This is a genomic window from Intrasporangium sp. (assembly GCF_035688975.1).
Taxonomy (GTDB): domain Bacteria; phylum Actinomycetota; class Actinomycetes; order Actinomycetales; family Dermatophilaceae; genus CALMNV01.
Window position 1 is genome coordinate 1 of record NZ_DASSMH010000059.1, and the last position, 57,429, is coordinate 57,429.

A 57,429-nucleotide genomic window follows, 5' to 3' on the forward strand; every position below is an offset into this window, starting at 1 on the left:
CATCGCCTACGGCTACCTCCTCACCTCGCCCCTGGGCTGGATCACGGCCCCGGTGCGCCGGCGCCTCTTCGGCCCCGACTCCGTCGCGCCCCCGCGCCGCAAGAGCCCGTCCGTCCTGATGCCCGCCGCCGAGGACGACGAGGACGAGGCGGCGTACTAGCCCGTATGCCGCGCCGCGCGATGCCCCCGTGGGGGGCGGAGTGGAGACCGTCAGGTATTTACGTCACAATGGTGTTGTGTTTATCGCCGAGCATGAGACGCGTGCGGCCAGGGACGGGGACCACTCCTCGCCCCTGGAGTCGCGCACCCGCTCGCGCGTCCTGCACATGGTGTCCGCGGACGGCCCCATCACCGCCGCCGAGCTCGGCCGCCACCTGCACCTGACCCCGGCCGCGGTCCGGCGTCACCTCGACGCGCTCGTGGACCAGGGAATGGTCGTGGCGCACGAGCCGTCGTCCGCCCCGCGCGGGCGGGGACGTCCGGCCCGCGCCTACGTCGTCTCCGAGGCGGGCCACCGCTCGCTCGAGACCGACTACGACGCCCTCGCCGTCGAGGTGCTGCGCTACCTCGCCGAGCGGGTCGGCCCGGACGCGGTCGCCGGCTTCGCCCGGGAGCGCCTGGCGGTCCTCGAAGAGCGGTATGCCGCCCGCCTCGCGACCGTCGGCAGCGACCTGCCTGCACGGGCCCAGGCGCTCGTGCAGGCCCTCAGCGACGACGGGTTCGCCGCCACCGCCCGGCCCGTCGGGGCCAGCGCGCTCACCGGCATCCAGCTGTGCCAGGGTCACTGCCCGGTGCAGTCGGTCGCCGAGGAGTTCCCGTCCTTCTGCGAGGCCGAGGCCGACGCGTTCTCGAGGATGCTCGGGGTCCACGTCCAGCGCCTCGCCACGCTCGCCGGCGGCAACCACGTCTGCACCACGTTCATCCCGACCACCGCCGTGGTCCGCACCCAGACCGATCACACCAAGGAGAGGTTCTCTTCATGAGCACCAACATCGAGGAGCGCAACCCGGGCCTGAAGGACCTTGGCCGCTACGAGTACGGCTGGGCCGACACCGACGTGGCGGGGTCAGCGGCCCGGCGTGGGCTCAACGAGGAGGTCGTGCGCGACATCTCGGCGCGCAAGGGCGAGCCGGAGTGGATGACGAGGCTGCGCCTCAAGGGCCTCTCGCTCTTCGGCAAGAAGCCCATGCCGACGTGGGGCTCTGACCTCACCGGCATCGACTTCCAGAACATCAAGTACTTCGTCAAGTCGACCGAGAAGCAGGCCACCACCTGGGACGAGCTGCCGGAGGAGATCAAGAACACCTACGACCGGCTGGGCATCCCCGAGGCCGAGAAGCAGCGGCTCGTGGCCGGCGTCGCCGCGCAGTACGAGTCGGAGGTCGTCTACCACCAGATCCGCGAGGACCTCGAGGCGAAGGGCGTGATCTTCCTCGACACCGACACGGCCCTCAAGGAGCACGAGGACGTCTTCCGCGAGCACTTCGCGACGGTGATCCCGGTCGGCGACAACAAGTTCGCCGCGCTCAACACGGCCGTGTGGTCCGGGGGGTCGTTCATCTACGTGCCGCCGGGCGTGCACGTCGACATCCCGCTGCAGGCCTACTTCCGGATCAACACCGAGAACATGGGCCAGTTCGAGCGGACCCTCATCATCGCCGACGAGGGCTCCTACGTGCACTACGTCGAGGGCTGCACCGCGCCGATCTACAAGTCGGACTCGCTGCACTCCGCCGTCGTCGAGATCATCGTCAAGAAGAACGCCCGGGTCCGCTACACGACGATCCAGAACTGGTCCAACAACGTCTACAACCTCGTGACCAAGCGCGCCACGTGCGAAGCGGGCGCGACGATGGAGTGGGTCGACGGCAACATCGGCTCCAAGGTGACGATGAAGTACCCGGCCGTGTTCCTCCTCGGCGAGCACGCCAAGGGCGAGACGCTCTCGATCGCCTTCGCCGGGGAGGGCCAGCACCAGGACACCGGCTCCAAGATGGTCCACGCCGCCCCGCACACGAGCAGCTCGATCGTGAGCAAGTCGGTGGCCCGCGGCGGCGGCCGGGCCTCGTACCGCGGCCTCGTCCAGGTCCTCGAGGGCGCGCACCACTCCGCGTCCACGGTGCGCTGCGACGCGCTGCTCGTCGACACCATCAGCCGCTCCGACACGTATCCCTACAACGACATCCGCGAGGACGACGTGTCCATGGGGCACGAGGCCACGGTGTCGAAGGTGAGCGAGGACCAGCTCTTCTACCTCATGTCCCGCGGCCTGGCCGAGGACGAGGCGATGGCGATGATCGTGCGCGGCTTCATCGAGCCCATCGCGCGCGAGCTGCCGATGGAGTACGCCCTCGAGCTCAACCGCCTCATCGAGCTCCAGATGGAAGGGGCCGTCGGCTGATGGGTCTGCTGGCTGACACGACCGAGACGGTCGGCGCCGACCGCGCCGACCGTTCCCGGGCCACCGCGCCCAGTGGGCCCACGGAGTCCGCCCCGCCCACTCGGCCCACCGGGGCGAGAGGGGACGGCGCCGGGCTGGTCCCCGCCGCGTCGCGCGCGGAGCGCACCACGTCCTTCGACGTGGCCGACTTCCCGGTCCCGACCGGCCGCGAGGAGGAGTGGCGCTTCACGCCCGTCCGCGCCCTCGCACCCCTCTTCGCCGAGGGCGCGACCGGGGAGCTGCGGTGGGATGCCGAGCTGCCCGAGGGCGTGACCGTCTCCCGGATCCCCGAGGCCGCGGCCCGCGAGCTCGGCATCCTCGCCCCCCAGGACCGACCGGCCGCCCTCGCCGCCGGGACCGGTGACGCCACGCTCGTCGACGTCCCCGTCGAGGCGGAGCTGACCGAGCCGGTGCGCATCCGCCTCACCGGCCAGGGCTCGGAGGCGGCCCAGGGCCACATCGTCGTGCGGACCGGGCGGCACTCGCGCGCCACCGTCGTCGTCGAGCACCAGGGCAGCGCGCAGTACTCCGAGCTGCTCTCCGTGGTCTCCGGGGAGGGCTCGGACCTCACCCTCGTCACGGTCCAGCGCTGGGACGACGACGCCATCCACGTCGCCGAGCACGACGCGCTCGTCGGTCGCGACGCCACCTTCCGGCACGTCGCCGTGAGCCTGGGTGGCCGCCTCGTCCGGCTCGCGACCAACGTGCGGTATGCCGGTCCCGGCGGCGACGCGACGCTGCTCGGGGTCTACTTCGCCGACGCCGGCCAGCACCTGGAGCACCGCTCCTTCGTCGACCACAACGCGCCGCAGTGCGCGAGCCACATCACCTACAAGGGCGCGCTCCAGGGTGAGAACGCTCGCACCGTCTGGGTCGGCGACGTGCTCATCCGCGCCGAGGCCGAGGGCACCGACACCTACGAGGTCAACCGCAACCTGGTCCTCACCGAGGGCGCCCGCGCCGACTCGGTGCCCAACCTCGAGATCGAGACCGGCGAGATCGCCGGCGCCGGACACGCCTCGGCCACGGGCCGGTTCGACGACCTGCAGCTGTTCTACCTGCAGGCCCGCGGCATACCGGAAGACGAGGCGAAACGGCTCGTGGTCCGCGGCTTCTTCGCCGACATCATCCGCGCGATCCCGCTCGCCGACCTCCGCGACGCGATGCACACCGCGATCGAGCAGGAGCTCGCGGCGACGGCATACGCCTCCACCGACAGCACCCCCACGAAGGAGAACTGACCCGATGACGACGCAGCACACGCTCGAGATCAAGGGGCTGACGGTCTCGGTCGCGACCGAGGACGGCCCCAAGGAGATCCTGCGCGGGGTCGACCTCACGGTGAGGTCGGGGGAGACCCACGCCCTCATGGGCCCGAACGGGTCCGGCAAGTCCACGCTCGCCTACAGCATCGCCGGCCACCCGAAGTACACCATCACGGGCGGCACCGTGACGCTCGACGGCGAGGACGTGCTGTCCATGACCGTCGACGAGCGGGCGCGCGCCGGCCTCTTCCTCGCCATGCAGTATCCCGTCGAGGTGCCGGGCGTCACCGTGAGCAACTTCCTGCGCACCGCCAAGACCGCCATCGACGGGCACGCCCCCAAGCTGCGCACGTGGGTCAAGGACGTCAAGGACGCCATGGGTAACCTGCGCATGGACCCGACCTTCGCCGAGCGCAACGTCAACGAGGGCTTCTCCGGTGGTGAGAAGAAGCGGCACGAGATCCTCCAGCTCGAGCTGCTGAAGCCCAAGATGGCCATCCTCGACGAGACCGACTCCGGCCTCGACGTCGACGCGCTCAAGGTCGTGTCCGAGGGCGTCAACCGCGCCAAGAGCGACAACGCGCTGGGGGTCCTGCTCATCACCCACTACACGCGGATCCTGCGCTACATCCAGCCCGACTTCGTCCACGTGTTCGTCGACGGGCGGATCGTCGAGGAGGGCGGTCCGGAGCTCGCCGACCGCCTGGAGGACGAGGGCTACGACCGCTTCACCACCGCGCGGGTCTGACATGACCGGCGTCCCGACGTTGCTCCCGGAGCGGGAGCTCACCGCGATCCGCGGCGAGTTCCCGATCCTGGAGCGCACCGTGCGCGGCGGCGTGCCCCTGGTCTATCTCGACTCGGGCGCCACGTCGCACAAGCCCCGCGCGGTCCTGGACGCCGAGCGCAGCTTCTACGAGCGGTCCAACGCGGCGGTGCATCGAGGGGCGCACCAGCTGGCCGAGGAGGCCACCGACGCCTTCGAGGGCGCGCGCGAGGCGATCGCGCGCTTCATCGGCGCGCCCGCGGCCGAGCTGGTCTTCACCCGCAACGCCACCGAGGCGATCAACCTCGTCGCCTACGCCTTCTCCAACACGGCTCCCACGGACGCGCCCAAGGACGAGCGCTTCACCCTCGGCCCCGGTGACGAGGTGCTCGTCACCGAGATGGAGCACCACGCCAACCTCGTTCCCTGGCAGGAGCTCTGCCGGCGCACCGGGGCGACCCTGCGGTGGGTGCCCGTCACCGCGGACGGCCGGCTCGACCTCGGGCGCCTCGACGAGCTGCTCACCGAGCGCACCAAGGTCTTCGCCGTCGCCCACGTGTCCAACGTGCTCGGCACCATCAACCCCGTGGCGCAGCTCGCCGAGCGGGCGCACGCCGTGGGGGCCCTGGTCGTCGTCGACGCCTGCCAGTCCGTGCCGCACCTGCCGGTCGACGTCGCGGCGCTCGGCGCCGACTTCCTCGCCTTCAGCGGCCACAAGCTGTACGGCCCGATGGGGGTGGGCGCCCTGTGGGGCCGCGCGGAGCTCCTCGACGTCATGCCGCCGTTCCTCACGGGCGGGTCGATGATCGAGCTCGTGACGATGGAGCGCTCGACGTGGGCGCCGGCGCCGCAGAAGTTCGAGGCCGGGGTGCCCAACGCCGCGCAGGCCGTGGGGCTCGCCGCCGCCGTCGCGTGGGTCGAGCGGATCGGCCTCATGCGGATCGCCGCGCACGAGGCCGCGCTCGTCGAGCGGCTCCTCGCCGCGCTCGCCGCGCGTCCGTGGGTGCGGGTCGTCGGCCCCCCGGCGGGCGTGCCCCGGGGCGGTGCGGTGGCGTTCGTCGTCGAGGGCGTGCACCCCCACGACGTCGGCCAGGTGCTCGACGACGCCGGCGTGGCCGTGCGCGTCGGCCACCACTGCGCGTGGCCGCTGCACCGGGTCCTCGGCGTGACGGCCACGACCCGTGCCTCCTTCGCCGTGCACAACACTCCGGCGGACGTCGACACGCTCGTCGAGGCCCTCGACCGCGTGCCCACCATCTTCGGCATCGACGTGCCGGCGGACCCCGGTCCGCGCACGGCGGCGGAGGTCGGTTGACGTGGACCTCTATCAGGAGCTCATCCTCGAGCACTCCAAGCGCCCCCGGCACGCCGGGCTGCGCGACCCGCACATCGCCGAGGTGCACCACATCAACCCCACCTGCGGCGACGAGGTGACCCTCCGCGTCGACCTGGCCGGCACCGGCGAGGACGCCGTCGTCAGGGACGTGTCGTATGCCGCCCAGGGCTGCTCCATCTCGGTCGCGTCGACGTCGGTGCTCGCCGAGGAGCTCATCGGCCGACCGGTCGCGCAGGCCCTCGACACCGTCGCCGCGATGCGAGACATGCTGACCTCCCGCGGCCAGGTCGAGGGCGACGAGGAGGTCCTCGGGGACGGCGTCGCCTTCGCCGGTGTCTCCCGTTATCCCGCGCGGGTCAAGTGCGCCCTGCTCGGCTGGACCGCCTTCACCGACGCCCTCGCCCGCGCCGGCGTCGACCTCCACCGCCTCACCGCCCCCGCCACGCAAGGAGCGCAGTCATGAGCCAGACCACCACGCCGCCCAACGTCGCAGACGTCGAGGAGGCCCTGCGCGACGTCGTCGACCCCGAGCTCGGCATCAACGTCGTCGACCTCGGCCTCGTCTACGGCATCACCGTCGACCAGCAGGCCCATGCGGTCATCGACATGACGTTGACCTCGGCGGCGTGCCCGCTCACGGACGTCATCGAGGACCAGACCGCGCAGGCCCTCGAGGGCCTGGTCGCGACGCACCGGATCAACTGGGTGTGGATGCCGCCGTGGGGCCCGGACAAGATCACCGAGGACGGGCGCGAGCAGCTGCGCGCGCTCGGCTTCAACCTCTGAGGGCGCCCCTGGGGCGGAGCCCAGGACGGGCATGAGCGGCCGGGTCGTCGAGGTCGACCCGGGACGGTGGGACCGGTGGGTGGCGGGCTTCGTCGCCCGGCACGGCCCCGTCGACGTCGAGCGTTCCGCCACGGGCGACGCAGCGCTTCTGCGGGTCCTCGCCGCGGACGGCGCCACGGCCACCGCCCAGGGCTTCGAGCACGACCCCCTCGGGCTGGTCCTCGTCCGCCGCGGAGGGTATGCCGTGGGCCTGGCCCGCGGGCCACGCCTGCTCGCCTCCAAGGTGGGCACCCGCCGGGTGCAGTCGCGCACCGCGGCCGGTGGGTGGTCGCAGCAACGCTACGCGCGCCGCCGCCGCAACCAGGCCGACGAGCTCGTGGCCGCCGTGGCCGACCACGCCCGCCGGATCCTGCTCGGGCACGCCGAGTCCCCGTCCCGAGGAGCGAGCGGCATACCGCACGGGCTCGTCGTCGGTGGAGACCGCACCCTCGTCCGGGAGGTCCTCGACGCCCCGGCCCTGCGGGCGCTGCGGGTCCTTCCGCGCCGGGAGCTGCCCGACCTGCGGGACCCCGACCGCACCGTCCTCGAGGCGGCGCTGCGGCGCGGCCGGGCGCTGCGCGTCGTGCTCACCGATCCCCACCTCCCAGACAACTGGGGGGCCAGGTAGCGCTATAGCGATACCCCACCTCCCAGACAACTGGGGGGAGAGGTCAGCTGACGGTGTCGACCCCGAAGGTGTTGCACTGGTTGAGGTCGCCGGTCTCCCAGCCCCGGGTGAACCACGTCATCCGCGCCCGCGCCGAGCCGTGGGTCCACGACTCGGGCGTGACCCGGCCCTGGGTCTTCTGCTGGATCCGGTCGTCACCGACGGCCGACGCCGCCGACAGGGCCGACTCGATGTCCTGCTGGGTGATCGGCTTGAGCATGGTGCGGCCCTGCGCGTCGGTCGTCTCCGTGGCGTGCTTGACCCACGTGCCCGCGAGGCAGTCGGCCATGAGCTCCATGCGGACCGAACCCGAGTTGGGGCCCTGCGGATCCTGCTGGGCCTTGTTGAGGATGCCGAGGAGGTCCTGGACGTGGTGGCCGTACTCGTGGGCGATGACGTATTCCTTGGCCAGCTGCCCGCCGTCCGCCCCGAACTTGCTCGTCAGCTCGGCGAAGAAGGAGGCGTCGACGTAGACCTTGGCGTCGAGCGGGCAGTAGAACGGGCCGACCTGGTTGCTCGCCGTGCCGCACGCCGACTGCGTCCGTCCCTGGTAGATGACGGTCCGGGCCATCTCGTAGTTCATCGAGTACTTCGGCAGGGTCTTGCCCCAGTAGTCCTGGACGCTGTTGACGGTCGCGATGATGAGGCACACGTCGTTGCGGTTGGCGTCGGCGCCGCTCTTGCACTGGGAGAAGCTCGAGGAGCGCACCTCTCCGGCCGCGCCCACCTGCTCGGCCTGCAGCTGCTGCCCGGGCAGCCCCTGATTGCCGCCGCTCGTGTCGCCGACCCCGCCTCCACCGAGCAGGTTCTGGCCGCCGAAGACCAGCGCGAGGACGAGCAGAACGAGGCCGCCGATGCCGCCGCCGACCTGGATGCCTCCCGGGAATCCACCACCGCCACCCCCGTAGCCGCCACCGCCGCCGCTCTCGACCTGGGAGGTGTCGAGCTGCGCGTCCTCGTTGAAGCTCATCTGCCTGCTTTCTCCCTCGGGCTCGGTCGCACGCCCACACTAGTCGGCGTCCCGGCCGGGCCTCTTCGATGGAGTTCCGCGATTTTCCCTCTTGACAAACACCAATTGGGCTAGATTGACCGTGTTGTCGGAGGTGCACCAGTGCCGCTGGCAATGACGATCTTTCTCGGCCCTTGTGGGAGAGCCGGGATTCAGGGGGAACGTCGGGGTACATGACGGGTCGCGGTCCTCGCGGCACGTCGGGGGATGCAGCTCAGGCACGGCGCAACGTGACCTGCGACCACGTCCTGCCGCCTTTGGCGGCAGCGGGTCGGCGGAAAACGTTCGCGCCCAACCGAGCTGCGTCGTGGTCGTCGCCATGAGGTGACGGCCGCATGAGGTTCGCGCTCGACACGGGTCCTGGTGGGGGGCCGTCGTGGACGCGGGCCTGGGGTCAACTTTGTCATTTCGACTTCCGGGGGGAATTTGTCATGCCCGAACGTGTCCGTCGCCGTCCTCAGGACGCCGCCTCTCCAGCGCTGACGGCCTTGCTCCTGCTCATCCGCCAGGTCGTGGCCCGGCCCGCGGTCCAGCTCGTGCTGCAGCTGTCGCCGGTGCTGCTGCTCAGCGCGATCTTCCCTGCGGCTGCGGGCCGGATCGGCGCGTCGCAGGTCGGCGGGGTCTCCCTGACCACGCTGCTGCTCGCGTCATCTCTGGCCGCGCCGTGGCTCAGCATGGCCGTGTGCCTGCCGCTCTACCGCGCACTGGCCGACCTCGTGCCCGGCGACCTCGGGGCCGCCCGGTCGCGGTTCTGCGACGTCTGGCCGAGCGCGTTCCTGCACACGGCCCCGGTGCTCCTGGCCTTCGCGCTGCCGGTCGCGCTCCTGCTGCGTTGGCCGCTGCAGGCGATGGCGACATACGTGCTCCTCGGTGTGCTGCACGCGGCCTTCGCCCAGTCGCTGGTCCTCGCCAACGTCGCTCGGGACCGCGTGCTGTGGGCAAGCGCGTGGGTCGCCTACGCGGCCGCTCTGTTCCTCGTCCCGCAGGCATGGTTCCTGCCGCCGGTGGCCGGGTTGCTGACGCAGCTCGTCCCGCTCCGGCACGCCCTGCGGCGAGTGCTCCGTCCCGTGCGGCTGCCGCACGGCGGCGTGGCACGCGACGTGGCGCGGGGCCTGCTGGCGGGCGGGGTGCTGTGGTCGCACCTGGTCTTCCTGTTCCTGCGGACGCGGGGCGAATTCGCTGTCGGCACAGTGTTCCTCGCAATCCTGCCGTCCGTCCTCGCCTACAACTACTACTTCGTCCGGCTCGCGCCGGACTTCGACGACGCCGTGCTTGACTTCCGGACCGCGATGGAGAACGAGCCGCACGACGGCCTGGCGCGGCGCTCGCGCGTCCTCGCCGGTGTCGTGACCGGCTCGCTGCGGCGCACGGCCCTCGTGGGCGCCCTCCTCGTCGGGTTCACGGTGGCGCTCGCGGACTGGACCGGTGCGTCGATGCCCTTCGTCGCCAGCGTCGCCGCGGCCTCCTGGCTCTTCCTGATGACGACGCTGCTCTGCTACAAGCTCGAGTACGTCGGCCAGTACCGCGAGGCGGACCTGCTCGGCGGGGCCCATCTGCTCGTGTCGGCCACGGCGTTCCTCGCGCTGCCGCCGGGCCCGACGCTCTACCTCGGTCTCATCGCCGCCGAGCTGCTCGTCTTCCTCACGGCGCTCAGCCGGTGCCTCGGCCACTGGCGCTCCTCTGAGTACGCCCTCTTCTGGCGCCACGCCACAGCATGGTGACGCCAGCTCCGCGGCTGCGCCGGCTGCGGCCCCGCTGGCCCGCCCCGCACGCCCACACCTACTCGGCCCAGCTCATCTCGGCCGCCCCTCACGTACCGGAGTCCGCGGACTCCTCTCAGTCCAGGGAGCCCTGGGGCTCCCCGAAGGAGAACGTCATGCATGTGCCCCCCGCTCCACGCGACGTCGAGCTCCACGTCGACTACCCCGACGTCGACGTGGCCATCATCGCCGAGTCCACCTACCCCTACCTCAAGGGCGGTGTGTCGGCCGTCATCCACGACATCATCTCGAGCAACCAGGACCTCACCTTCGGGATCATCCACATCACGTGGGACTCCACGTCGCCGAGCGAGGACCTCTACGGACTCCCGGACAACGTCCGGTGGGTGCGGCCCGTCTACCTCAGCATGGCCGAGCACGACGAGGACTTCCGGCGGCTGACGCCCAGCGACCTCGGCATGCGGGCGCGAGGCCGCCGGGAGCTGTCGCACCGGCTGCTCGACGCCCTGCAGTCGGCCGTCGCGGGCGACGTCGCACCGCTCTGGCGGCTCTACGACGAGGGCATGAACCCGCGCACGCGCCGCTACCCCCTCTGGGCCCTCCTCGGCACCAAGGAGTTCATGGTCGCGGCGGGCGAGCGGCTGTCCTCCCTCGGCCTGCCCCTCACCGACACGTTCTGGCTGCTGCGCGAGTTCTTCTCCCTGGCGTGCGCCGTCCTCGGCGAGGACCTGCCCCGGGCGCGCGTCTACCACGCGCACACCACGGGTTACGCGGCCCTTCTCGGTGCGGCCGGGGCCCGACAGCACGACACGTCGTTCCTGCTCACGGAGCACAACCTCTACGTCCGGGACACCATCAACTTCATGCTCGGCCGCAGCCTGGGCCTGACGGTGGCCGCGAACGACTGGCGCGAGTCCGACGTGACGCCCCGCGAGCGCGCGTGGATGGCCTGGTGGATCGAGATGGGCCGCTTCAGCTACCCCTCGGCGCAGGCCATCACCTACCTGTACCCGCGGGCGATCACGGAGGCGGCAGACCTCGGCGCGCCCGTCGAGAAGAGCGTCGTCATCCCCAACGGGATGACCGTGCAGTCCTTCCGGCACGTCTACCAGCGGCGGATGCAGGCGCTCTCGGACATCATGGCGGCCGGTCCGCAGCGAACGTGGCGGCTGGCGTACGTCGGCCGGGTCGTGCCCATCAAGGGCCTGACCGACCTCATCGCCAGCATCGCGCTGCTCGTCGAGCGAGGGGTCACGGACCTGCGGCTCGACATTCTCGGCCCGACGGACCACCACCCCGACTACTACCTCACCTGCCTGGACAAGGTGCGGACCCTCGGCGTCGAGGACTACGTCGCCTTCCACGGGACCGTCGACGTCCTCGAGGTGCTCGGGGACTACGACCTGCTCGTCCTGCCCAGCCACAACGAGGCCCAGCCGATGGTGGTCCTCGAGGCGATGACCGCCGGGATCCCCGTTGTCGGCACGAACGTGGGAGGCATGGAACAGCTCGTCGAGGACCCGCTGACGACCCCAGGTGGGCGCACGCTCGGTCCGTGCGGCCTCCTCGTCCCCGGCGGCGACGTCACGGGGATGGCGGACGCCCTGGAGGCCGCCATGGCTGACCGCGACGGCTACGTGCGCTTCGCGCACAACGCTCGCGCGCGGGTCGAGAACTTCTTCCAGCTGCAGGACGCCATGGGCGCCTACAACCGGCTCTACAAGGAGCTGGGCGGTCTCGTGGGCGTGCCGGTCGAGTCGCGGGACGACGCCGAGGTCATCGGCTCGGTCACCGCGATGCCCCTGCAGAGCGAGTTGCGACCGGTGGAGGGGTCCCAGGTGCCGACGTTGGCCAACCGGATCGCGTAGGCCGGGTCCGCCGACAGCCGCGGCGACGGGTCCGGCAGCCAGAGCGCGAGGTCGTAGGTGCCGGAGGCGGCCGGGGCCGCCACCGTGGCGGAGAAGGTCACCGTCGCACCGGGCGCCACGGCGCGGACGTCGAGCGGCAGCCGCACCACCGACGTGGCCGCTGCGCTGTGCAGGACGAGGTATGCCGCGCGCTCCCGCAGGACCGCGGCATACCCGTCGTTGCGCAGGGTGAGGTCGAGGACGACGGGTGCGCCAGGGGCGCTCGACGTCGGGGCCGCGCTCTCGGTGAGCACGAGCCGGTAGCCGAGGCACCGCCCCGCCTCCGCCCGGCCCTCGGTCCCCCAGGAGGCGAGCACGTCCGGGTGGTAGTCGGCGTTGAGGAAGGTCCAGTGGTATGCCGCCAGCTCCCGCCGCGCTGAGGGCCACTCGGAGCGGGGCGGGTTGACGCTGCAGGTCTCACCGCCGAGGACGACCGAGCGGGTCCGCTCCGCCAGCCAGGCGCGGTCGGCCTCGGACCGGAAGGTGCCGGAGTCGTCGGTGCCAGCGAGGAAGCAGTCGTCGTGGATCCCGACCCGGGCCGCCCCGGCGGACGAGTCGCTGCCGAGGATGCGCTGGGCGATGCCCGGGTAGCGCACCTGCACGGGCACCGTCGCATCCGTCGCGTCCAGCAGCGTGGTGAGCACGGCGGAGCGGGCCTGCCAGTCGGCCTCGGTGAGCATCCACGGCCTGGACGGGTCGCTGGAGAAGCTGTCGGTGTAGTACCACTCGCCCCAGCGCCCGATGAAACCTGCCTGCAGCGCGGAGATGACGTCGGCGTCCGCGCCGAGGACCGGCGCGAGCTGGCCGATGTGGCGCACCACGCGATCGACGGGGGCGTCGCGGCTGGAGTCGGCGGAGTAGGCGAACCGGACCACGAGCTTGACGCCCGCGCCGCGGGCGGCGGCGAGGTCGGCGGCCACCGAGGCCAGGAAGCGACGGTCGATGGTGTCCGTGGCCACGAACCGCTCGAGATAGAAGGTGCGGTGCACGAGGGTCACCCCCTCCTCGGTCCGCCACCGGCCCGTCCGCTCCGCGTCCAGGGCGACCGAGCCGGAGTCGTCGTCGCGCGCGTGCGTCTCGGTGTGGTGGTAGAACCCTCGGTCCGGGTTGGGCACGGCCGCGGTCGACGCCGCGTAGAGCCGCGTCGGCCTGCTCGAGGCGTCGCGCTGGGCCGGGATCGACGGGTCGCTCACCGGCGACACGTTACGGTGCCGTGCGGCCTCCCCTGTGACCCCAGCGTCGGGGACGAAGATCTGTGCAAGCACCACGGGGCTGCCGGCAACCTGTGAGACTCAGTCCGTGGTCAGGAGACGAAGGGATTGGATCGCGGTGGCCGCGGGGCTCCTTGCCGCCTTCAGTTTCGGCGCTCCGGCAGCGGGCGTCGCGTCCGCGGCGGGTGACTGTCAGGATCTCTCCGATGGGATGGCGGGCCGGCGCTGGGTTGGTGAACCGACCCCGGCCCTGGCCGCCACGGCCGACGAGCTGCAGGGTGAGGCAAACGACTTCCCTGGCTCCCTGAGCGGGGTGGCATTCTGCTCGGACTACTCGGGAGTCGAGGTCTTCGTCAAGGAGGCAGGGCCAGCCCTTGACAAGGTCAACGACATCCGGGCCCGCGCGGCTGGTGCGGCTACGGTGCACGTGCGGTCGGTGACTCATTCGTTGGAGGACCTGCTCGCGGAAGCACGCCGCCTCCGAGGTGACCCGGACTTTGCCTCCGCAGTGGACGGGTGGGGGCCGGATATCCTCCACGACGGACTGCTGGTGCGACTGTCCTCACGGGCCGGGGACCCTTCCGAGGTTCTGGCCCAGCGCGGCCCAGATGTTGATGCCGTGCGCGCCATTGTCGGGGACAGCATGCGCGTGCGTTTCCGGCCCGCGGGCACAGGCGAGAATGCAGGAACGAGGCCCCCCGATGGGCCCCCTTCGGTCCGTGGGTGGTCGCCTCAACTGCGTTGATGGCTGCTGCTCTATCGGAGTTCCGATCGGACGACACGATGGGGCACGGCATTGACCGCCGGACATTGCACCCCTTCGACCTTCACTGGCAGATCAGGACGGCTTTGATCATGGACGAGGAGACAGGGGAGTCGAGATGCAACGGCAGGCGGCCGGAAGCATGGTGAAGAGAAGGTGGCTGGTGGCCGCGGGCGCCGTGATTGGCCTGGCGGCGGTGGTCCTGCTCTTCCTCAGATGGTGGACATCCCCCCGACTCGAGGAGTCCGGTGGCGCCGTGGCCGTGGTCGACGGTCGGTCGCTGTCTCTGGTGCAGGCGTCCAGCGGCGTCGGCATCAGCGGCCGGCTGGGGCTGCTCGGCGGCCGGTGCGTCGGGCTGGCTGCCACCGCAGACTCGCCAGGGCGCGTCATCGTGTGGCCGCCCGGCACCACCCTGCAGGGGGAAGGCGCCGACCTTCGCGTGGAGAGCGGCGGGCACTCGGTCCGGATCGGTGAGGCGGTCGAGGGCGGAAGCGAGCAGCGTCAGGACGTGGGGGGCCATGCGTCACTGCTGCCCCCGGAGTGCAGCGCCTTCCGCCTGGTGGACGTCTCGCTGGGCCGCTGACTGAGGCGGCCCAGCACCCTAGGGCGGAGCACGGTGCAGAACGCGAGTCCTTGGCGTGCCCTGCTGGGGAGCGAGCGTGCGGACCGGAGGAGATCCTCCGACGAGGACGAGCCGGTGCCGGTCGTCTCAGGCGAGCTCGACGGCATCCGGGTAGGCGGTGGTCAGGCGCATCCGCACGGGCACCGTGTCGCCCACCTCGGGGGGCGGCACGCCGGCCGGCAGCGCGAGGAGGCTGCACTGCATGTGCGGCGGCTCGGCGAACCGCGGCGTCGTGCCGGACACGGTGAAGGGTGAGCGCACGCGGTGGGCGGCCTCCAGCAGCCCCTCCGCGACGGCGACGGCCCGGGAGCGGACCGTCGCCGCGGCTGCCGGGGACTCCATGGCCACCCCGTGCGACGTCCCGCCGCTGACGACGACGAGGTGGCCGGCCGGCAGCCGCCGTTGGCGGTAGCCGGCCCGGTCACCTCTGGCGACCGGGCGCACGTCGAGCACGTGGGCCCGGACCTCGTATGCCGTGCGGTCGGCGAGCCACAGCGCCGTGCCGACCCGGGGCAGGAAGTCGCGGTCGGGGAAGCGGCGCGCCAGCTCGAGCAGCTCGGGGCCGGTGACGTGCGAGACGTACCACCGCGTGACCTGCGGCGCGGCCTCGACGAAGCGGCTGATCTCGGCGACGTGCCCGGTCCCGAGCGGCAGGTGCAGGGTCGCGCCCTCGGCGCCGGCGGCGCCCACGAGCTCGCCGAGGCCGGCGACCGGAGCGCCGAAGCGGTTCATCGACGTGAGGCCTTCGACGACGACGCGGCTCCCCGGGGCCCGGTCCCGCAGGTCGGCGACGTCGGCCGACGAGGTGAGGGTGTGCAGCACGCGCTCGTGCGCGAGGTCGCTGAGGCCGCCGTGGACCGGCGGCCGGTAGGGCTCGAGGACGAGGACGTCGTGCCCGAAGGCCGCGAGGGCGTCGGGCAGCTCGGCATACGTCCCCACCGCGATGACGGGGACGGCGAGGCGCTGGGCCTCCCGGCACAGCAGCTCCCGGCCGAAGCCGTAGCCGTTGCCCTTGACCACGGGCACGATGCCCGGCAGCTCGGTGCATGCCCGCTCGTGGGCCGCCCGCCACCGCTCGACGTCGACGACGAGGGTGAGGCTCACCGGGTCATCGCCTCCTCAGGTAGAGCGAGAAGGCCGCGTAGAGCAGGCGGTTGAGCGGCAGGTCCCACTCGCCCGCGAGGCGCACCGCCTCGCCGCCCGTGCCCACCTTGAAGCGGATGAGGCCAATGTGCGGGTTGTCCGCGTCGAGGGTGGTCGTGATGCCCCGCAGGTCGTAGACGGCGGCGCCGGCCGCCAGGGAGTCGCGGATCATCCGCCACTGCAGGGCGGTCGAGCCCTGCAGCTCCCGCTTGTCCGAGGTCGAGGCGCCGTAGGCATACCACGCGTGGCCGCCGACGCGGATCCAGAGCGCCCCGGCCACGACGTCGCCGTCGTGCTCGGCGAGGTAGACGCGGATGCGGTCCGGGTCCTCGGCCGAGAGGGCGGCATACATCCGGGTGAAGTACTCGAGTGGGCGCGGGGTGAACCGGTCGCGCTCGGCGGTCTCGAGGTAGACCCGGTGGAAGGCCGCGACGTCCTCCGGCCCCCCGACCCGGACGCTCACGCCGTTGCGCTCCGTCTTCTTGATGTTGCGCCGCCAGAGCTGGTTCATGCCGGCGAGCAGGTCGGACTCCGACCGGCCCGCCAGCGGGATCTGGAAGACGTACTCCGGCTGCCCGGCGGTGAAGCCGTCGTCGGTGGAGAGGTGCTCGAAGCCGAGCCGGCGCAGCAGCTCGACGACGGCCGTGCCGACCGGCTCGACGACGTCGGGCGTGGCCTCGTCGTAGCGGCTCACGCCGCCGTCGCTGATCGACTCCTTGATCGTCAGGGGCCGCCACCGGTGGGTCGCGACGGGCGGCCCCATCCGCAGCGCGAACGCCTTCTTGCCCTTGAGGTGGTCCCGCAGTGCCCGGAGCATCTCCAGCAGCCGCGGAGACGACCAGTCGAGGCACGGCCCCTCCGGGATGTAGGCGAGCGACCGCCCGATCCTCGGCAGCGACCGGTGCAGCACGAGCGCCGCCCCGACCAGCTCCTCGCCGTCGAACCACCCGATCGACTCGGCCCGCCACTCCCTCTTGACGACCCCCCAGGCCGGGGTCTGCAGGAAGCTCACGGAGGGCTGCGCACGCACCCACGCGAGGTGCTCGGCGGGGGAGATGTCACGGACGGTGAGTGCGGCGGTCACGCTGGGCCACGCTACCGGAGAGGCCGTCCCCCGCCGGGTGCGCGCCCGACGCGTGCGGGGCACGGCATACGGGCTGGCAGAATAGGGGGGATGTCGGCCGCTGACGAAGTGCGGCACGCGAAAGGGGTATGCCGTGATCGTCGCCACCGGGATCGAGCTGCGGGCGGGGGCCCGCCTGCTCATGGAGGACGTCAGCTTCCGCGTCTCCGCGGGTGACCGGATCGGGCTCGTCGGGCGCAACGGCGCGGGCAAGACGACGCTGACCAAGGTGCTGGCGGGCGAGGCGCAGCCGGCCGGCGGCACGGTGACGCGGACCGGTGACGTGGGCTACCTGCCGCAGGACCCGCGCACGGGCGACCTCGACATGCTGGCCCGGGACCGCGTGCTCAGCGCCCGCGGCCTCGACGTCATCGTCCGGCAGCGGCGCGAGGCCGAGGCGCGCATGGGCAGCGACGACGAGGCGGTGCGGGACAAGGCGATGCGCCGCTACGCCCGCCTCGAGGCGGAGTTCGACGCGCAGGGTGGGTATGCCGCCGAGTCGGAGGCCGCGGCCATCGCGAGCGCCCTCGCGCTCGACGACCGGGTGCTCGGGCAGCCGCTCGGGACGCTGTCGGGAGGGCAGCGCCGGCGCGTGGAGCTCTCCCGGATCCTCTTCTCGGGCGCGGAGACGCTGCTGCTCGACGAGCCGACCAACCACCTCGACGCCGACTCCATCGTGTGGCTGCGCGAGTACCTGCGCGCCTACAAGGGCGGGCTCGTCGTCATCAGTCACGACGGGGACCTCCTCGACGCCGTCGTCAACAAGGTGCTCCACCTCGACGCCAACCGGGCCGCCCTCGACGTCTACAACGTCGGCTGGAAGACCTACCTCCAGCAGCGCGAGACCGACGAGCGGCGCCGCAAGCGGGAGCTCGCCAACGCCCAGAAGAAGGCGGGGGCCCTTCTCGCGCAGGCGGACAAGATGCGGGCCAAGGCAACCAAGGCGGTCGCCGCGCAGAACATGGCCAGGCGGGCCGAGCGGCTCCTCGCCGGTGTCGAGGGCGAGCGGGTCTCCGACAAGGTGGCCCGGCTGCGGTTCCCCAAGCCAGCGCCGTGCGGCAAGACGCCGCTGCGCGCCTCGGGCCTGTCGCGGTCCTACGGCTCCCTCGAGGTCTTCACCGACGTCGACCTCGCCATCGACCGCGGCTCGCGGGTCGTGGTCCTCGGGCTCAACGGCGCGGGCAAGACGACGCTGCTGCGGATGCTCGCCGGGGTGGACGAGCCGGACACCGGCCAGGTCGAGCCGGGGCACGGGCTGCGGCTCGGCTACTACGCCCAGGAGCACGAGAACCTCGACGTCGACCGGACCGTGCTGGAGAACATGAAGTCGTCCGCCCCCGACCTGGGGGAGACCGACGTCCGCAAGGTCCTCGGCTCCTTCCTCTTCTCGGGTGACGACGTGGCCAAGCCGGCCCGGGTGCTCTCCGGCGGGGAGAAGACGCGGCTGTCGCTGGCGATGCTCGTCGTGTCCTCGGCGAACGTGCTGCTCCTCGACGAGCCCACCAACAACCTGGACCCGGCCTCCCGCGAAGAGATCCTCGGCGCGCTGCGCACCTACGAGGGAGCGGTCGTGCTCGTGACGCACGACGAGGGCGCGGTCGAGGCGCTCGAGCCCGAGCGGATCCTGCTCCTGCCGGACGGCGTCGAGGACCTGTGGGGGCCGGACTACCGGGAGCTCGTCTCGCTCGCGTGACGGTTACCCTGCGCCCATGACGAGTCACCCCCACCTGCGGGTGGAGACCGACGGGGCCGTGCGGACCGTCACGCTCGACCACGCCGAGCGGCACAACGCGCAGACGCCCTCGCTGTGGGCGGCCCTGGCCGAGGAGGCCCGGTCGGTGCCGGACGAGGTCCGCGTAGTCGTCCTGCGAGGGGCGGGCCCCTCCTTCTCGGCCGGGATCGACACGCGGATGTTGACGCCCGCCGGCGTGCCGGGCGAGGAGCGGCTGACGGAGCTGGCCCGGCAGGGCCGGGAGGCGTTGCTGGCGGCGGTGACGCGCTACCAGGAGGGGTTCACGGCGTGGAGCGAGTGCCACGCCGTCGTCGTGGCGGCCGTGCAGGGCCACGCGCTCGGAGCCGGGTTCCAGCTGGCCCTCGCGGCGGACCTGCGCGTCCTCGCCGACGACGCGACGCTCGCCATGCGGGAGATCGGCTTCGGACTCGTCCCGGACCTCGGCGGGACCAAGGCGCTCGTCGACCTCGTCGGCTACGCCCGGGCCCTGGAGATCTGCGCCAGCGGGCGGCCCGTCGGCGCGGCGGAGGCCCACCGGCTCGGCCTGGCCACCGTCGTCGTCGCCGCCGCCGAGCTCGACACCGCCACGTCCTCGCTCGCCGAGTCCCTCGTCGCCGCGCCCGCGCCGGCGCTGCGCGCCCTCAAGCCGCTGCTGCGCCAGGCGGTCGGCTCGGACCTCGCCGCGCAGTGTCGCCGCGAGCGCGAGGCGCAGGCCGACCTGCTCCTGGGGCTGCTCGCCGCGGCCGGCCGCTGACCGGCCACCGGCCGCTGACCGGCCACCGGCCGCGGGAATCCCCGCTGCTTCCGCGGGGTTGACCGGGGGACGAAGGAGGACTGCGCGGGTGAGCATGCAGCCGTGGATGATGATGCGCGCGATGTCGCGCGACGTGTCGGTGACGGAGAAGACGCTCGCACCCGGCACGCGGCGGCGCGTCCTGTCGTATGCCGGGCCGTACCGTCGGGCGATCGCCGCCTTCCTGCTCCTCGTGGTCGTCGACTCCGTGCTCGTCGTGGCCGTCCCGCTCCTGCTGCGCCAGCTCGTCGACGAGGGCGTCATCCCCAAGGACTCCGGGGTCGTGGTGCGCCTCGCCCTCCTCGTGGCCGGCATCTCGGTCCTCGACGGTCTGCTCACGGTGGTCCAGCGGTGGTACTCCGCCCGGATCGGGGAGGGCCTCATCAACGACCTGCGCAACCAGGTCTTCGCCCACGTCCTGCGTCAACCCATCGCGTTCTTCACCCGCGCCCAGACCGGGTCGCTCGTGTCCCGCCTCAACAACGACGTCATCGGCGCCCAGCAGGCCTTCACGTCCGTGCTGTCCAACGTCGTGAGCAACATCGTCTCCGTCGTCCTCGTCGTCGCAGCGATGCTCGCACTGTCGTGGCAGCTCACCCTCGGGGCGCTGCTCCTCGTGCCGTTGTTCCTCCTTCCCGCCCGGGTCATGGGCCGCCGGCTCGCCGGCCTGGCTTCCCGGCAGATGGTCCTCAACGCCGACATGGGCAGCCGCATGACCGAGCGCTTCAACGTCGCCGGCGCGCTGCTCGTCAAGCTCTTCGGCCGCCCCGACCAGGAGGAGGCGGAGTATGCCGATCGCGCGGGCCGGGTGCGTGACATCGGCGTGAGCATCGCGCTCAACCGGTCCTTCTTCATGGCGGCCCTGACGCTCGTGGCAGCTCTCGCCACGGCCATGGTCTACGGCTTCGGCGGGGTCATGGCCGTCCAGGGAAGCCTCTCCGTGGGGACCCTGCTCGCCCTCTCGGCCCTGCTTGCTCGGCTCTACGGGCCGTTGACCTCGCTGTCCAACGTGCGGGTCGACGTCATGACAGCCCTGATCTCCTTCGAGCGGGTCTTCGAGGTGCTGGACCTGCAGCCGCTCGTCGCGGAGCGTCCCGGCGCGTCGCCGCTCCCCGAGGGCCCGCTCGCCGTCGAGATCGACCACGTCTCGTTCCGCTACCCGTCGGCGGACGAGGTGTCCCTCGCCTCCCTCGAGTCGACGGCATCCGGGGACCGCAAGGCCGGTGGTCCGGTCCTGCACGACGTCACCCTCCGGGCGGCGCCAGGTCAGCTCGTGGCCCTCGTCGGACCCTCCGGGGCCGGCAAGACGACCGTCACCTCGCTCGTCGCGCGACTCTACGACCCGTCCTCCGGCAGTGTCCGCATCGGCGGCCTCGACCTGCGCGACGTCACCATGCGCTCGCTGCGCGACCGGGTCGGGGTGGTGACCCAGGACGCCCACCTGTTCCACGACACCATCGGGGCCAACCTGCGCTACGCCCGTCCGGACGCCACGGACGAACAGATCGACGCCGCCCTGCGCGCCGCCCAGATCAGCGGCCTCATCGAGGAGCTGCCGCAGGGCCTCGACACCGTCGTCGGAGACCGCGGCCACCGCCTGAGCGGCGGCGAGAAGCAGCGCATCGCGATCGCCCGGCTCCTGCTCAAGGCTCCCGACGTCGTCGTCCTCGACGAGGCGACCGCCCACCTCGACTCCGAGTCCGAGGTCGCGGTGCAGCGGGCTCTGGACGCTGCCCTGGCCGGCCGCACGTCCATCGTCATCGCGCATCGCCTCTCCACGATCCGGCAGGCCGACCTCATCGTCGTGCTCGACCACGGCCGGGTCGTCGAGGCTGGGCGGCACGAGGAGCTGCTCGCCGCCGGCGGACTCTACGCCGACCTGCACGCCACGCAGTTCGACCCGCTGAGTCGCTCCCACGCCGACGCGATGGCGAGCCCGTCGCTGACCCGCCCCTAAGTCGAGTGGCCAGTTCCGTACGGTCCTGCTCCCGGTCGAGTGGCCACTTCCGTACGGACCTGCCTCCCTGGTCGAGTGGCCACTTCCGTACGGTCCTGCTCCCCGTCGAGTGGCCAGTTCCGTACGGCCGGCCTGTGCGGAAGCGGCCCTTCGATGGTCGAGTGGCCAGTTCGGTGCGGCCGCCTTGTGCGGAAGTGGCCACTCGACGGTTGGGGGGAGGGACGGTCAGGTGGAACCGCGCGATGATGCGGATGAGGCCCGTGCGGAAGTGGCCACTCGACGGGGGTGGGAGTCCCAGGAGACCCGGAGGGTCAGGCGTCTTCCTCGTCCCAGATCCGCACCTTCCTCGGCCGCGGGGTCGCTGGCTCGAGCGGTCCGCGCTCGTCTCCGTGCGCGAGCTCCCGGCGCATCGCCCAGATGACGAACACAAGGCCGCCGGGCATGGTGAGCCACCACTGGTAGGCATAGGCCTGGTGCGGGCCCAAGCCCTCGTCCGGCTGCGGCAGCGGCTGCACCGGATGGCCCGAAGTTGGCGCGGCGGGGGACTGGGACCCGAGCGTGACGTAGACGTCCCGCGAGGCCAGCAGGGGTCGTTGTGCCCGGGCGTCGGCGACGCTGATGCTCGCAAGCTGGCCGGCCGGCAGGTCGCGGCCGAGCGAGGGCTCCCCGGTGCGCAGCCACCCGATGATCTCCACCGGACCGCGGGGGGGAGGGTCCACCTCGGGCATGGTGGCCGCTGAACGAGCGTTGGGCACCCAGCCGCGGTCGACCAGCACGGTGCCGTCTTCGGTGTCGAAGGGGGTCAGCACCTCGAAGCCCACCGCCGAGTCGAGCGTCCGGTTGCGCACGAGCAGGTCGCCGTCAGCGGCATACGACCCGCGCACACGCACGTGCGTCCACTGGCGCTCTGGAGGCAGCTCCGCGCCGGTGAGCACGTCCGAGACCGGCACGGGTGCCGCTCCGTAGTTGTGCTCGATCGCGGCCACCTTGGTGCGCTGCTCGAGGTGGCGGTGCCACTGCCAGCTGCCGAGGAAGAAGCACGCCACGCCGAACCCGATCGCGATCACGGTGGCGACGATCCACCGACGCGTGAGCCACAGCCGAAGCACTCCCTGACGGTACCCGGCCTATTCTGGGTGCCATGACCCACCTGCCACTTCCGACCGTCCGGCCGACCCAACTGGCGGACCAGTTCGGCAGGGTGGCCCGCGACCTGCGCGTCTCGGTGACCGACCGGTGCAACCTGCGCTGCACGTACTGCATGCCCGCCGAGGGCCTGCCCTGGATGCCGAAGCAGGAAATGCTCACCGACGAGGAGATGCTGCGGATCATCGGACTCTTCGTGCGTGACGGCATCACGCAGGTGCGGCTGACCGGAGGCGAGCCGCTGCTGCGGCGCTCCCTGGTTGAGCTCGTGGCCGGCATCGCCGCATTCGACCCACGGCCCCGGATCGCCATGACCACCAACGGGGTCGGGCTGGAGCGGATGGCCGGGGCCCTCGCCGCGGCTGGGCTGGACCGGGTCAACGTGAGTCTCGACACCATTGACGCGGAGACGTTCACGCAACTCGCCCGTCGTGACCGGCTGGCCGACGTCGAGGCCGGTCTCGCCGCGGCGGCGGCTGCCGGACTGACGCCGGTCAAGGTGAACGCCGTCGCCATGCGCGGCGTCAACGACGCCTCGGTGGGCGACGTGCTGCAGTGGTGCCTTGAGCGAGGGTACGAGCTGCGCTTCATCGAGCAGATGCCGCTCGACGCCCAGCACGCCTGGGACCGGCGCGACATGGTCACCGCCGACGAGATCAGGGCCCGGCTGTCGGAGCGCTACACCCTGACCCCCCTCCCGGCGGCGGAGCGGGGCAGCGCTCCGGCCGAGCGCTTCCTCGTCGATGGCGGCCCCGCCACCGTGGGCATCATCGCGAGCGTCACCGCTCCCTTCTGCGCCGCGTGCGACCGGGCCCGGCTCACCGCGGACGGCCAGGTCCGCAACTGCCTCTTCTCTCGCACCGAGACGGACCTGCGGACGCCGCTGCGCGAGGGCGCGAGCGACGAGGAGCTGCTCGGGCTGATGCGCGGGGAGATGTGGCGCAAGCGGCGGGGCCACGGCATCGGCGACCCTGGATTCGTGCAGCCGGACCGCCCGATGTCGGCGATCGGCGGCTGAATGTGCGGACGTGGCCACTCGACCGGGTGGGGGTGTGCGCACGTGGCCACTCGACCGGGTGAGGGTGCGCGGACGTGGCCACTCGACCGGGTGGGGGTGTGCGCACGTGGCCACTCGACCGGGTGAGGGTGTGCGCAAGTGGCCACTCGACCGGGGTGGGGGTGACGGGTCAGCCGTCGGCGGCGGTGAGGGCCTCGACGCCGATGACCTCGAGGAGAAAGCCTCGCGCCGAGACGAAGTCGGCAAGCGGCTGACGGTGCTCGTCACACGCGAGCCAGACCTTGCGCCGGTCGGGGGCATGGAGCTTGGGGTTGCGCCAGACCACGGCATACCGAGCCGGGCGACGGCACCCCTTCGCGCTGCAGACCGCGGTGTCCGTGTCAGTCACTGGCCGAGCTGACGGGTGCGGTCGAGCGGGGGAGTCACCGGCTCGACGCGCCCCTGCTGGGGGGGTCGCACGGCGTTGGCGATGACGACCGCGAAGTAGGGCAGGGCGACGGCGCCGACGACGCAGACCCACCTCATCCACCCCGATGTCACGAACAGGAGGGCGAAACAGCCGACGCGAATCCCCATCATGGTCAGGTAGCGCCGCATGCGCTCGGCCTGGTTGTCCGTCGTCGACGAACGCGCCGACGTGACGGTGTAGACCACCGGCCGCTCAGACTCTCCCACCTGCCAACTCTAAGCCCCGTCGTGCGGCATACCCACGGGTAGTCCGTTAGGTTCGCCCTGTCGACCGGGAGCCGCCCGGCACGGATGCGAGGAGCCCTGGTGGGAGCGACGGAGCCACGGAACGTGCTCGTGACGGGCGGCAACCGGGGGATCGGGCTCGCCATCGCGCGCGCCTTCGCCGACGCCGGCGACAAGGTCGTCATCACCAACCGCTCCGGCGAGCCGCCGGAGGGGCTGTCGGCAGTGCGCTGTGAGGTCACCGACAGCGCCTCCGTGGACCAGGCGTTCACCGAGGCCGAGGGCATCCTCGGCGGACCGGTCGAGGTCCTCGTGGCCAACGCGGGGGTGACCCGTGACACGCTGCTGATGCGCATGAGCGACGACGACTTCGACGCGGTGCTCGACACCAACCTCGCGGGCGCGTTCCGGTGCGCACGGCGCGCGGCCACCGGCATGATCCGCAAACGACGGGGCCGGATCATCCTCATCTCGAGCGTCGTCGGGCTCTACGGCTCGCCGGGCCAGACCAACTACGCCGCCTCCAAGGCCGGGCTCGTCGGCCTGGCGCGCTCGATCACCCGCGAGCTGGGCGGCCGGGGGATCACCGCGAACGTCGTGGCGCCCGGGTTCGTCGAGACCGACATGACGGCAGCCCTGCCCGAGGCGCAGCAGAAGGCCTATCTCGCGAGCATCCCCGCCGGCCGCTTCGCGCGGGCCGAGGAGGTCGCGGAGGCGGTGCGCTTCCTCGCCAGCGACGCGGCCGGCTACATCAGCGGCGCCGTCATCCCGGTCGACGGCGGGCTCGGCATGGGCCACTGAGCCGGTCCCGCCCGGATCTCACCACGATCAGCCACCCGGCATACGACCTCCCGACGATACGAAGGGCACTCTCATGGGCATCCTCGAAGGCAAGAAGCTGCTGGTGACCGGCGTCCTCATGGACAGCTCCATCGCCTTCCACGTGGCACGCATCGCGCAGGAGGAGGGAGCGGAGGTCCTGCTCACGTCGTTCGGCCGGACGATGCGGATCACCCAGACGATCGCCAAGCGGCTGCCCAGCACGCCCGAGGTCATCGAGCTCGACGTGACGAACACGGAGCACCTCGACACGCTCGGCGAGCGGGCGTCGGCCTCGGTCGACCGGCTCGACGGCGTGCTGCACTCCATCGGCTTCGCCCCCCAGGGCGCCTTCAACTTCATGGAGGGCACCTGGGAGGACGTGTCGACGGCACTGCACGTGTCGGCATACAGCCTCAAGAGCCTTGCCGCGGCGGCCCTGCCGCTCATGTCCGGGGGTGGTGCGGTGGTCGGGCTCACCTTCGACGCGAGCTTCGCCTGGCCGGTCTACGACTGGATGGGCGTGGCGAAGGCGGCGTTCGAGTCCACCAACCGCTACCTCGCCCGTGACCTCGGCCCCAAGAAGGTGCGCTGCAACCTCGTCGCCGCGGGCCCCATCCGGACCACGGCCGCGAAGTCGATCCCCGGCTTCGAGAGGTTCGAGGAGGCCTGGGACAGCCGCGCCCCGCTCGGCTGGGACGTGGGCGACCCGGTGCCCGCCGCGCGGGCCTGCGCGGCCCTGCTGTCCGACTGGTTCCCGGCCACGACGGGGGAGATCGTGCACGTCGACGGCGGCGTGCACGCGATGGGCCTCTGACGTCGGTCGCCCGCAGCCCGGCTCGCTAGAGTCCAACCATGCCTGACGACGGGCGCCGCACCGTGACGCCCCCGAGCCCCCCGCCGAGTCACCCGCCGAGTATGCCGCCCAACGCCTCCTCGGCCCCGGTGGGGCCCCCCGTGAGGGTCGGCGAGGTGCGCGTCCTCGACGGGCCGAACCTCTACTTCACCCGACCGGCGATCAAGGTCAGCCTGCACCTGCCGGGATACGTGCAGCTCAGCAAGGACGAGGCGCTCGACGTCGCCGACCGGGTCGGGCTGCGCTCCGCACGGCCCGGTGGGGCGGGCACGGCCCTGCGGCAGCGCTTCGTCATGCGGCTCACCCGCACGGTCATGCGTCGGCTCGCCTCCGGGATCGGGGCCGGGCGCCACGGGGTCAAGGTGCGGGCGGGGGCCACGCCGGCCGACGTCGTCGTGGCCTTCCCATGGGCGGACCGGACACGCGGCCGGATGGCGGGGGAGCAGCTGGGGGAGGTCCTGCTCGCGCTCCTGTCCGACGGCGGGCAGGCCCGCCGCGCCATCGAGGCGGCGGCGGAGACGATCCTCGACGCTCCCGAGGGCTCCGGTCCGGCCCTGGTCGCTCCCGCCGTGCCGGTCGTCTCCGTGACGGGGACGAACGGCAAGACGACGACGACCCGGCTGCTCGCCCACATGTGCATGACGGCCGGAATGACGACGGCCTGGAGCTCCACCGACGGGGTCGTCGTGATGGGCAGGACCGTCCAGGCCGGCGACTACTCCGGACCGGCCGGGGCCCAGGCCGTGCTGGCGACCCCGGGCCTCGACGTGGGCATCCTCGAGACCGCCCGCGGTGGGCTGCTCCTGAAGGGAATGGGCGTCACGGTCAACGACGTGAGCGTGGTGACCAACGTCAGCGCCGACCACCTCGGCCTGCAGGGCATCGACACCCTCGACCAGCTCGCCGAGGTCAAGGCGATCATCACGACGGTCACCCGGCCCGGAGGGTGGGTCGTGCTCAACGGCGAGGACCCCCGGGTCTGGGCCATGCGCGCCAGGGCCAAGGCCAAGCCGTGGGCCTTCACGCTGGACCCGGACTCGCCAGCCCTCTGGGAGTCGCTCAACAGCGGCGGGCGCGGCATCACCGTGCTCGAGGGCGAGATCGTGGTCCTCTCGCCGAACGGCGACCCGGACCGGTTGGTCAAGGTCGTCGACGTGCCCATGACGATGAGCGGCCTGTCCCGGCACAACGTCGCCAACGCGCTGGCCGGCACGGCCGCCGCCCTCGGCCTGGGAGTGCCCCGTGCCGCCGTGGTGGAGGGGCTGCGGACCTTCTCGCCGGACCCGGTGCACAACTGGGGCCGGCTCAACACCTACTCCCTGCCCCTGCCGTCGGGGGGCAGCGCCACGGTGATCATGGACATGGCGCACAACGAGGCGGGTCTCGAGGCGCTCCTCGAGGTGGCCCGGGGCCTCACGGCGCCCGGCGGCTACGTGCGGCTCGCGCTGGGATGCGCCGGTGACCGGCCCGACGAGGCCATCGCGGGGATGGGCGAGCTCGCCGGGCGGGGCGCAGACGAGGTCGTCATCAAGGGGACGGCGCACTACCTGCGGGGCCGTGCGCCCGAGGAGCTCGCGGACCTGCTGCGGGCGGGGCTGGCCCGCGCCGGCGTCCTCGGCGTCCCCGAGCTCGACACGGAGGTCGAGTCGCTCGCGCACCTCGCCGCCCACGCCGTGGACGGAGACACGGTCGCGGTCATGTGCCATTCCGAGCGGGTCGAGGTCGACGGCTGGGTGCGCGCTCGGGGTGGCCGTGTCGACGACGCGCGCGCCATCCGCTGCAAGGTCGTCACGGCCCGGGGCGAGCACGAGCTGGAGGGCGAGATCGCCGGGGTCTGGTCCCTCGAGGACCCCACCGCGCGGGTCGAGGCTGCCCGCCGCCTCCTCGCCGCGGGCCCGGGAGACGCGCGCCTGCTGCACGAGTATGCCGCGACCCTCGACGCGGCCGGCCGCGAGGCCGAGGCGATCGGGCTTTACGAGCGAGCGCTGGCGGCCGGGCTGCGGGAGCCGCACCGACACCGCGGCCAGCTGCAGCTCGCCGCGTGCCTGCGCTCGGGGGGGCGCCTGGACGAGGCGCTCGGCCTGCTCGACGCCGTCTCGTCGGCTCGCCCGGGCAACGCCGCAGCCCTGATCCTCCGGGCGCTCGTGCTGGCCGACCTCGGCCAGGACCGCCGGGCCGTCGGCGACCTCATCCGCGCCCTCCTCGAGGCCAGCGCGGACCCGGACACGCAGCACTACCGGGACACCCTGGCGCGGTATGCCGCCGAGCTGGCTCCCGAGCCGGCGCGACCGCTTGCCTGAGGCGGCGCCTCAGGCGGCTCCGTCGTCACCCGTCACCCGGTCGACGCCCGCGGTGGCGAAGGCCTCGGTGGTGGCCTCGGCGCCCTCCGCCGCCGCCGACTCGGTGAGGTCCGCCGGGTCGAGGTCCGGGTCGCTGATGGCCGTGCCGGCCCGCGAGCCGGCCTGCGCGCTCTTGGTGCGGTCCTCGAGCTCGGCCGCCACGAGGGCGTGGTTGTCGACGCAGAGGACGACCAGGTCGCCGGGGTTCGCCCGCGCGAGGACGCTGCGCGTGGCCTCGAGCTCGTCGAGGACGACATCGACCTGACGGCAGCGGGCACCCTGCCCCATCCGGGACCGGGCGCCCTGTGCCACGAGCTCCGCGGTCTCTCCGCGTCGACGGCCCCGCAGGCGCATGTCCTCGCGCACGACGATGACGTCGAAGTGCTCCGCCGCGACCGCGCCGAGCTCACGCATGTCGTCGTCGCGCCGGTCGCCCGCGGCACCGATCATCCCGATCCGCGACGCGCGGCCCAGCTCCGCCGTGCCCGCCTTCTGGTCGGCATACCGGTCGACGAAGCTGCCCAGCTCCCGCATCCCGGCGGCGTTGTGGCAGTAGTCGAGGAAGACGTCGGCGTTGTCCACCCGGACGAGGTTGAGCCGGCCGGGCGACAGGTAGTAGGTCGTCGCGAAGGTGCGCAGGCCTTGGCGGATGTCGTGGAGCGGGGCGCCCGCGGCGAACGCCGCGCCGGTGGCGGCCATCGCGTTGGCCACGTTGAACCGGGCGGCCCCGCCGAAGGTCGAGGGCAGCAGGTGGGTCCAGGCCAGCTGGATGCTGCGGCGCCCGTGGTTGATGACGATCATGTCGCCCTTGTCGCTCGGGTCGAGCACCACCGCTCGCCCGCCTCGACGGCAGTAGTCGTCGACGAACTCGCGCACCTCGCTGCCGGGCGGCGACATCGAGAACCACACCACCCCGCCGGAGCATCGGCGGCGCATGGTGCGCACGTTGACGTCGTCGGCGTTGAGCACCGCGAAGCCGTCCCGGGGCACGGCCTCGACGATGACCGCCTTGACGTCGGCGAGCTGCCGCAGGGTGTCGATGCCCTGCATGCCGAGGTGGTCCGGGGCCACGTTGGTCACGACGGCGATGTCGTTGCGGTCGTAGCCGAGGCCCTCGCGCAGTATGCCGCCCCGGGCGACCTCCATGACGGCGAAGTCGACGCGGGGGTTCTGCAGCACCATGCGCGCCGACCGGGGACCCGACGCGTCGGCCTTGATGACGAGACGCTCGTCGATGACGACGCCGTCGGTCGAGGTCATCCCGACCTTGCGCCCGAGGCCCTTGAAGATGTGGGCGATCATCCGGGCCGTGGTCGTCTTGCCGTTCGTGCCGGTGACCGCGACGATCGGCACGCGCGAGGTGGCACCCGGCGGGAAGAGCAGGTCCACGACGGGCTTGGCGATGAACTGCGGCTCCCCGACCGTCGGGTGGGTGTGCATGCGGAACCCTGGGGCGGCGTTCACCTCGCAGATCGCACCGCCGGTCTCCCGGACCGGGAAGGTGATGTCCGGGCAGATGAAGTCGATCCCGGCCACGTCGAGCCCGACGAGGCGGGCCGCCTCCTCCGCGATCTCGACGTTGTCGGGATGCGCGTCGAACGTGCGGTCGATGGAGATGCCCCCCGTCGACATGTTGCCGGTGAGCGCCAGCTTGACCATCTCGCCCTCGGCGGGGACCGAGTGGAGCGAGTGCCCCTGACCCGCGAGGACCTCCTCGGCCGTCTCGTCGACCGTGATCCTGGTGAGCACCTTCTCGTGACCGACCCCGCGCCGGGGGTCCGCGTTGGTGAGCTCGACGAGCTCTGCCACCGTCGAGGTGCCGTCGCCGACGACGTGGGCGGGCACGCGCTCGGCGATGGCCTGCATGCGGCCGCCGACGATGAGGCACCGGTAGTCGCGGCCGGTGACGAAGGACTCGACGACCACGATGCCGCGGCGCGTCTCGGACCGGGCGGTCGAAAAGGCCTTCTCCACCTCGGCGTCGCTGCGCAGGTCGAGGCACACGCCGCGGCCGTGGTTGCCGTCGAGCGGCTTGAGCACCACCGGGAAGCCGATGCGGCGGGCCGCTGCCACGGCCGCCTCCGCGGTGCGCACCGACTCCTGCCTGGGGACCGGCAGGCCGGCGGAGGCGAGCAGCGTGGTGGTCAGGTCCTTGTCACACGCGATGTCGACGGCGAGGGCGCTCGTCTTCGACGTCATCGTGGCCCGGATGCGCTGAGCGTGCACGCCCTGGCCGAGCTGGACCAGCGAGGCGGAGTTGAGCCGGATGAAGGGGATGTCGCGGGAGGCCGCCTCCTCGAGGATCGCGGCCGTGGAAGGCCCGAAGGACGCCCGCTCGGCGGCGCGCAGGAAGGCGTTGAACTCTGCCTCGACGTCGAAGCCGTCGGCCGGCTCCACGAGATGGTTGACGAGGCTCACGGCGAGTCGGCCCGCCGCCACCCCCACCGTCTCGTCGGTGTAGCCGTAGATGACGTTGTAGCGTCCCGGCCGGCCCCTGACGCCACGTGTCTTGCCCCGGCGCTGGTCGTGGCCGGCCAGCGTCTGCAGCTGCAGGGCGACGTGCTCCGCGACGTGGCCGAGCCAGGTGCCCTCCCGGAGGCGCTCGACGAAACCCCCGCGTCGTCCGAGCGAGCACGTATGCCGGTCCAGGCCCGGCACGGCCTCGAGGAGCCGGTCGGTGAAGCCGGGCAGCGCGACGGTGGGATACATCTCCAGGCTGCCCAGGTCGACCACGAGGTGGATCGCCTGCTGGTAGGACCACACGTTGGGGCCGCGGTAGATCCGGGTCGACACGATGCGCAGGTCCGGACGTGCGGGACCGGTGGGAGTCGGCACCTCGACGGCCATGGCAGCTCCTCAGCTGGGGGTGAGAGCGGGCTCGTCGGGAGTGACGCGCCCGGTGGCGGAACGCCGGGGTCCGGGTTGCTGGAGCGGGGTCCTCAGGAGCCCGCCGGCGCGCCCGATCCCGCCGGCGCACCCGATCCCGCCGGTGCGCCCGAGCGCGCCGCGCGGACCTGCGCCGGCAGGACCGACACCTCGACGTCCGGGTGACGTTCGACGAAGTCGGTGAGCTCGACGTGCTCGAGGTCGAACGTACTGCCCGCGGGCAGGGTGTGCACCACCGCCCCGGAGACGAGCAGCGGGGCCCCGCGGCGCGCGTCCGGGGCGTCCGTGATCGCGTTGCGGGCGTTGACCAGGAACACCGCGCCGGTGCCGATGACGGAGAGGATCCGGCCGTCGCGGACCTCGGCGGCCGTGTTCTCGTCGACGCCCATGCCGAGCAGGTGGGGGGACGCGGCCACCATGGACATGAGCCGGCCGTATCGGCCCCGCTGGTCGAAGTGCTGGTCGATGATGACGTCCGGCACGAGGTCGAGACCCGCGGAGATCTGGCTCGCCCGCTGTCGTGGGGTCAGCCCCTCCTCGCCGAGGGAGATCATGAAGCGGCTCATGACGGACGCCCCCGCCGACGTGCCGGCGACGACCGCGCCCCGGTCGTAGGCCCGGTGGACGGCGTCGCCGACGGGGGTCCCGACGATGTTCTGGGCCAGCTTGTTCTGGCTGCCGCCGGTGAGGAAGACGCCCGTCGCGTCGTCCAGCAGCCGGACCATGCCGGGGTCGACGGCGTCGCGTCGGGTCCGCGGGTGGACGACGGAGACCTCGCCGCCACGCAACCGGGTGAAGGTGTCGCGGTAGGCCTCCGCCACCTCCTCCGGCACGGACGACGCGGTCGGGATGACGACGATGCGTGAGCGTCGGCCCCCCGCGAGCTTGACGAACCGCTTGAGCACCACCGAGCGGCCCATCCGGTCCTCGGCGCCTCCGATGATGAGCAGGGTGCGCGGGACCCGCCCATCTGCTCGCGCTCCGGACGGTATGCCGCTCGTCGCCATTGCGTCAGCCTAGTGAGGGGCGGGGGGGACCGCTGGCACGGCCGTCGGCGTGCCGTCCGCGGCATCCGCCTCCTCGATCTCCTCGCGCGTGAGGCCGAGCAGGTAGAGCACCGAGTCGAGGTAGGGCACGTTCACCGACGTGTGGGCCTGCTCGCGCACGACCGGCTTGGCGTTGAAGGCGACGCCGAGGCCGGCGGCGGCCAGCATGTCGAGGTCGTTGGCCCCGTCGCCGATGGCGACGGTCCGGCTGAGGGGCAGCCCCTCGGAGGCGGCGAAGTCGCGAAGGGCGCGCGCCTTGCCGGCCCGGTCGACGACCTCGCCGAGGACGCGGCCCGTGAGGCGACCGTCGCGGATCTCCAGGCGGTTCGCACGGGCGTGGTCGATGCCGAGCTCCGCAGCGAGGCCGCCGACGATCTCGACAAAACCACCGGAGACGAGACCGACGGTGAAGCCGAGCCGCTTCAGGGTACGCACCAACGTGCGGGCCCCCGGCGTCAGGACGATGTCGCGACGCACCTCCTGCAGCACCGAGGCCGGCAGGCCGGCCAGCGTCGCCACCCGGGCCCGGAGCGACTGCTCGAAGTCGAGCTCACCGGCCATCGCCCGGGCCGTCACCGCGGCGACCTCCTCCTCCCGCCCGCAGTGCGCGGCCAGCATCTCGATGACCTCCTGCCGGATGAGGGTCGAGTCGACGTCGAGGACGACGAGACGGCGTCCGCGACGAGCAAGGCCACCGGGAGCGACGGCGACGTCGATGCCGTTCGCCGCGGCGACGAGGCTGAGCTCGGTGCGCAGCCCTGCAACGTCGGCACCGGACACGTCGAACTCGACCGTCGTCACCGGATACCGCGACAGCCGGCGGATGCGGTCGATGTTGGCGCCGTGCTCGGCGATCCGCCCGGTCACCGCCGACACGGCGTCCGCGCCGAGGGGGCGGCCGAGGACGACGACCGCGGCGCGCCCGTGGCGCGGTCGCGGACCATCTGCCGGGCCGGCGCCGAAGGACACGGCGAGCCCCAGCCGCTCGGCGACCGAGCGCGCGGCCGCGCGCACCGCGTCCGCCGCGTCGCCCGGTGCCAGCACGAGGGCGAGGGTGAGGTGGCCGTGGACGACGACCTGCTGGATGTCGATCACCTCGGCACCCGCGCCGACCTCGGTGACCGCGGCGAGGAGCGTGCCGGTGACGCCCGGCCGGTCCGCACCGGTGACCGTGATGCTCAGCGTCTCCTTCGTCTCCGTCGTCTCCGTCGTCTCCGTCGCCTGCGTCGTCGCGTCGTCCACGACGATCAGGCTAGTGAGCGGGCCGAGCAGCCAGGGCGGCGCATCCGGCATACGGCATACGGCGCCTCAGGCGCGGTTGACCTCGTCCCGCCAGGCGAGCAGGTCCCTGACCCGGCCGAGGTCGGGGTCGACGGCCGCGACGCTCGCGGTGAAGAGCCGGGTCCCGATGTCGTGCAGCTGCTGCGCGTTGCCGGCGTAGTCGCCCGACTGGTCGGGATTGCGGCCCGGGACGAAGGCCACTCCGGCGGACCGCTCGATCTCGAGCGGGTCCCTGCCCCTGCGCGCGCACCAGGCGTCGAGGACGCGGTGCTTGTGCGCGATCGCCTCCGGCCCGCCGAAGCCGTGCCAGATCGCCGCGTGCTCGGCGACGATGCGCAGCGTCTTGCGCTCGCCGCCGCCGCCGATGAGGATCGGGATCTGCCGCGTCGGCGGCGGGTTGAGGCGCGACCAACGCTCGCGGATCACCGGCAGGTCGCGGGCGAGCGCGTCGAGCCGGGCCCCGGCGGTCCCGAAGTCGTAGCCGTACTCGTCGTAGTCGTGCTCGAACCACCCGGAGCCGATCCCGAGGATCAGCCGGCCGTCGCTGATGTGGTCCACGGTGCGCGCCATGTCGGCCAGCAGGTGGGGGTTGCGGTAGGAGTTGCACGTCACGAGCGCGCCGATCTCGACGCGCTCCGTGGCCTCCGCCCAGGCCCCGAGCATCGTCCAGCACTCGAAGTGCCGCCCGCCGCGGTCACCGCTCAGGGGGAAGAAATGGTCCCACGTGAAGACGATGTCGACGCCGAGCTCCTCGAGCGCGGCGCACGTGCGCCGGATGTCCCCGTATGCCGCGTGCTGGGGTGGGACCTGGACGCCCACGCGGGCTGGTCTGGGGTCGGCGGCGCTCGCGGGCGGCCCCGGCTCCTCCGGCAGGTCGTCCGGCCGAGGAGCGCCGGTCACTCCGTCACCGTCTGGCCCTTGCCGACGACGACGATGCCCGAGTCCGTCACGTGGAAGCCCCGGGCGCGGTCGTGGTCGTGGTCGTAGCCGACCTGGGCGTTGGGCGGGACGGTCACGTTCTTGTCGAGGATGGCCCGGCGGACCTTGGCCTGCCGGCCCACCTCCACCCCGTCGAGGAGCACCGACGCCTCGATGTGGGCGTAGCTGTGCACCTTGACGAGCGGGGAGAGCACCGATCCGTAGACGTGCCCGCCCGAGACCACGACGCCGGGGGAGACGGCCGAGTTGAGCGCCTCGCCGATCCGGTCCCCGCTGCCGTGGACGAACTTCGCCGGCGGAAGCGGCTGGTACTGGGTGTACATCGGCCACTCGTAGTTGTAGAGGTTGAACACCGGGTGGATGGAGACCAGGTCCATGTGCGCCTCGTAGTACGACTCGATGGTCCCCACGTCACGCCAGTAGCCGCGGTCGCGGTCGGTGGAGCCCGGCACCGGGTTGTTCTTGAAGTCGTAGACCCCGGCGTCCCCCCGGCTGACGAAGTCGGGCACGATGTCCCCGCCCATGTCGTGCTTGCTGCCCTCGCGGTCGTGGTCGCGGGTCACGGCCTCCTCGAGGGCGCTCGCGGTGAAGACGTAGTTGCCCATCGAGGCGAGGATCTCGTGCGGGGCGTCGGGGAGGCCGCGCGCGTCGGTGGGCTTCTCGAGGAAGGCCGAGATGCGGGTCGGGTCCTGCTCGTCGACCTCGATCACCCCGAACTGGTCGGCCATGGAGATCGGCTGCCGGATGGCGGCGACGGTGACCCCCACTCCGGACTTGATGTGCTGCTCCACCATGTGGCTGAAGTCCATGCGGTAGACGTGGTCGGCGCCCACGACGACGACGATCTCGGGCCGCTCGTCGTGCACGAGGTTGAGGCTCTGGTAGATCGCGTCCGCGCTGCCGAGATACCAGTTCTTGTCGACGCGCTGCTGCGCCGGCACGGTGGTGACGTAGTTGCCGAGGAGCGTCGACATGCGCCACGTCTTCGTCACGTGGGCGTCGAGGCTGTGCGACTTGTACTGCGTGAGCACGACCACCTTGAGGTAGCCCGAGTTGACGACGTTGCTCAGGGCGAAGTCGATGAGGCGGTAGATGCCGCCGAACGGGACGGCCGGCTTCGCACGGTCCGCGGTGAGCGGCATGAGGCGCTTGCCCTCCCCTCCGGCGAGCACGATGGCAAGGACCTGGGAACCGGAGGAGGGGCTACGTCGCGCCATGGCCACACCCTAGGGGCACAGAGGCGCGCGAGGGGGACGGAGGCAGCATCCCCTGCCTCCACCCGTCCGCACGGCTACGCTCGGTCGCGTGCGCGTAGACATCCTCAGCAAGGAGTACCCCCCGGCCATCTACGGCGGCGCCGGCGTCCACGTGGCCGAGCTGGTCCGCGCGCTGCGGGCCCGCGGTGACCTCGACGTGCGGGTGAGGTGCTTCGGCGAGCCGCGGGACGAGGCCGGCACGACGGCATACGCGGACCTCGCCGAGCTCGCCGACCACAACGCCGCGATCAAGACCCTCGGGGTCGATCTCGCCCTGGCCGGCGACTGCGTCGGCGCCGACCTCGTCCACTCGCACACGTGGTACGCCAACTTCGGTGGGCACCTGGCCTCGCTCCTCGGCGGTATGCCGCACGTCGTGACCGCCCACTCGCTGGAGCCCATGCGGCCGTGGAAGGCCGAGCAGCTGGGCGGCGGCTACCGGGTCTCGAGCTACGTGGAGCGCACGGCCTACGAGGCGGCGGCCGCCGTCGTCGCCGTCAGCGCGGGCATGCGGGACGACATCCTGCGCAGCTACCCCTCGCTCGACCCGGCCGCGGTCCACGTCGTCCACAACGGCATCGACGCCGACCTGTGGCAGCCGGACCGGTCCGACGACGCGCGGGCCGTCGTCCAGCGCCACGGCGTCGACCCGGAGCGTCCCTCGGTCGTCTTCGTCGGCCGGATCACCCGGCAGAAGGGGCTGCCCTACCTGCTCCGTGCCTGCGAGCAGCTGCCACCCGCCGTGCAGATCGTGCTCTGCGCGGGCGCTCCGGACACACCGGAGATCCTCGCAGAGGTCGAGGGCCTCGTGGAGCGGCTGCGGTCCGGCCGGGAGGGCGTCGTCTGGATCCCCGACATGCTGCCGCGAGCCGAGGTCGTGGCGCTGCTCAGCCACGGCACGGTCTTCGCCTGCCCGTCGGTCTACGAGCCGCTCGGCATCGTCAACCTCGAGGCGATGGCCTGCGGCCTGCCGGTCGTCGCGACGGCGACGGGGGGCATCCCGGAGGTCGTCGTCGACGGCGAGACCGGGTGGCTCGTGCCCATCCAGCAGCTGACGGACGGCACGGGCACGCCGGTCGACCCGGACCGCTTCGTCGCCGACCTCGCCGCCGCGCTCACCGACGCGGTGTCCGACGTCGACCGGGCCGGCCGGATGGGGGCGGCAGGGCGCCAGCGCGCCGTCGACTCCTTCTCGTGGGCCTCGATCGGCGAACGCACCCTCGCCGTCTACCGCTCCGTGCTCGACCGCTGAGCGGCCGGCTGAGTCCGCTGGACCGCCACCTCAGGCCGGGCGCCAGCCGGCGATGGCCATCACCGCGACGTTGGCGGCCTCCCCGAGCGCGGTGTCGGCGTCCCCACGCACAGACCGGAGCAGCGCCTCACGACGCGCGGTGGCGTCCGCGGCCACGGGTCCGCGGGGCAGCGCCGCACCGACGCGGGCCGTGTCGGCCAGCGCCGCGACCCGGGCGGCGAGCGTGAGCACGCGGACCGCCCGGTCCGGCGTCACGTCCGGCAGGCCCCACACCGCGCGCCGCACGGCGCCCTCCGCCGCCTCGCGGTGGTGCTCGTCCCAGGGCGCACCGCCGACCGCCTCGAGCTGCTCGGCATACCGTCGCACCGACTCAAGGAGCGTCCGCTCGGTGTGGCGCAGGTCGAGCATCTCGAGCCGGTGCCGCGGCGTCGGGTCGCAGTCGTATGCCGTCCAGTCGGCCCGCAGGCCGGTGTCGCCCGCCGTGCCGTAGTCCGAGAGGCTCGGGACGAGGAGGCCGCCGATCCCGGCCACGAAGACGCACTCGCCGGCGTCGACCGCGGCAGCCAGCGCCTCCGGCGAGGACCGGGGCACCGAGGTCGGGTCGCCCGGCCGGGGCAGGGCCACGAAGAGCGCACCCTCGCCGAGCTCACGCCACAGCTCCAGCCGGTCGAGGTCACCGGCGACGTGGTCGACGTCCGGCAGCGCTCGGGCCACGACCCGGTCGGACGGCAGGTGGCCGTGCCAGGCGGCCGTCGCCCAGAGGGCGAGGCGCACGGAGGCGGGCAGCACGGCCATCGCGTCATCGTAGGGGCCCCGTGCCCGGTCCGGACGCGCCGCGGAGGTCGACCCGCAGATCACCTGGGGGATCACCTGGCGGATCAACTGGCGGATCAACTGGCGGATCAACTGGCGGATCAACTGGCGGACGGTGCTGCTATGGCGACACCTCTCGCCAGTTGATCCGCCAGTTGATCGCTCGTCAGCGGGTCGCGCCACCTGGGGACCCCGGGATGCCCCCACGGCGTGCCCTAGGGTCGTGCCCATGAGCGACGTCCTGGCCTTCGCGGGTGTCACGGTGCGACGCGGTGCCGTCACCCTCCTCGACGACGTGACGTGGGAGGTCGAGGAGGGTGAGCGCTGGGTCGTGCTCGGCCCCAACGGCGCCGGCAAGACGACGCTGCTGCAGATCGCGTCCGCCCGGATGCACCCCACGACGGGCGTGGCGGGAGTCCTCGGAGAGGTGCTCGGGGCCGTCGACGTCTTCGAGCTGCGGCCGCGGATCGGTCTGGCGAGCTCGGCGATGGCCGAGCGGATCCCCGGGGACGAGGTCGTCGCCGACGTCGTGGTCACCGCCTCCTACGGCATCGTCGGCCGGTGGCGCGAGAGCTACGACCAGCTCGACCATGCACGCGCCGGGGGGCTGCTGCGCGCGCTCGGCGCCGAGCACCTCGCCGACCGTCGCTTCCGCACCCTGAGCGAGGGCGAGCGCAAGCGCGTGCAGATCGCCCGGGCCCTGATGACCGATCCCGAGCTCATGCTGCTCGACGAGCCGGCGGCCGGCCTCGACCTCGGCGGACGCGAGGACCTCGTGCGCCGCCTCGGTGAGCTCGCGGCGGACACGGAGGCGCCCGCTCTTGTCCTCGTGACCCACCACGTCGAGGAGATCCCGCCGTCGTTCACGGACGTGCTCATGGTCCGCGAGGGGCGGGTCGTCGCCGCCGGCCCGCTCGAGCTGACGATGACCGAGGCCAACCTGTCCCAGACCTTCGGGCTGCCGCTCGTGCTCGAGCGTCACGGCGACCGCTGGTCCGCCCGAGCCCGGACCTGACCGCTCACCTGACGCTGACGCTGACCTGACCCCTCGGCCCGAGCCACGGCCCCGGTGGCGCCCGCGGACGGCCAGTTCGCAGGTTCTCCTCCCTGCGCAGGGAACCAGAGGAGAATGGACGACGTCCGAGGTGTTCGACGACACGACGGCCCCGCGGTGCGACCTGCAGCTCGACCCGCGGCCCGAGACGGAAGCCAGGTGGGACGGTGTTCGACGATCAGGCGTGGGTGGTCTGGCTTGGGCTGGCGCTCGTCCTCGTCGGCGTCGAGGCGGCCACCGTCGACTTCACCTTCCTCATGCTGGCCGGCGGTGCGCTGGGCGGCACGGTGGCCGCGGCCATGGGGGCTCCGTTCGCCGCGCAGGCGGTCGTGTCCGCCGTCGTCGCCGTCGTGCTCCTGCTCACCGTGCGCCCCTGGCTCAAGGAGCACTTCACCGTCGCCCACCGAGAGCTCATGGGCGCGCAGGCCAACGTCGGGCGATCGGCATACGTCCTCGACCGGGTCGGGCCGGCGAGCGGGCGGATCAAGCTGGCCGGTGAGACGTGGAGTGCGCGCAGCACCGGCGCGACCATCGAGCCGGGCGAGGAGGTCATCGTCGAGTCGATCGACGGAGCCACCGCGGTGGTGAGCCGGGCGAGGGTGGCCGGCGGCTGACGGGCCAGAACTCGCGGGCGGCCGTCCCGGCCTCCTGCATCGGGCGCCCTCGACGCTGGGGCGCAGGGAACGAGGGAGAAGGTTGACGTGGATCCGGTAGTCATCATTCCAGTGCTCATCGTTGTGGTGGCGCTCATCATCGTGCTGCGCACGGTGCGGATCGTTCCGCAGCAGACCGCGCAGATCATCGAGCGCCTCGGCAGCTATGACCGGACGCTGACGGCGGGGATCCACTTCCTGATCCCGTTCGTCGACAAGGTGCGCGCCACCATCGACCTGCGCGAGCAGGTGGTGACCTTCCCGCCGCAGCCGGTCATCACCTCCGACAACCTCGTCGTGAGCATCGACACGGTCATCTACTACTCGGTGACGGCCGCCAAGGACGCCGTCTACGAGATCGCGAACTTCATCCAGGGCATCGAGCAGCTCACCGTGACGACGCTGCGCAACGTCATCGGCTCCCTCGACCTCGAGCAGACGCTGACCAGCCGTGACCAGATCAACGGCCAGCTGCGCGGGGTGCTCGACGAGGCGACCGGCAGGTGGGGCATCCGCGTCAACCGGGTCGAGCTCAAGGCCATCGACCCGCCCCACTCGGTGCAGGACTCGATGGAGAAGCAGATGCGGGCCGAGCGTGACCGCCGGGCCGCCATCCTCACCGCCGAAGGGTTCAAGCAGTCCGCCATCCTCACGGCCGAGGGCGAGAAGCAGAGCCAGATCCTGCGCGCCGAGGGCTCGGCGCAGGCCCGGATCCTCGAAGCCCAAGGGCAGGCACGTGCCATCCAGCAGGTCTTCGGTGCCATCCACCGCGGCAAGCCGACCCAGAAGCTGCTCGCCTACCAGTACCTGCAGGTGCTTCCCCAGCTCGCCCGGGGCGACTCGAACAAGATGTGGATCGTCCCCTCTGAGCTCACCGAGGCCCTGCGCGGCATCGGCGGGGCGCTGGGCGGGCTCAACGGGTCGAGCGCGCAGACCGACGAGGAGGACGAGTGGCTCGACCCCGGCGCCCTCGACGACGACGCCTTCGCGGAGACGATCCTCGAGGACTCGGCCAAAGCGCTCGCCGAGGCACGCGGGCAGGCTGCCCAGGCCAGCGCCGAGTCGACCGAGCACGCGTCCCCGGCGCATCGGGCGCAGCCGCCGATCCAGCCGCCGGCCGACCAGGTGCCGGTGCGGCCCACGTCGCCCGAGCCGTCGGTCGAGACACCGATCCAGCAGCCACCACAGGCGCAGCAGCCGCCGCACGCGCTGCCCGACGCGGCGCAGGCGCCCGGCCGCTGAGGTCGCCTGACGGCGACCGGCCGGGCGGACACCCGGTCACCCTTGTAGGGTGGCCGGGTGTCTGTCTGGACGGCCCTGCTCATCGCGCTGGCCGGCACCGGGGCGGGGCTGATCAACACAATCGTCGGATCGGGCACGCTGCTCACCTTCCCCACGCTGCTCTTCTTCGGGGTGAGCCCGCTCGTCGCCAACGTGTCCAACAACATCGGACTCGTCGCCGGGGGCATCACCGGGTCATGGGGCTACCGCGCGGAGCTGACCGGCCAGGCCCCGACCCTGCGGCGGCTCATGCCCCTGTCGTTCGCCGGCTCGGTCGTCGGGGCGGGGCTGCTCCTCGTGCTGCCGGCGAGCGCCTTCCGGTCCATCGTGCCCGTCCTCATCCTGATCGCGCTCGCGCTGGTCCTCGTGGGGCCGCGGCTGCAGGCCCGGATGGCGGTGCGGCACGACGGCGCCGACCCGCCCTGGCACGCGCCGGTCCTCGGCGCCGGGGTCTTCGTCGCGGGCATGTACGGCGGCTACTTCGGGGCCGCTCAGGGCGTGCTGCTCATGGGCCTCTTCAGCCTGCTCAGCGCGGAGCCGCTGCAACGGCTCAACGCCTACAAGAACGTCCTCGCGCTCATCGTCAACGTCGTCGCCGCCGTCGTCTTCGTCCTCTTCGCGCGCAGCTCGATCGACTGGCCGATCGTCGGCCTCGTCGCAGTGGGGGCCTTCGCCGGCGGCGTGCTCGGGGCCCATGTCGGTCGACGGATCCCGCCGGCGGTCCTGCGCGGGATCATCGTGACCATCGGCGTCGTCGCGGTCGTCAGGCTCCTCTGGTTCTCGTGAGGGTCGGCTGGTTCTCGTGACGGTCGGCGCGCCCGCGCCCGTGCGGGTAGGTCGCCTCCCCGCTACGCCACTGCTGCCCCAGCGGGAGCAGTGACGTAGCGGTGGAGGCGGGCACCGGCGCAGCTGCGGTGCGCGGTGGCGGCGGCGCCTACCTGCCGAGCGCCTCGGCAGCGGCCGCGCGGGCCGCCGCCGGGTCGGGGGCCGCGAGCGCGACCTCCGCGGCCTGCTCGCACTGCGCCACCGACACCGAGCCGATGGACGTGCCGACCCGACGCAGCGCGGACACGGCCATCGACAGGCTGGTCACCCCGAGGCCGACGAGCACGCAGGCGAGGAGCGGGTCGGCCGCGGCCTCGCCGCAGACCCCGACGGGCTTGCCCACGGCGCGGCCGGCCGCCGCCGTGATGGCCACCAGGTGGAGCACCGCCGGCTGCCACGTGTCGGTGAGGCTCGCGAGGTCGGCGCTCAGCCGGTCGGCCGCCATGGTGTACTGCGACAGGTCGTTGGTGCCGATCGACAGGAAGTCGACGTGCTCGAGCAGGCGGTGCGCGAGCAGCGCCGCGGACGGGATCTCGATCATGACGCCCGGCACGAGCGAGCGGGTCCGGCAGAGCGCGGCGAAGGCCTCGGCCTCCGAGACGGTCGCCACCATGGGGGCCATGACCCACGGCGTCGTGCTGGTCTCGGCCGCGGCCTGGGCGATCGCGTCGAGCTGGCGGGAGAGCAGCCCCGGGTTCCGGCTGGCGAGGCGCAGCCCCCGGACGCCGAGGGCCGGGTTCTCCTCGTTGGGCAGCGTGGCGAACTTCATCGGCTTGTCGGACCCGGCGTCGAGCGTCCGGATGACGACGCGGCGGCCACCGAACGCGTCGAGCACATCGGCATACAGCCGGGCCTGCTCCTCGACGGAGGGCTCGGTGTCGCGGCCGAGGAAGGCCAGCTCGCTGCGGAAGAGCCCGACCCCCTCGCTGGGCTCCGCCGCCGCCAAGCGCGCGGTGGGGCCGTCCTGCACGTTGGCGTAGATCGCCACCCGCCGCCCGTCCGCGGTCTGGCCGGGACCACGCCACGCCTCGGCCGCGGCGCGCTCGGAGCGGTCCGCGGTGACCAGCCGCTCGACCTCCTGCGGGTCGGGGTGCAGGAGCACCTCGCCGGCGGTGCCGTTGACGAGGACCTGGGTGCCGACCGGGATGTCGTCGACGGGGACGGCCACCACGCAGGGGATCCCGAGCTGCCGGGCGATGATCGCCGTGTGGCTCGTCGGCCCACCGAGGCTCGTCGCGAGGGCGACGACGCGGGTGGGGTCGAGCGTCGCGGTGTCCGCCGGTGCGAGGTCGGGGGCGAGGAGCACGGACGGCTCGGGCGGAATGGTGATGCCGGGCTCCGGCAGGCCCCGCAGCTCGGCGACGAGGCGCCCGCACAGGTCGCGCAGGTCGGTGACGCGCTCGGCCATGAGCCCACCGAGCTTCTCGAGCATGGCCGCGAACTGGTCGACGGCGGTCACCGTCGCGGCCTCCGCACTGGCACCGCCGCGCACCGCCTTCTCGACGGCCTTGCGCAGGCCCTTGTCGCCGACCAGACCGACCTGGGCGACGAGCACCTCGGCGACGACTCCCGAGGCGGCCTCGGCCCGCGCCCGCAGGCGCGCGGACACGGCGTCCACCGCCGCGGCATACCGCGCGATCTCGTGCTCGGGCTCGCCGCCGGGGAGGGTGAGCACACCCGCGAGGTCGACCGGGGGCGCGGGCCGGATGACCGGCCCGAAGGCGATGCCGCCCACGACCGGCGTCCCGGTCCGGCGCCCCGAGAGCACGTCACGCAGGGATCCCGGAAGCGGCACGGCGGGCGGGACGGCCGAGGCTCCTGTCGTCGTGCTGGGCGAGCTGGTCGTCGGCTCGGTCATCGCGTCCTCCGTCCGCCGCACGGCGACATCGCCGCGGGTCGTGGTGTTGGTTTGCGTGGGCTCTTCGTGAAATTACGGCCCAGACCCTTGACAGGTCAAGAGATCCGGGCGTAAAACAAACGATTACAACATCGACTGCGCATCGAGGAGGGCCGGATGTACGCCGAAGAGCGCCAACAGGCCTTGGCATCCATGGTCCTCCGGGACCGCCGGATTGTGGTGAGTGACGCGGCAGAGCATTTCGGCGTCACGACCGAGACGGTGCGCCGCGACCTCGCGACCCTCGAGCGCCTCAACCTCGTGCGCCGGGTCCACGGGGGAGCGGTGCCGGCCGATGTCCTCACCACCGTCGAGCTCGACGTGCCGCAGCGCCGCCGCGCGGCCGAGGCGGAGAAGGCGCGCATCGGCAAGGCGGCGCTCGACCTGCTTCCCGGCCCGGAGGGCAGCATCCTGCTCGACGCTGGGACGACCACCGCCCAGCTCGCCGCCGCGATCCCCGCGGACTCGAGGCTGACCGTCATCACCAACGACGGCGCGGTCGTCGAGCGGCTCAACGAGCACCGCGGGCTCGAGCTCTACCAGCTCGGCGGCCGGGTCCGGCCGACGACCCGGGCCGCCGTCGGTCCGCGCACCCTCACGGTGCTCTCCGACCTGCGGGTCGACGTCGCCTTCCTCGGCACCAACGGCCTCAGCCTCGAGCACGGCCTGTCCACCCCGGACCCCGACGAGGCGGCCGTCAAGACGGCCATGATCGCGGCCGCGAGGCGAGTCGTCGTCCTCGCCGACTCCAGCAAGCTCGGCCGGGAGAGCCTCATCCGCTTCGGGAGACTCGACCAGGTCGACGTGGTGGTCACCGACGCGGGCGCCCCGCCGGACGTCGTGGCGGCCCTGGAGGCACGCGACATCGACGTGGTGGTCGCATGATCGTCACGCTGACCGCGAACCCGTCGATCGACCGGACGATGGCCCTCGGGCGCCCGCTCGAGCGCGGCGGGGTGGTGTCCGCCGCGTCGGTGACGGACGAGCCCGGGGGCAAGGGCGTCAACGTCGCCAGGGTGCTCTCGCTCGCCGGTGCCGCCGCCACCGCGGTCCTGCCCGCGGACGCCGGCGACCCGCTGCTCGCCGGCTTGTCCGCGGCCGGGGTGCAGCCGGTGCCCGTGCCGGTCGGGCGAGCGGCCAGGGTCAACATCACCATCACCGAGCCGGACGGGACGACGACGAAGGTCAACGACGCCGGGCGACCCCTGCCCGCGAAGGTGCTGGACGCGCTCGGTGACCGACTGCTCGAGGCGTCGCTGCCGGGTGGCTGGGTGGTCCTCGCCGGCTCCCTGCCCCCCGGTGTGCCCGAGGACTGGTATGCCGTGCTGACCGAGCGCCTGCAGTCCGCCGGGCGGCGCGTGGCCGTCGACACGTCGGGCCGTCCGCTGACCGAGACCGTCCGCCGCTCGGGGCGCCGGCCCGACCTGCTCAAGCCCAACGCCGACGAGCTCGCCTCGTTGACCGGGGACGACCCCGCGCAGCTCGAGGGCGACGTGCGCCGGGCCGAGCAGGCGGCGCGGCGCCTGGTGTCCGAGGGCGTGGGCGCGATCCTGCTCACCCTCGGAGCGTCCGGTGCCCTCCTCGTCACGGCCGAGGGCACGTGGCAGGCCACGCCGCCGCGGATCCGGGTGCGCAGCACGGTCGGCGCGGGCGACTCCAGCCTCGCCGGCTACCTGCTTGCCGAGGACCGGGGCGCCGACGCCCCGACCTGCCTGTCCGAGGCCGTCGCCTTCGGCGCGGCCGCGGCCTCACTCCCCGGCTCGACGATGCCGCGGGAATCCGATCTTGACCGGGACGGCGTCGTCGTCTCCGCGTTCGACGCTGCTCGCTGAGCAGCACCCCCAGGAAGGAATGCGCGTGTCACAACTCATCACCTCCGGGCTGGTGTCGCTCGACGAACCGCTCGGTACCAGCAAGGACGAGGTCATCGCCTCGCTCGCCGGGCTCGTGGCGGCCGCCGGCCGCAGCGACGACCCGGCCGGGCTCACCCAGGACGCCTACGCCCGCGAGTCGAAGTCGGCGACCGGTATGCCGGGTGGCCTCGCCATCCCGCACTGCCGCTCGGAGCACGTCTCCGAGTCGACGCTGGTCTTCGCGCGCCTGGCGCCCGCCGTCGACTTCGGCGCGAAGGACGGACCAGCGGACCTCGTCTTCATGATCGCCGCTCCCGCGGCGGGTGACCAGGAGCACATGAAGCTGCTGACCCAGCTCGCTCGGGCCCTGGTGCGCAAGGACTTCACCGATTCACTGCGGTCGGCGACGAGCAGGGACGAGGTCGTGCGGCTGGTGTCTGAGGTCGTCAAGCCCCCGGCCGCTCCGTCAGCCGCCGCGGCGCCCGCTGCGCAGCCCACCGGCGTCACGGCTGCGGCCGGGACGGGAGCGGCGGCCGCGGCTGCCGGAGGCGGCGCGACGTCCACGGTGACCGAGGACCGGCCGACGGCCGCCTCGGCCGACCACGGGGAGGGGCCGCTCTCCATCGTCGCCGTCACCTCTTGCCCCACGGGCATCGCGCACACCTACATGGCGGCCGAGGCGCTCGAGCACGCGGGCAAGAAGGCCGGCGTGGAGGTCCACGTGGAGCCGCAGGGCTCGGTCGGCGCCGAGACCCTCGACCCGGCGGTGATCCGCGCCGCGAGCGCAGTCATCTTCGCCACCGACGTGGGCGTGCGCGACAAGCACCGGTTCGCCGGGCTGGCCGAGATCAACAGCGGCGTCAAGGCCGGGATCCACGAGGCCGACAGCCTGGTCGCGCGCGCCATCGCGGCGGCCAAGGACCCGAGCGCCCCGCGCGTGGCCGCGACGGCGGACAGCGGTGAGCCGGGCCCGTCGGCCGCCTCCCAGCACATCGGCGTCCGGATCCGCACGGCGCTGCTCACCGGCGTGAGCTACATGATCCCCTTCGTCGCCGCGGGCGGCCTGCTCATCGCGCTCGGGTTCCTCGTCGGCGGGTACAAGATCACCGCGACCGCCGAAAAGGTGGTCCTCGGCAACTCGTTGTGGGACCTGCCTGCGGGTGGGCTGTCGCAGTACCTGGGTGCCCTCCTCTTCCAGGTCGGCGCCTGGGCGTTCGCCTTCCTCGTGCCGGCACTGGCCGGCTACATCGCCTACGCCATCGCCGACCGCCCCGGCATCGCCCCCGGATTCGTCATCGGGTTCGTGGCCGGCCAGATCGGCGCGGGCTTCCTCGGTGGCCTCATCGGCGGTCTGCTGGCCGGCGCGGTGGCCCTGTGGATCAGCCGGTTCAAGGTGCCGGCCTTCGCCCGCGGGCTCATGCCCGTCGTCGTCATCCCGCTGTTCGCCACCGTCATCTCGAGCGGCCTGATGATCCTCGTGCTCGGCCGACCGATCGCCGCCCTCACCAAGGCCCTGACCACCTGGCTGAGCGGCCTGTCCGGCAGCTCGGCGATCATCCTCGGGATCATCCTCGGCGCGATGATGTGCTTCGACATGGGCGGGCCCGTCAACAAGGCGGCCTACGTCTTCGCCACGACCGGGCTCAACCTGCAGAACCCCGCCACGCTCAAGATCATGGCCGCCGTCATGGCCGCCGGCATGGTGCCGCCCCTCGCCCTCGCCCTGGCCTCGGCCGTGGCGCCCGGCCTCTTCACACCGGCGGAGCGCGAGAACGGCAAGGCGGCCTGGCTGCTCGGGGCCTCCTTCATCTCGGAGGGCGCCATCCCCTTCGCCGCGGCGGACCCCCTGCGGGTCATCCCGCCGATGATGCTCGGCGGGGCCGTCACCGGTGCCGTCAGCATGGCGTCCGGCGTCCAGCTCAGCGCGCCCCACGGGGGGATCTTCGTCCTCTTCGCCATCACCGGTGTGCTGCTCTTCCTCCTCTCGCTCGTCGTCGGCACGGTCGTCGGGTCGGCCGCCGTCGTGGCCGCCAAGCGCTACTGGCACCGCGACACCGACACGCGGAAGGAAGCGGTGGCGGCACCGGCGGCCGCCTGACACGATCGACGTCCACGACGTCTCCGGAAGGAACCCCCATGACGAGCATCACCGTGAAGGTCGGCTCCTCGGTCGGCCTGCACGCCCGGCCCGCCCAGATCATCTCCGAGAAGGCGGAGGAGCTCGGCGTGCCGGTCACGCTCTCGGTGCCGGGCGGGGAGCCGGTCGACGCGGACTCGTCGCTGCTCATCATGACGCTGGGCGCCTCGCACGGTGACGAGGTCGTCGTCAGCTCCGACGACGCCGACGCGGCCGAGACGATCGCCGCCCTGGTCGTCCTCGATCTCGACGACCCGGCATACGAGGCCTGACGCGGGACGGGCGCGGGGCGCGGGCGGACTAGCCTGAGCCCCGTGCCCGTCCCGATCCGCGACCCTGCCGACCCGAGGCTCGCGGACTACGTCTCGCTGACCGACGTGGCCCTGCGCCGGCGCACCGAGCCGGCGCAGGGCCTCTACATCGCCGAGAGCGAGAAGGTCATCCGCAGGGCGCTCGCCGCGGGCCACCGGCCTCGGTCCTACCTCATGGCGGAGCGATGGGTCACCGAGCTCACCGACCTCGTCGACCGGGCAGAGACCGAAGGCATCCCGGTGTACGTCGCACCGCACGACGTCATCGAGGCCCGCACCGGGTTCCACCTGCACCGTGGGGCGCTCGCCTCGATGCAGCGACCGGTCCTGTCCTCCGTCGCCGAGGTCGTCTCGGGCGCACGGCGCGTCGTGGTGCTCGAGGACGTCGTCGACCACACGAATGTCGGGGCCGCCTTCCGGAGCGCCGCCGCCCTCGGTGTCGATGCCGTCCTCGTGACACCGCGGTGCGCGGATCCGCTGTACCGCAGGTCCATCCGCGTCTCCATGGGCACGGTCTTCCAGGTGCCGTGGACGCGGATCGAGCCCTGGCCGGGTGGGCTGGAGCTGCTGCGTGCGGACGGCTTCGTCGTGGCCGCCCTCAACCTGAGCGACGACGCCCTTCCGCTCGACGCGCTCGCGGCTGCGCAGCACGACAAGCTCGCCTTGATCCTCGGCACCGAGGGGGACGGGCTCCGAGCCGCCACGGTGGCGGGGGCCGACCTGTCGGTGCGCATCCCGATGAGCGGGGGAGTGGACTCGCTCAACGTGGCGGCCGCGGCGGCGGTGGCGTTCTACGCCACGAGAGGCTGACCCGTTGCCGTATGCCGTGCCGTCCCACCCTGGACCGCGCGGTGCTGCCGGGGACGGGGGGGGCTTGTCAGGCAGTTCGAACACATGTACGATAAGCCCTATGGCGGAGGTGCTCACCCAGGAGGACTGGGAGCTGGTGGCCCGGCTGGCGGCCGACCTCCACGACGCCCACGCGCGGCTGGTCAACCTCATGGTGCGGGTCATCGAGTCGGGGTCGTGGGAAGGGGCCGGGCTCCGCTCGCCGGAGCACTGGTTGGTGGTGCGGGCGGGCCTCAGCCCGACGCATGCACGAGCGGTCGTCCTGCTCGCGCGGCGGGCGGCAGAGCTGCCGGTGACCGTGGCGGGTCTGCGGGCTGGCCGGTTGAGCCTGGACCAGGCGGCGTTGGTGGCCCGCCACGTTCCTGCGGAGTGTGATGCGACGGTGGCAGAGTTCGCCCAGCACGCGACGGTGCCGCGGCTGCAGCGAAGCGTCGGTAGGTACGACTTCCCGCTAGCCGCTCCGGCGACGGCGGCTGACGATGGCGCCGACCTGCAGCGCCCAGCCCGCGACTGGGGCAGTGGCGCCGACGAAGGCGGCGGCGGGCTCCCTGTCGAGCCGGTCGCCCCAGCGAGCCTGGTCATGTTCCGAGACGACGATCGGTTCGTCCTGCGCTACGAGGCCCCAGCCGAGGTGAGGGCGTTGGTGGAGACCGCGTTGGCCGAGGCCAAGGACTGGCTCTTCCAGCAGCGCGGGGGCCAGGCGACGCTCGCGGAAGCGATGGGGGTGCTGGCGGACCGGTCGTTGGACACGGTGCAGGTCTCCAGCCGGCGGGCGAAGTACCGGGTGCACGTCTTTCTCGACACCGAGGGCAGGTGGCTGCTGGGCCGGCCGCGCCTGCCGCGCCACGTGCTCGAGTCGCTCACGTGTGACGGCGAGCTGGTGCCGGTGCGGCTGCGCGAGGGGCAGCCGGTCAACGTCGGCCGCGGACGGCGCACGGTGCCGGAGCGGACCAGGCGGCTGGTGCTGGACCGTGATCGCGGCTGCCCGGGGTCCGACAGACGTGGACAACCTGTGCAGCCTGTGCCCCTTCCACCACCACGCTCACCACCGGGGTGAGTTCCGGATCGCTGGGGACCCGAGGCGTCATGACGGCCTGGTGTTCCTGACGTCGGGAGGACGGCCCATCGCGCCCGGCCCCTTCGGCCCCTCGGGTGACGCCGCGGCCGGGCACCTACCGGGTGCCGACGAGCCGGGGGAGCCTCCGCCGCTCGGCCGAGTCCCGCGCACCCCGCCCGAAGAGGCAGCCCGGGCCTATTGACCCGTGGCGACGTCCATGCGCGAGGGGGACCGTCCCTACAGCTCGGGGTGGTCGATGACGCAGAACGCGTTGCCCTCTGTGTCGCGCAGGACGATGAAGTCGGCGTCCTGCGGGTAGGGCCAGTCGTCCACTCGGGTCGCCCCGAGTGCGACGAGCCGATCGACGTGGCGTCCCTGCTCCCGGGTGTAGAGGTCGACGTGGACTCGCGCCGGCTCCCGCGGTGGCGCGTCCGTCAGCTGCAGGGAGACCGGCACTCGCCGGCCTTGGGGGTCCACGAGCATCATGAAGCTCGGGTCCCACTCGGCCTCGCGCGGCTGGTACCCGAGGGCCGCGGACCAGAAGGCGACGGCACGCTGCATGTCCTGGACGTTGACGACGACGGTCGCGAGGTGGAGGTCCCCGGTGGTCTCGGCTCGCTCGGCCATGGCCGCGAGCCTACCGGCCGCCTTCCTCCTACACTGATCGCATGCGGGCGGCATACGCGCAGGACGCGATCCTGCTCATGGACCGCGCCGCCGATCACCGCGTCCCCGGGGCGGCGGTCACCCAGGCGCTGTGCGGCCACTGGGATCACGAGGGACCCTGTCCCGTGGCGCCGCATCACACTGGTGCCGACCGCTCCGGCGACCGGGTCGTGGTGCGGATCCTGTTCGCGGTCGAACCGCACCGTGAGGACGACGTCCGCGCACGCATCGTCTCCGTGCTGTCCCGAGAAGAGGCGCAAGGGCCGGGCGGCGCGACCGCCCGCTGGCAGTTGCTCACGACGGAGGCAGGCGACATTCGACCAGAGGAGAAGGAGCACGCGGACCGGCTCCGGGACAGCGAACTCGGCTGAGTCTGCGCGCGGCGCACTGGTCCGATCGTGGCTCTGACCCGCTCGTCCGGAGCGTGCGTAGCCGATCGGCATCGTCGGTTGTGCGCGGGCGCCGGTCCGGGGCCCGTGTCGGCGGCCGGAGTCAGGCGATCCGCACCAAGCGGCCGAGCAGCCGCTGCAGCTCGGTGGCGGGGTCCGCACAGAGCCCGCCATGCACCGGGCCGGGCTGCAGCACGGTCGAGCGCGGGGCGATGATCCAGCCGAAGCGCTGACCCGGGCGGTCCAGCCTCGGCAGCCCAGGGCCGGTGTCGCCGTGGCAGACGGCGCGCACGTGCTCGAGCATCGAGCGCACGCCGTCGAGCTCGCAGCCCGGGAAGAGGGCGGCGACCCGCGTGTCGTCGAGCTCCCACGCGGCGTCGAGGAACCCGCTGGCCTGCGCGTAGAGCACGACGCCGACGTTGATGAACTCCTCCCGGTCCACGCGGGGCACGAGGCGCAGCAGGACATACTGGTACGGGGTCACCGGGCGCCTCCTGTGGGCACCCACGCGGACGGCCGACCGAGGCGCGCCGTGAGCAGGTCGACGTATGCCGCGCGCACCGCGGGCGGGTCGGACAGCTCCGCGGTCGGCTCGAGCCACTCGTCCGGGACGTCGGCCACGGCCGCGTCCAGCCCGGCCGGGCCGAGGCTTGCGGCCAGCTCCTCGTGGCGCGCCGCCACGTCACCGGCGACGTCTCGCAGCACGTGGCGGCTCGCGTCGAAGGGCTGGGCGGCGAAGCGCTCGGGGGACGGCGGCCGGCTGGGCCAGGAGTGGTGGAAGTAGAGGGCCGCCCCGTGGTCGATGGCCCAGGTCCTGCCGTGCCAGACGAGGAGGTTGGGGTTGGACCACGTCCGGTCCACGTTGGCGGTGAGGGCGTCGAGCCACAGGATGCGCTCGGCCAGGTCGGGGTCGGGCGGCCGGGACCCGTCGTAGCCGAGCGAACCGGGCAGGAAGTCCACGCCGAGGTTCGTCCCGACCGAGGCCGTGAGCAGGTCCTGGACCTCCTCGTCCGCCTCGTATTTCGCGATGCGCTCGTCGAGCGTGAGGACGGCGAGCTCCGGCACCGGCACCCCGATCCGGCGGGCGAGCGCGGCCACGAGGACCTCGGCGACGAGCACCTTGAGGCCCTGGCCGGCGCCCCGGAGCTTCAGGACATAGGTGCCGTCGTCGTCGGCCTCCACGAGCCCCGGCAGTGAGCCGCCCTCCCGCAGCGGCGTGACGTACCGGGTGGTGGTGAGCACGGGCAGCACGCGGCCAAGCCTAGAGGCCGGCGCGGTCGTCGCCTCGGCCCGCCCGACGCCAAAGGGGCCCGAGCGCGAGCGCGACGGCGGCATACCCGACCGCGGCGACCGGGAACGGCCAGCTGCTCGCGCCGTCCGGCGGCAGCGTGGCAGCGGCGAGCGCGGCGGCCGCGACGAGGCCGGCGTTGTAGAGCACGTCGTAGATGGAGAAGGCCCGACCCAGGAGGCCGTCGACCACGTGCTCCTGCAGGAGCGTGTCGACGTTGATCTTGACCGACTGCGAGGAGAAGGACACGACGAAGCCGACGGCCGTCACCGTCCACGGCGTCAGCCACGGCCCGAGCCCGACGCAGCCGATCCCCGCGAGCCCGAGCGCCCGTGCGGCGTGCAGCACGGAGCCCCAGCGCGGCGCCAGCCAGGGGGTGACGAAGGCGGCGAGCGTGAAGCCGGCAGCGGAGGCGACCGCCGCCAGCCCGAAGCCGAGGACGTCGCCGGCGGAGTCTCCCGGCCGGGCGAACGCACCCCGGAAGAGCAGCAGCGTCTGGAGCAGGACGAAGCCGAGCGGCAGGCGGGTGACGAAGATGAGCAGGAGCAGCAGCCTGGCCCGGCGCGGCAGCGTCCGGGCCGCCTCGACGAAGCCCGCCAGCACCGCAGGCAGCACCTCGGCGGCCCGCGGACCGGGTCGGTCGCGGTCGGGCCCCACGGGTGGCAGCCGCCACGCCGACCACGCCGCCACGGCCACCCCGACGGTCGCCGCGACGACGACGAAGCGGTCCGAGGTCACGGCGCGCAGACCGCCCCCGACCACACCACCCAGCAGGTAGGCGATCGAGCCGCACGTCGGGCCGATGGAGTTGGCGCTGACGAGCAGGTCCCGCTCCACGACGTGGGGCGTGGCGGCCGACAGGCCGGCGAGGACGAAGCGGTTGACCGAGAAGACGAGCAGGACCGCGGCGAAGAACGCCGCCCCCGTGACCCGCTGGCCGACGAGCGCGGTCACGGCCACCATGGCGCCCGCCCGCACGAGCTGTGACACGACGATGACGCCACGGCGCTGCCAGCGGTCGAGCAGCACCCCGGTGAAGGGCCCGAGCGCGCTGTAGGGCAGAAGCACGACGGCGAAGGCGGCGGCGATGCTCCGCGCGTCCGCCGCCTGCTCCGGGTTGAACAGGACGTGGCTGGCGAGGGCCACCTGGAACACCCCGTCGCTGCCCTGCGACGCGATCCGGCTGCCGAGCAGCCGTCGGAAACCGCGCCGCCCCACCAGCACGAGCAGGGCGCGCATGAAGGTCACGTCGACAGGGTATGGGCGGCGCGGATCGCGGGTGCCCACGGTCGGCGGGTCCCCTTGCCGCCGCCCACCCCGCGTGCTGAGATGGCCGAACGACCCGGTATGCCGCGAAGGAGAGACCCGTGGACCTGAAGCAGACCTTCCTCTCGTGGCCGGTCGTACGCCAGGTGCAGACCGGTGACTTCCTCGGCCGCGGGCCCGCCGTCACGTCAGAGCGCACCCGCACGCTCACGCCGCGCACCACGACCGCGGACAAGGTGGTCCAGAGCGTCTGCCCCTACTGCGCCGTCGGCTGCGGGCAGCGGGTCTTCGTCAAGGACGGCCGGGTGACGCAGATCGAGGGCGACCCCGACTCGCCGGTCTCCCGTGGCCGCCTGTGCCCCAAGGGGTCTGCCAGCGAGCAGCTCGTCAACAGTCCCGGCCGCCAGACCAAGGTGCTCTACCGGCGCCCGGGCGGCGCCGACTGGGAGCCGCTCGACCTCGACACGGCGATCGACATGATCACCGACCGATTCCTCGAGACCCGCCGTCGCACGTGGCAGGACAGCGATGCCCACGGCCGCCCCTTGCGGCGCACGATGGGCATCGCCTCGCTCGGCGGCGCGACGCTGGACAACGAGGAGAACTACCTCATCAAGAAGCTGTTCACCGCCGCCGGTGCCATCCAGATCGAGAACCAGGCCCGTATTTGACACTCCGCCACGGTCCCCAGTCTGGGGGCCTCGTTCGGACGCGGCGGCGCGACGCAGTACGAGCAGGACCTGGCCAACTCCGACTGCATCGTCATCCAGGGCTCCAACATGGCCGAGTGCCACCCGGTGGCCTACCAGTGGGTGACGGAGGCGCGCCTGAAGGGCGCCAAGGTCATCCACATCGACCCGCGGTTCACCCGCACGTCCGCCACGGCCGACAAGCACATCCCGATCCGGGCCGGCAGCGACATCGTCTTCCTCGGCGCCCTCGTCAACCACATCCTCAGCAACGAGCTGTACTTCAAGGAGTACGTCGTCGCGTACACGAACGCCGCGACGCTCGTCAACGAGGACTTCCGCGACACCGAGGATCTCGACGGGCTCTTCTCCGGCTATGACCCTGAGGTCGGCCACTACGACCTGAAGTCGTGGGCCTACGCGACCGAGGAGGGCAACGGCAAGATCGGCGACCCGACGGACGGCGGGGAAGAGCACGGCGTCTCGCAGGCGGAGCGCTCCGCGGGGCATACGTACGGCTCCGGTGGGCCGCCGCTCGAGCACGCCCGGGTGCTGCGCGACGAGACGTTGCAGGACCCCCGGACGGTCTTCCAGATCCTCAAGCGGCACTACGCCCGGTACACGCCGGAGATGGTCGTCGACGCGTGCGGCATCTCCGTCGACGACTTCGCCTACGTCGCCAAGGCGGTCACCGAGAACAGCGGCCGCGAGCGCACGACGGCATTCGTCTATGCCGTGGGCTGGACCCAGCACACCCTGGGCGCCCAGTTCATCCGCACCTCCGCGATCATCCAGCTGCTCCTCGGCAACATGGGCCGGCCCGGCGGCGGCATCATGGCGATGCGGGGCCACGCCAGCATCCAGGGCTCGACCGACATCCCGACCCTCTACAACCTCCTCCCCGGCTACCTCGCCATGCCGGTCGCGGGCCAGCACGACACGTGGGACGACTACATCGGCAGTATCGGCAGCAAGGAGCAGAAGGGGTTCTGGGCCAACGCGGACACGTATGCCGTGAGCCTGCTCAAGGCCTGGTGGGGCGAGAAGTCGACGCCCGCCAACAGCTGGGGCTACGACTACCTGCCCCGCCTGAGCGGTGCGCACGGGACCTACCAGACCGTCATGGGGATGCTCGACGACGAGGTGGAGGGGTACTTCCTCCTCGGCCAGAACCCAGCGGTCGGCTCGGCCCACGGTCGGATGCAGCGGCTCGGGCTCGCCCACCTCAAGTGGCTCGTCGTGCGCGACCTCAACATGATCGAGTCCGCGACGTTCTGGAAGGACAGCCCGGAGATCGCCACCGGCGAGCTGAAGACGGAGGACATCCAGACGGAGGTCTTCTTCCTGCCGCCCGCCTCGCACGTCGAGAAGGCCGGCACCTTCACCCAGACCCACCGGATGCTCCAGTGGCGCCACCAGGCCGTCCAACCGCCGGGCGAGTGCCAGAGCGAGCTGCAGTTCTTCTACGAGCTCGGCAACCGGCTGCGTGCCCGGCTTGCGGACTCGACCGACGAGCGTGACCGACCGCTGCTCGACCTCACGTGGGACTACCCCGTGGACGAGCACGGCGAGATCGACGGCGAGGCGGTCCTGAAGGAGATCAACGGCTACCACCTCACGGGTGAGAAGCAGGGGCAGCTGCTCGACTCCTTCGTCCAGATGAAGGCCGACGGGTCCACGAGCGGTGGCTGCTGGATCTACACCGGCGTCTTCGCGGGCGGGGTCAACCGGTCGGCCAACCGCAAGCCGGGCCGAGAGCAGAGCCCCGCCGCGCTCGAGTGGGGCTGGGCCTGGCCCGCCAACCGCCGCATCCTCTACAACCGCGCCTCGGCCGACCCGGAGGGCCGGCCGTGGAGCGAGCGCAAGGCCTACATCTGGTGGGACGAGACCGCACAGCGGTGGACGGGTGACGACGTCCCGGACTTCCCCGTCGACAAGCCGCCGAGCTACCGGCCCGAGGAAGGGGTCGGCGGGCCGGCGGGGCTCGCCGGGGACGACCCGTTCATCATGCAGGCCGACGGCAAGGGCTGGCTCTTCACGCCCAAGGGCATGGTCGACGGCCCGCTGCCGACGCACTACGAGCCGCAGGAGTCACCGGTCGCCAACCCGCTCTACGGCCAGCAGTCCAACCCGGCCCGGATCGTCTTCGCGCGCAAGGACAACCTGTGGAGCCCGTCCGCGGGGGCCCCGGGCTCGGACGTCTACCCCTACGTCTTCACGACGTACCGGCTCACCGAGCATCACACCGCGGGCGGCATGAGCCGCTGGCTGCCGTATCTCGCCGAGCTGCAGCCCGAGTTCTTCTGCGAGGTCTCGCCGGAGCTCGCCGCCGAGCGCGGGCTGGAGAACGCCGGGTGGGCCACCATCGTCTCGGCTCGCACCGCCGTCGAGGCTCGCGTGCTCGTCACCGAGCGGATGACGCCCCTGCAGATCGGGGGCCGCACGATCCACCAGATCGGGCTGCCGTACCACTGGGGGGTGGGGCGCCACGCCGTCGTCTCGGGCGACGCGGCCAACGACCTGCTCGGCGTGGCGCTCGACCCTAACGTGCAGATCCAGGAGTCCAAGGCCGGGTCGTGCGACATCCTGCCCGGGCGCCGTCCCCAGGGAGAGGCGCTGCTTCGTCTCGTGGCCGAGTACCAGTCCCGGTCGGGCAGCACGGTCCAGACCGGCAACCAGCTCACGACGACGACGGACGGTGACCACTGATGGGCTTCTGGAGCAACCAGCTGGCCGGGCCGACCGACCCGGCAGCCGATGCCGCCTGGGACAGGCAGGAGCCGCGCAAGGGTTTCTTCACCGACACGTCGATCTGCATCGGCTGCAAGGCGTGCGAGGTGGCGTGCAAGGAGTGGAACGCCATCCCCGAGGACGGCCTGCAGCTGCTCGGCACCTCCTACGACAACACCGGGTCCCTGGGTGCGAGCACGTGGCGCCACGTGGCCTTCATCGAGCAGACGAGCGAGCGGATCGCGGCGGCGCGGGAGTCGGGTCGCCGCCTCGTCGACCTCGGTATGCCGTCCCTGCGCACCGCCGAGGTCGCCGCGCCCGTGCCCGCCGGCATGGACCCGGTGGCGGACCGCGCTGCCGCGGTGGCGCAGGCCGATGCCGCGCAGGCACTCGGCACCGTGCCTGACTTCCGCTGGCTCATGGCCTCGGACGTGTGCAAGCACTGCACCCACGCCGCCTGCCTCGACGTGTGCCCGACCGGGGCCCTGTTCCGCACGGAGTTCGGCACCGTCGTCGTCCAGGACGACGTGTGCAACGGCTGCGGCTACTGCGTGGCCGCCTGCCCGTTCGGGGTCATCGAGCGACGGGCGGGAGAGCCCACCGTCAAGAACGTCGGCGTGGCCCAGAAGTGCACGCTGTGCTACGACCGGATCGGCGACGGCCAGACCCCCGCCTGTGCCCAGGCCTGCCCCACGACGTCGATCAAGTTCGGTGATCTCGACGAGATGCGCGACCTCGCGTCGGAGCGCGTGCAGACGCTGCACGGCAACGGCTACCCGGAGGCCCGTCTCTACGGCGCCGACCCCAATGACGGCGTCGGAGGCACCGGCTCGGTGTTCCTCCTCCTCGACGAGCCGGAG

General features: G+C 72.5%; 49 protein-coding genes and 1 pseudogene (1 of these 50 only partly in view). 32 read left to right on the forward strand and 18 right to left on the reverse strand.

What is annotated here, in order from left to right:
- Positions 1–236 precede the first annotated feature (236 nt).
- The 8 genes from VFJ94_RS06010 to VFJ94_RS06045 are packed head-to-tail and all read left to right on the forward strand — an operon-like array spanning position 237 to position 7,260.
- Positions 237–983 (forward strand): helix-turn-helix transcriptional regulator, encoded by a 747-nt coding sequence (locus VFJ94_RS06010; RefSeq protein WP_325003289.1) that lies wholly within the window; start codon positions 237–239, stop codon positions 981–983.
- Positions 980–2,401 (forward strand): Fe-S cluster assembly protein SufB, encoded by a 1,422-nt coding sequence (gene sufB, locus VFJ94_RS06015; RefSeq protein ID WP_325003290.1) that lies wholly within the window; start codon positions 980–982, stop codon positions 2,399–2,401. Before VFJ94_RS06010 ends, sufB begins: the two co-directional genes overlap by 4 nt.
- Entirely contained in the window at positions 2,401–3,681 is a 1,281-nt protein-coding gene (gene sufD, locus VFJ94_RS06020; RefSeq protein WP_325003291.1) for a Fe-S cluster assembly protein SufD, read from the forward strand. The genes sufB and sufD overlap by 1 nt, the downstream gene beginning before the upstream one ends.
- Before the next feature lie 4 nt (positions 3,682–3,685).
- Entirely contained in the window at positions 3,686–4,453 is a 768-nt protein-coding gene (gene sufC / locus VFJ94_RS06025; protein WP_325003292.1) for a Fe-S cluster assembly ATPase SufC, read from the forward strand.
- A gap of 1 nt (position 4,454) precedes the next feature.
- On the forward strand, positions 4,455–5,786 hold the full coding sequence (locus VFJ94_RS06030; RefSeq protein ID WP_325003293.1) for a SufS family cysteine desulfurase: 1,332 nt from the start codon (positions 4,455–4,457) through the stop codon (positions 5,784–5,786).
- A 1-nt stretch (position 5,787) separates the two neighbouring features.
- Positions 5,788–6,270 carry a Fe-S cluster assembly sulfur transfer protein SufU gene (sufU, locus tag VFJ94_RS06035; protein WP_325003294.1) on the forward strand — a complete coding sequence of 161 codons (483 nt, stop codon included), beginning with the start codon at positions 5,788–5,790 and terminating at the stop codon, positions 6,268–6,270.
- Complete coding sequence (locus VFJ94_RS06040) at positions 6,267–6,593, forward strand: metal-sulfur cluster assembly factor (protein WP_325003295.1); 327 nt, start codon at positions 6,267–6,269, stop codon at positions 6,591–6,593. Before sufU ends, VFJ94_RS06040 begins: the two co-directional genes overlap by 4 nt.
- 31 nt (positions 6,594–6,624) lie before the next feature.
- Complete coding sequence (locus tag VFJ94_RS06045; RefSeq protein ID WP_325003296.1) at positions 6,625–7,260, forward strand: acVLRF1 family peptidyl-tRNA hydrolase; 636 nt, start codon at positions 6,625–6,627, stop codon at positions 7,258–7,260.
- Between the two features lie 43 nt (positions 7,261–7,303).
- On the opposite strand, the gene ypfJ is transcribed toward VFJ94_RS06045, so the two are convergent.
- Positions 7,304–8,269, reverse strand: a complete 966-nt coding sequence (ypfJ, locus tag VFJ94_RS06050) for a KPN_02809 family neutral zinc metallopeptidase (RefSeq protein ID WP_325003297.1) — start codon at positions 8,267–8,269, stop codon at positions 7,304–7,306.
- A gap of 470 nt (positions 8,270–8,739) precedes the next feature.
- Here ypfJ and VFJ94_RS06055 point away from each other — a divergent pair, with 470 nt between their 5' ends.
- Positions 8,740–10,029 (forward strand): hypothetical protein, encoded by a 1,290-nt coding sequence (locus tag VFJ94_RS06055; RefSeq protein WP_325003298.1) that lies wholly within the window; start codon positions 8,740–8,742, stop codon positions 10,027–10,029.
- Between the two features lie 155 nt (positions 10,030–10,184).
- On the forward strand, positions 10,185–11,897 hold the full coding sequence (gene pelF / locus VFJ94_RS06060; RefSeq protein ID WP_325003299.1) for a GT4 family glycosyltransferase PelF: 1,713 nt from the start codon (positions 10,185–10,187) through the stop codon (positions 11,895–11,897).
- 38 nt (positions 11,898–11,935) lie between these two features.
- Here the strand turns inward: pelF and VFJ94_RS06065 are convergent.
- Positions 11,936–13,204 (reverse strand): annotated as a pseudogene (locus tag VFJ94_RS06065) (DUF4832 domain-containing protein); the annotation flags it as partial.
- Positions 13,205–14,073: 869 nt separating this feature from the next.
- Between VFJ94_RS06065 and VFJ94_RS06070 the strand changes: the two are divergent.
- Positions 14,074–14,493 (forward strand): hypothetical protein, encoded by a 420-nt coding sequence (locus VFJ94_RS06070; RefSeq protein WP_325003300.1) that lies wholly within the window; start codon positions 14,074–14,076, stop codon positions 14,491–14,493.
- A 126-nt stretch (positions 14,494–14,619) separates the two neighbouring features.
- Here VFJ94_RS06070 and VFJ94_RS06075 read toward each other — a convergent pair whose 3' ends face one another.
- Positions 14,620–15,636: an alanine racemase gene (locus tag VFJ94_RS06075; protein ID WP_325003301.1), complete on the reverse strand. Its 1,017-nt coding sequence runs from the start codon at positions 15,634–15,636 to the stop codon at positions 14,620–14,622.
- 4 nt (positions 15,637–15,640) lie between these two features.
- Positions 15,641–16,759, reverse strand: coding sequence for a lipid II:glycine glycyltransferase FemX (locus tag VFJ94_RS06080; protein ID WP_325003302.1), 1,119 nt, complete (start codon positions 16,757–16,759; stop codon positions 15,641–15,643).
- A 133-nt stretch (positions 16,760–16,892) separates the two neighbouring features.
- On the opposite strand from VFJ94_RS06080, the gene VFJ94_RS06085 reads away from it, so the two are divergent.
- The 3 genes from VFJ94_RS06085 (at position 16,893) to VFJ94_RS06095 (ending at position 21,280) form a co-directional block, all read left to right on the forward strand.
- Entirely contained in the window at positions 16,893–18,491 is a 1,599-nt protein-coding gene (locus VFJ94_RS06085) for an ABC-F family ATP-binding cassette domain-containing protein (RefSeq protein WP_325003303.1), read from the forward strand.
- Positions 18,492–18,507: 16 nt separating this feature from the next.
- On the forward strand, positions 18,508–19,284 hold the full coding sequence (locus tag VFJ94_RS06090) for an enoyl-CoA hydratase/isomerase family protein (RefSeq protein WP_325003304.1): 777 nt from the start codon (positions 18,508–18,510) through the stop codon (positions 19,282–19,284).
- Positions 19,285–19,378: 94 nt separating this feature from the next.
- Positions 19,379–21,280, forward strand: coding sequence for an ABC transporter ATP-binding protein (locus tag VFJ94_RS06095; protein ID WP_325003341.1), 1,902 nt, complete (start codon positions 19,379–19,381; stop codon positions 21,278–21,280).
- A gap of 311 nt (positions 21,281–21,591) precedes the next feature.
- Here VFJ94_RS06095 and VFJ94_RS06100 read toward each other — a convergent pair whose 3' ends face one another.
- The gene (locus VFJ94_RS06100; protein ID WP_325003305.1) at positions 21,592–22,389 is read right to left on the reverse strand and encodes an SURF1 family protein; all 798 of its coding nucleotides are present in this window, start codon (positions 22,387–22,389) and stop codon (positions 21,592–21,594) included.
- 32 nt (positions 22,390–22,421) lie between these two features.
- Here VFJ94_RS06100 and moaA point away from each other — a divergent pair, with 32 nt between their 5' ends.
- The gene (moaA, locus tag VFJ94_RS06105; RefSeq protein ID WP_325003306.1) at positions 22,422–23,444 is read left to right on the forward strand and encodes a GTP 3',8-cyclase MoaA; all 1,023 of its coding nucleotides are present in this window, start codon (positions 22,422–22,424) and stop codon (positions 23,442–23,444) included.
- A gap of 169 nt (positions 23,445–23,613) precedes the next feature.
- Here moaA and VFJ94_RS06110 read toward each other — a convergent pair whose 3' ends face one another.
- Both VFJ94_RS06110 and VFJ94_RS06115 read right to left on the reverse strand, forming a co-directional pair.
- Positions 23,614–23,832 (reverse strand): hypothetical protein, encoded by a 219-nt coding sequence (locus tag VFJ94_RS06110; protein ID WP_325003307.1) that lies wholly within the window; start codon positions 23,830–23,832, stop codon positions 23,614–23,616.
- Positions 23,829–24,119 carry a DUF3099 domain-containing protein gene (locus VFJ94_RS06115; RefSeq protein WP_325003308.1) on the reverse strand — a complete coding sequence of 97 codons (291 nt, stop codon included), beginning with the start codon at positions 24,117–24,119 and terminating at the stop codon, positions 23,829–23,831. The genes VFJ94_RS06110 and VFJ94_RS06115 overlap by 4 nt, the downstream gene beginning before the upstream one ends.
- 84 nt (positions 24,120–24,203) lie before the next feature.
- Here VFJ94_RS06115 and fabG point away from each other — a divergent pair, with 84 nt between their 5' ends.
- The 3 genes from fabG to VFJ94_RS06130 all read left to right on the forward strand — a co-directional run bounded on the left by fabG (position 24,204) and on the right by VFJ94_RS06130 (position 28,112).
- Entirely contained in the window at positions 24,204–24,938 is a 735-nt protein-coding gene (gene fabG, locus VFJ94_RS06120; protein WP_325003309.1) for a 3-oxoacyl-ACP reductase FabG, read from the forward strand.
- 73 nt (positions 24,939–25,011) lie between these two features.
- Entirely contained in the window at positions 25,012–25,773 is a 762-nt protein-coding gene (gene fabI / locus VFJ94_RS06125; RefSeq protein WP_325003310.1) for an enoyl-ACP reductase FabI, read from the forward strand.
- A gap of 38 nt (positions 25,774–25,811) precedes the next feature.
- Positions 25,812–28,112: a tetratricopeptide repeat protein gene (locus tag VFJ94_RS06130; protein ID WP_325003311.1), complete on the forward strand. Its 2,301-nt coding sequence runs from the start codon at positions 25,812–25,814 to the stop codon at positions 28,110–28,112.
- A gap of 9 nt (positions 28,113–28,121) precedes the next feature.
- Here VFJ94_RS06130 and cphA read toward each other — a convergent pair whose 3' ends face one another.
- The 5 genes from cphA to glgC all read right to left on the reverse strand — a co-directional run bounded on the left by cphA (position 28,122) and on the right by glgC (position 35,520).
- The gene (gene cphA / locus VFJ94_RS06135; protein WP_325003312.1) at positions 28,122–30,998 is read right to left on the reverse strand and encodes a cyanophycin synthetase; all 2,877 of its coding nucleotides are present in this window, start codon (positions 30,996–30,998) and stop codon (positions 28,122–28,124) included.
- Between the two features lie 92 nt (positions 30,999–31,090).
- The gene (locus tag VFJ94_RS06140; RefSeq protein WP_325003313.1) at positions 31,091–32,044 is read right to left on the reverse strand and encodes a cyanophycinase; all 954 of its coding nucleotides are present in this window, start codon (positions 32,042–32,044) and stop codon (positions 31,091–31,093) included.
- Positions 32,045–32,053: 9 nt separating this feature from the next.
- Positions 32,054–33,325: a phosphoserine phosphatase SerB gene (gene serB / locus VFJ94_RS06145; protein ID WP_325003314.1), complete on the reverse strand. Its 1,272-nt coding sequence runs from the start codon at positions 33,323–33,325 to the stop codon at positions 32,054–32,056.
- Positions 33,326–33,391: 66 nt separating this feature from the next.
- A complete protein-coding gene (locus VFJ94_RS06150; protein WP_414654576.1) occupies positions 33,392–34,264 on the reverse strand; it encodes an LLM class F420-dependent oxidoreductase in 873 nt (290 codons plus the stop codon).
- Entirely contained in the window at positions 34,261–35,520 is a 1,260-nt protein-coding gene (gene glgC, locus VFJ94_RS06155) for a glucose-1-phosphate adenylyltransferase (RefSeq protein ID WP_325003315.1), read from the reverse strand. Before glgC ends, VFJ94_RS06150 begins: the two co-directional genes overlap by 4 nt.
- Positions 35,521–35,608: 88 nt before the next feature.
- Here glgC and glgA point away from each other — a divergent pair, with 88 nt between their 5' ends.
- Entirely contained in the window at positions 35,609–36,811 is a 1,203-nt protein-coding gene (gene glgA / locus VFJ94_RS06160) for a glycogen synthase (protein ID WP_325003316.1), read from the forward strand.
- 30 nt (positions 36,812–36,841) lie between these two features.
- On the opposite strand, the gene VFJ94_RS06165 is transcribed toward glgA, so the two are convergent.
- On the reverse strand, positions 36,842–37,606 hold the full coding sequence (locus VFJ94_RS06165) for a hypothetical protein (protein ID WP_325003317.1): 765 nt from the start codon (positions 37,604–37,606) through the stop codon (positions 36,842–36,844).
- A 247-nt stretch (positions 37,607–37,853) separates the two neighbouring features.
- Here VFJ94_RS06165 and VFJ94_RS06170 point away from each other — a divergent pair, with 247 nt between their 5' ends.
- The 4 genes from VFJ94_RS06170 (at position 37,854) to VFJ94_RS06185 (ending at position 41,398) form a co-directional block, all read left to right on the forward strand.
- Positions 37,854–38,639: an ABC transporter ATP-binding protein gene (locus VFJ94_RS06170; protein WP_325003318.1), complete on the forward strand. Its 786-nt coding sequence runs from the start codon at positions 37,854–37,856 to the stop codon at positions 38,637–38,639.
- Between the two features lie 206 nt (positions 38,640–38,845).
- Positions 38,846–39,292, forward strand: a complete 447-nt coding sequence (locus tag VFJ94_RS06175; RefSeq protein WP_325003319.1) for an NfeD family protein — start codon at positions 38,846–38,848, stop codon at positions 39,290–39,292.
- An 87-nt stretch (positions 39,293–39,379) separates the two neighbouring features.
- Complete coding sequence (locus tag VFJ94_RS06180; RefSeq protein ID WP_325003320.1) at positions 39,380–40,573, forward strand: SPFH domain-containing protein; 1,194 nt, start codon at positions 39,380–39,382, stop codon at positions 40,571–40,573.
- 57 nt (positions 40,574–40,630) lie between these two features.
- Complete coding sequence (locus VFJ94_RS06185) at positions 40,631–41,398, forward strand: sulfite exporter TauE/SafE family protein (RefSeq protein WP_325003321.1); 768 nt, start codon at positions 40,631–40,633, stop codon at positions 41,396–41,398.
- A 148-nt stretch (positions 41,399–41,546) separates the two neighbouring features.
- Here the strand turns inward: VFJ94_RS06185 and ptsP are convergent, their stop codons facing one another.
- Positions 41,547–43,295 (reverse strand): phosphoenolpyruvate--protein phosphotransferase, encoded by a 1,749-nt coding sequence (gene ptsP / locus VFJ94_RS06190; protein WP_325003322.1) that lies wholly within the window; start codon positions 43,293–43,295, stop codon positions 41,547–41,549.
- Between the two features lie 156 nt (positions 43,296–43,451).
- Here ptsP and VFJ94_RS06195 point away from each other — a divergent pair, with 156 nt between their 5' ends.
- The 6 genes from VFJ94_RS06195 to VFJ94_RS06220 all read left to right on the forward strand — a co-directional run bounded on the left by VFJ94_RS06195 (position 43,452) and on the right by VFJ94_RS06220 (position 49,541).
- Positions 43,452–44,219 (forward strand): DeoR/GlpR family DNA-binding transcription regulator, encoded by a 768-nt coding sequence (locus VFJ94_RS06195; protein WP_325003323.1) that lies wholly within the window; start codon positions 43,452–43,454, stop codon positions 44,217–44,219.
- Entirely contained in the window at positions 44,216–45,166 is a 951-nt protein-coding gene (locus VFJ94_RS06200; protein WP_325003324.1) for a 1-phosphofructokinase family hexose kinase, read from the forward strand. Before VFJ94_RS06195 ends, VFJ94_RS06200 begins: the two co-directional genes overlap by 4 nt.
- Positions 45,167–45,191: 25 nt before the next feature.
- On the forward strand, positions 45,192–47,285 hold the full coding sequence (locus tag VFJ94_RS06205) for a fructose-specific PTS transporter subunit EIIC (protein ID WP_325003326.1): 2,094 nt from the start codon (positions 45,192–45,194) through the stop codon (positions 47,283–47,285).
- Between the two features lie 38 nt (positions 47,286–47,323).
- On the forward strand, positions 47,324–47,596 hold the full coding sequence (locus VFJ94_RS06210; RefSeq protein WP_325003327.1) for an HPr family phosphocarrier protein: 273 nt from the start codon (positions 47,324–47,326) through the stop codon (positions 47,594–47,596).
- Positions 47,597–47,638: 42 nt separating this feature from the next.
- On the forward strand, positions 47,639–48,445 hold the full coding sequence (locus VFJ94_RS06215) for an RNA methyltransferase (RefSeq protein ID WP_325003328.1): 807 nt from the start codon (positions 47,639–47,641) through the stop codon (positions 48,443–48,445).
- Positions 48,446–48,545: 100 nt separating this feature from the next.
- Positions 48,546–49,541 carry a DUF222 domain-containing protein gene (locus tag VFJ94_RS06220; protein ID WP_325003329.1) on the forward strand — a complete coding sequence of 332 codons (996 nt, stop codon included), beginning with the start codon at positions 48,546–48,548 and terminating at the stop codon, positions 49,539–49,541.
- A 237-nt stretch (positions 49,542–49,778) separates the two neighbouring features.
- Here the strand turns inward: VFJ94_RS06220 and VFJ94_RS06225 are convergent, their stop codons facing one another.
- A complete protein-coding gene (locus tag VFJ94_RS06225; RefSeq protein ID WP_325003330.1) occupies positions 49,779–50,168 on the reverse strand; it encodes a VOC family protein in 390 nt (129 codons plus the stop codon).
- 41 nt (positions 50,169–50,209) lie between these two features.
- Between VFJ94_RS06225 and VFJ94_RS06230 the strand changes: the two genes are divergently transcribed.
- The gene (locus VFJ94_RS06230) at positions 50,210–50,578 is read left to right on the forward strand and encodes a hypothetical protein (protein ID WP_325003331.1); all 369 of its coding nucleotides are present in this window, start codon (positions 50,210–50,212) and stop codon (positions 50,576–50,578) included.
- Between the two features lie 121 nt (positions 50,579–50,699).
- Here the strand turns inward: VFJ94_RS06230 and VFJ94_RS06235 are convergent, their stop codons facing one another.
- The 3 genes from VFJ94_RS06235 to VFJ94_RS06245 are packed head-to-tail and all read right to left on the reverse strand — an operon-like array spanning position 50,700 to position 53,123.
- On the reverse strand, positions 50,700–51,080 hold the full coding sequence (locus VFJ94_RS06235) for a DUF3037 domain-containing protein (RefSeq protein ID WP_325003332.1): 381 nt from the start codon (positions 51,078–51,080) through the stop codon (positions 50,700–50,702).
- The gene (locus VFJ94_RS06240; RefSeq protein WP_325003333.1) at positions 51,077–51,847 is read right to left on the reverse strand and encodes a HipA family kinase; all 771 of its coding nucleotides are present in this window, start codon (positions 51,845–51,847) and stop codon (positions 51,077–51,079) included. The genes VFJ94_RS06235 and VFJ94_RS06240 overlap by 4 nt, the downstream gene beginning before the upstream one ends.
- Positions 51,848–51,857: 10 nt before the next feature.
- The gene (locus tag VFJ94_RS06245; protein WP_325003343.1) at positions 51,858–53,123 is read right to left on the reverse strand and encodes an MFS transporter; all 1,266 of its coding nucleotides are present in this window, start codon (positions 53,121–53,123) and stop codon (positions 51,858–51,860) included.
- Positions 53,124–53,251: 128 nt separating this feature from the next.
- Between VFJ94_RS06245 and fdh the strand changes: the two genes are divergently transcribed.
- Together fdh and VFJ94_RS06255 are read left to right on the forward strand one after the other, a co-directional pair.
- A complete protein-coding gene (gene fdh, locus VFJ94_RS06250) occupies positions 53,252–56,548 on the forward strand; it encodes a formate dehydrogenase (protein ID WP_325003334.1) in 3,297 nt (1,098 codons plus the stop codon).
- A protein-coding gene (locus VFJ94_RS06255) for a 4Fe-4S dicluster domain-containing protein (RefSeq protein WP_325003335.1) crosses the window boundary here: on the forward strand, positions 56,548–57,429 show its 5' portion. It continues 129 nt past the right edge of the window; only the first 882 of its 1,011 coding nucleotides appear in the window; it begins with the start codon at positions 56,548–56,550; the stop codon falls past the right edge of the window. Before fdh ends, VFJ94_RS06255 begins: the two co-directional genes overlap by 1 nt.

What these genes read in the sequence shown, in the direction of transcription:
- VFJ94_RS06210 (WP_325003327.1), top strand. Translation starts at nt 47,324, where the DNA reads ATGACGAGCATCACCGTGAAGGTCGGCTCCTCGGTCGGCCTGCACGCC.
- VFJ94_RS06130 (WP_325003311.1), top strand. Translation starts at nt 25,812, where the DNA reads ATGCCTGACGACGGGCGCCGCACCGTGACGCCCCCGAGCCCCCCGCCG.
- VFJ94_RS06140 (WP_325003313.1), bottom strand. Translation starts at nt 32,044, where the DNA reads ATGGCGACGAGCGGCATACCGTCCGGAGCGCGAGCAGATGGGCGGGTC.
- VFJ94_RS06045 (WP_325003296.1), top strand. Translation starts at nt 6,625, where the DNA reads ATGAGCGGCCGGGTCGTCGAGGTCGACCCGGGACGGTGGGACCGGTGG.
- VFJ94_RS06200 (WP_325003324.1), top strand. Translation starts at nt 44,216, where the DNA reads ATGATCGTCACGCTGACCGCGAACCCGTCGATCGACCGGACGATGGCC.
- VFJ94_RS06195 (WP_325003323.1), top strand. Translation starts at nt 43,452, where the DNA reads ATGTACGCCGAAGAGCGCCAACAGGCCTTGGCATCCATGGTCCTCCGG.
- VFJ94_RS06055 (WP_325003298.1), top strand. Translation starts at nt 8,740, where the DNA reads ATGCCCGAACGTGTCCGTCGCCGTCCTCAGGACGCCGCCTCTCCAGCG.
- cphA (WP_325003312.1), bottom strand. Translation starts at nt 30,998, where the DNA reads ATGGCCGTCGAGGTGCCGACTCCCACCGGTCCCGCACGTCCGGACCTG.
- fabG (WP_325003309.1), top strand. Translation starts at nt 24,204, where the DNA reads ATGCGAGGAGCCCTGGTGGGAGCGACGGAGCCACGGAACGTGCTCGTG.
- moaA (WP_325003306.1), top strand. Translation starts at nt 22,422, where the DNA reads ATGACCCACCTGCCACTTCCGACCGTCCGGCCGACCCAACTGGCGGAC.
- VFJ94_RS06165 (WP_325003317.1), bottom strand. Translation starts at nt 37,606, where the DNA reads ATGGCCGTGCTGCCCGCCTCCGTGCGCCTCGCCCTCTGGGCGACGGCC.
- glgC (WP_325003315.1), bottom strand. Translation starts at nt 35,520, where the DNA reads ATGGCGCGACGTAGCCCCTCCTCCGGTTCCCAGGTCCTTGCCATCGTG.
- VFJ94_RS06245 (WP_325003343.1), bottom strand. Translation starts at nt 53,123, where the DNA reads ATGCGCGCCCTGCTCGTGCTGGTGGGGCGGCGCGGTTTCCGACGGCTG.
- VFJ94_RS06230 (WP_325003331.1), top strand. Translation starts at nt 50,210, where the DNA reads ATGCGGGCGGCATACGCGCAGGACGCGATCCTGCTCATGGACCGCGCC.
- VFJ94_RS06030 (WP_325003293.1), top strand. Translation starts at nt 4,455, where the DNA reads ATGACCGGCGTCCCGACGTTGCTCCCGGAGCGGGAGCTCACCGCGATC.
- sufB (WP_325003290.1), top strand. Translation starts at nt 980, where the DNA reads ATGAGCACCAACATCGAGGAGCGCAACCCGGGCCTGAAGGACCTTGGC.
- fabI (WP_325003310.1), top strand. Translation starts at nt 25,012, where the DNA reads ATGGGCATCCTCGAAGGCAAGAAGCTGCTGGTGACCGGCGTCCTCATG.
- VFJ94_RS06225 (WP_325003330.1), bottom strand. Translation starts at nt 50,168, where the DNA reads ATGGCCGAGCGAGCCGAGACCACCGGGGACCTCCACCTCGCGACCGTC.
- ypfJ (WP_325003297.1), bottom strand. Translation starts at nt 8,269, where the DNA reads ATGAGCTTCAACGAGGACGCGCAGCTCGACACCTCCCAGGTCGAGAGC.
- VFJ94_RS06090 (WP_325003304.1), top strand. Translation starts at nt 18,508, where the DNA reads ATGACGAGTCACCCCCACCTGCGGGTGGAGACCGACGGGGCCGTGCGG.
- VFJ94_RS06220 (WP_325003329.1), top strand. Translation starts at nt 48,546, where the DNA reads ATGGCGGAGGTGCTCACCCAGGAGGACTGGGAGCTGGTGGCCCGGCTG.
- pelF (WP_325003299.1), top strand. Translation starts at nt 10,185, where the DNA reads ATGCATGTGCCCCCCGCTCCACGCGACGTCGAGCTCCACGTCGACTAC.
- sufC (WP_325003292.1), top strand. Translation starts at nt 3,686, where the DNA reads ATGACGACGCAGCACACGCTCGAGATCAAGGGGCTGACGGTCTCGGTC.
- sufD (WP_325003291.1), top strand. Translation starts at nt 2,401, where the DNA reads ATGGGTCTGCTGGCTGACACGACCGAGACGGTCGGCGCCGACCGCGCC.
- VFJ94_RS06170 (WP_325003318.1), top strand. Translation starts at nt 37,854, where the DNA reads ATGAGCGACGTCCTGGCCTTCGCGGGTGTCACGGTGCGACGCGGTGCC.
- VFJ94_RS06040 (WP_325003295.1), top strand. Translation starts at nt 6,267, where the DNA reads ATGAGCCAGACCACCACGCCGCCCAACGTCGCAGACGTCGAGGAGGCC.
- VFJ94_RS06095 (WP_325003341.1), top strand. Translation starts at nt 19,379, where the DNA reads ATGCAGCCGTGGATGATGATGCGCGCGATGTCGCGCGACGTGTCGGTG.
- ptsP (WP_325003322.1), bottom strand. Translation starts at nt 43,295, where the DNA reads ATGACCGAGCCGACGACCAGCTCGCCCAGCACGACGACAGGAGCCTCG.